Origin of the sequence: Anaerobiospirillum succiniciproducens DSM 6400, assembly GCF_000482845.1 — a bacterium.
Classification (GTDB): Bacteria; Pseudomonadota; Gammaproteobacteria; order Enterobacterales; family Succinivibrionaceae; genus Anaerobiospirillum; species Anaerobiospirillum succiniciproducens.
In genome coordinates this window covers 1-43,727 of record NZ_AXWV01000033.1, presented here as the reverse complement: position 1 = coordinate 43,727, position 43,727 = coordinate 1, and the positions used below count along the sequence as shown (strand labels likewise).

The window sequence follows — 43,727 nt, the reverse complement described above, 5'->3', positions numbered from 1 at the left end:
GTGCACACATTGAACTGTAGGCCTTATATGTTGCGCCTGTAGTACATTTGGGACTGAAGTTGTTAACTTTTCATTTCGTTCTTAGAGCGAAGTTATTGTTCACACATTGAGCTGCGGTCTTTAACTGCAGCTATTGGTCGTGACTTTGGAACTGTAGTGGTTCATTTTTCATTTCGTTCTTAGAGCGAAGTTAATGTGCGCACATTGAGGAGCGAGCTTTAACTGCAGCTATTGGTCGAGCTTTTGGGATTAGGTTGTTAACTTTTCACTTCGTTCTTAGAGCGAAGTTAATGTGCAAACAATGAGGAGCATGCTTTAACTGAAGCTATTGGTCGTACCTTTTGGGCATAGGTTGTTAACTTTTCATTTCGTTCTTAAGACGAAATTTGCATGGTTTGATTGTGGCTTTAGATGAGATGGATTGAGAGGGATGCGCTGAACAGCTGTTGATATGGGCAGGCTTGCTTTGCTGTGCTTTGTTTCGTAGTGATGCGCGGAGTGCTGAACCGATTGAAGATTGGCTTGTTGGCTGGTTGGTTGGTTGGTTGGTTGGTTTGCGGACATTAAAAAAGCCCAAGCCTATGGCCTGAGCTTTATGTAATTTATGAACAACAAATCTAATCGATTAGAGGGAGTCTACGCAACCTAATTCCTTCATGGCCTCGAGTACACGCTCAACCATGGTCTCCTGGCCCTTACGTAACCATACGCGTGGGTCGTAGTACTTCTTGTTAGGAGCATCTGGACCAGTTGGGTTGCCGAGCTGACCCTGTAAGTAGTCCTTGTTTGCCTCGTAGTATTCCTTGATACCCTTCCAGCATGCCCACTGGGTGTCGGTATCGATGTTCATCTTAATAACACCGTAGGATACGGACTCAGCGATTTCTTCCTTAGTAGAGCCAGAACCACCGTGGAATACGAGGTTTAATGGCTTAGCCTCGGATAAGCCGAACTTCTCAGCTACGTACTTCTGGGAGTCACGTAAGATGGTTGGCTTTAACTTAACGTTACCTGGCTTGTAAACACCGTGTACGTTGCCGAATGAAGCAGCGATGGTGAAGTTTGGAGAAATCTTGATTAAGCGCTCGTAAGCGTATGCTACATCCTCAGGCTGGGTGTATAAAGCAGACTCGTCCTTGTCGGAGTTATCAACGCCGTCTTCCTCACCACCAGTGCAGCCAAGCTCGAGCTCTAAGGTCATGCCGATCTTAGACATACGCTCTAAGTACTTGCAGCAGGTCTCTACGTTCTCTTCTAAAGACTCCTCAGAGAGGTCTAACATGTGTGAAGAGAATAAAGGCTTGCCTTCCTTCTTGTAGAACTCTTCGCCAGCGTCTAAGAGGCCGTCGATCCAAGGTAATAACTTCTTAGCGCAGTGGTCAGTGTGTAATACAACTGGAACACCGTACTCTTTAGCTACGTTGTGAACGTGTAAAGCGCCGGAGATAGAACCTAAGATTGCGTTGCCCTGTGGACGCTCAATCTTTAAGCCCTTACCAGCTACGAACTGGCCGCCGCCATTTGAGAACTGGATGATAACAGCGGAGCGAGCCTTAGCAGCAGCCTCTAAAACAGCGTTTACAGAGTCAGTACCAACGCAGTTAACAGCAGGGAATGCATAGCCATTCTCTTTGGCAACAGCGAATAACTTCTGTACGTCCTCGCCTACTAATACACCAGGCTTTACAACATCTAAAATCTTAGTCATCAGTCTATCCTAATTATGAGACGTGCCATTCCACGCCCCTTTATTATACCCAATTCCTAGCACTCTTTATGAGTAATAGATTTCAATGCATCAGTCAAAGCAAGTCCTTTGATACCCACACATCAGTGCGCATCTAAGATAAGCACATTAACACTGGTGCCTTGCAAAATCGGGCATAGCTTTTAAAAAAGCAGTAGCACTAAGCAAAATGCTTTGTGCTTGTTACTTTCACAAGCAAGCTTGTAAAAGTGGAATTTGAGTTTTAAGGCAAGATGGTGGCTATTTAACCTTGCTAATACCATCTTGCCTAAGGCTCTATAAGTCAGTCAAAAGAACCTAACTTAAGGCCTAAAGTAATCTTATTGATTACTCAGCTGCACGCTTCTCGAGGATCTCAACAGCAGGTAACTTCTTACCCTCTAAGAACTCTAAGAATGAGCCGCCGCCAGTGGAGATGTAGGAGATCTTGTCCTTGATACCGAACTTCTCGATAGAAGCAATGGTGTCACCGCCGCCAGCAACTGAGAAAGCGTCAGACTCAGCAATAGCTAAAGCCATGGTCTTGGTGCCGTTTGAGAATTGGTCGAACTCGAATACGCCAACTGGGCCGTTCCAAATGATGGTCTTAGCGCTCTTGATAGCGTCAACAATGTTCTGAGCAGACTTAGGACCTAAGTCCATGATCATGTCGTCAGCCTGAACGTCAGCTAAGTTCTTAACGGTAGCTGGGGTGTTAGGATCGAACTCCTTACCAACAACAACGTCAACGAACTCTGGGATATGGGTCTTAGCAGAGAGCTCCTTAGCAGTCTCGATGAGGTCTTCCTCAAACAGAGACTTACCAACGTTAGCACCGCCGGCTGCCATGAAGGTGTTAGCAATACCACCACCAACAACGATGTGGTCAGCGACCTTTAATAAGGAGTTGAGAACTGGTAACTTGGTGGAAACCTTAGAACCGCCAACGATAGCCAGCATAGGACGCTCTGGGTTCTCGAAAGCCTTACCTAAAGCGGTAAGCTCAGCGTCTAATAATAAGCCTGCGCAAGCAACTGGAGCGAACTGAGCAACACCGTAGGTTGAGCCCTGAGCACGGTGAGCAGTACCGAATGCGTCCATTACGAATACGTCGCACAGAGCAGCGTACTTCTTAGCTAAAGCTTCGTCGTTCTTCTTCTCGCCAGCGTTGAAACGTACGTTCTCTAATACAACAACTTCGCCTTCGTTTACTTCAACACCATCTAAGTAATCCTTAGCAAGGCGAACTGGGCAGTCTAACAAGGTAGCCATGTGGTCAACTACAGGCTGGAGTGAGAACTCTGGAGCATACTCACCCTCCTTAGGCTTGCCTAAGTGTGAGGTAACCATGACCTTAGCACCCTTCTCAAGAGCTAACTTGATGGTTGGCAATGAGCTGACAATACGTACATCAGAGGTTACCTTGCCGTCCTTTACAGGTACGTTTAAGTCGGCACGGATGAATACACGCTTGCCTTTCAGGTCGAGGTCGGCCATCTTCTTGACTGCTGCCATAACGAAAATCCTCAAAATAGATGTCTTGTTAAGACTGAATACCCGTATTGAACCTAATTAACAAACTAAGGGAGCAATGCTCAATCTAGCTTGTTGCTGCAATCTTGCAGAGTCTGTTAAAACACTTTAGACCCTTGCAATGTCAATAATGTTCAATTACGAGAGGTGTAATGCTGTAAATTGCTGCAAAACTAAACTTAGCCATATCAGCATCAGTAGTTCATTGCTATTTGCTGCAAAACCTTGCTGAGGCTTTGGTTGGATAGTTGATAAAAGCTTGCAACAACATCAACTTAGTAAGTATAAACACCACGTGTTAAAAATCAACTAACAAAGCACTATATGCAAATTAACTAGAACTTTCTTTATTACACTGCAAAGCTTGCAACAGCCCTCATTGCGCGTAAAAGCGCTTGTATACAAGCTCTGATACTGCCCCAAAAGATGACGTAAGTACTTCACAAAGTCTTGATATACATCGCATTTTCATAAGGCAGAGCATACAATCTTAAGTACCGTGACTGCAATTTGCTGCAAAAATGTCTGACACGTAATTTTCGCTCTATCCTCAATAGACTTTCCATTACTTGCTTTTACATAGGCTCACTTAACATCAGCCTGTATGACAAGATTATAGTTTTACCACCTTTAGAAGCTACTTACTTTGAATATGAGTACTACTTGATGTAGTTCTTTTAAGCGCTTAAGGCTTTGTACTTCTGTACTTAACTGATGGCACGCACGCTTAGTGAAAATATCCAATTTGTAGTGATTTCAGCCTTGCTGCTGGTTTACTGTTTCTTTTAGTCTTGTCGTTCTCCATCTTGATGTTGGTTTGTAGATTTTTTTTGATGGGTATGTAAGTAAGCCGTCGATTGTAGCTCGCTGGTTTTAAGCTTGGGGATCTTGATCTAGTCGATTTTGTGGGGCTGATTGTAGGCTCGTCGGTCTTTGGATGATTTTTTTGGAGATGTCTATTAAGACTAAAGGCCTAGATAGAGCTAGGCCTTTGTTGGGTGTTAACAGCTATCTTTGCTGCCAATAAGAATGTGCTTTGCTAATTCTTTGTTGCTAGTGCACTGGGCTTAAGTTTACCGACTCCCAGGACTGTTTGGTGTGGTATTGAGTAGCAAAGGCCAGGCTCTTAAACTCATCTTCATTGCTGTATTCGCAAGTTAAGATCATGTTCTTACGCTTGAGCATGTAGTTAACGCGCTCAATATATTCAGCAGACTTGATGGAGTAGCTGTTGTTTACAGCAGAGGCGTTGAGCTCCTTAAACTTATGTACATTAAAGTCAGGATCTGAATCTAAAGATCGGCTCAGCTGCAGATAGAAAGGCTCAAACCACATCTTCACATTGAACTCAATAAATATGGATGAGCACTCACTTACTGCAAGCATACTCAGATCACTTAAGTCTAAATCTTGGGCCATGCGGCGATGCACAATACGCAGCTCATCAGTTAAGTTGAAGAGCTTATGGTCGGTTGCAAAGGTAATGGAGCAAGCCAAGACCTTACGCACATCATCAAAGTGCTTAGCAGTACCAAAAAGATTGGCAAGACCTACTGCAAGTGAGTAAGTTTCGGTCATGTAAGTAACCATGTTGCCAAATTGAGCTAAGGTAGGAGATGGGATAGCTCCATACTCAACTACTGCCTTTCTAAAGGCATCAGCATCAACACGAGTACCACGCTCTACGCTAATGCATGCATCATCACCTGATCCAATCTTATAGCCAGGATTGTCGGCTTTGAAAATACTTAGCAGTACTGCACGACGTAATTTGGATAAAGGTTCTGCGTAGATAAGACCACCTTTCTTGAAAGGCAGAGATGGAATCTTTTGCACCACATCTGAGGTAAAGAAATTGGCGCATACAATATGGTCATCGAAACCGGCACTATCTAAATCAGGAGCTTCACCTGACTTAGAGTGAGCATAAATGTCGGTTGGACCTTCGTACTTCATACCAGTACGATCAATGAAGATAGTGCTAGAACCAGCAACTAGCAGCAGTACCTCATCGATAAAGGAACTAAACTGCAAACGAACATCATCTAGGTCGTAAACAGTTACACCCCAATTCTCATCAAGCCACTGCTTATCAATGTTCTTGAGCTCAAACTCGACTTCACAAATCTGAGTGCTGATATCGCCACTGATGATACTGCCACGATCTAAAGCTAGCTCAAAGCAAGCAAAGCGAGGCACAGACAGAACTAAAGAGCAGCGCTCAAAGTCAGTTAAGTACTTACAAATTAAGCTCTTAGCTTGAACTTTGGAGGCAAAACCATTTGGTAATAAATTGCTGTCAAATAAAGACACATCAGGAGAGGTTACTGAGGCATCTACATTAACTGTAGTCTCAATATGAGTATGGGAGGCACCTGCAGCCATATCCTGAGTTTTGAACTTTAAGGTCTGTTCAACAGATGAACACAGACTACTGCGACGGAGACGCAGACCGGCATTAAACTCTTTAAATAAAAGGTCATCTTCAGTATCAAAGTACTCATTCTTAAGCACTTCGCACTTTACCTTGCTCTTATCAGCAAAGAACTCCTTTAAATCATGTTCACTACGGAACTCTTGGGACAGTCCTTCGTAGTTAAATGCAATGAGCTCATTGAACTTGGCGATAAAATCATCCAAGAAACAATCAGCGTACTGCGCGTTCAGACCGTACTTGTACTCGCATTCAACGTTGTTGAGAAGGTTTTCCTTAGTAAACATAAGCAGCCTCTACCGCCACATGGCAGTTGACAATCCCGACACCAGAGATACAAAACTACCAAACCATATTGCTAAGTTTCTATTTAAGACACTGCAAAAACAGCAGCTTCTGCTTAGCAACTACCGCAAACATAGCTAACTATAAAGTTAGCCACTACATACAAGCTAAGATGTTATTAGCAAAGCCCATTCGTAACTTAAGCAAACAGGTGTAAGCTCAAAGCTATGTACTAAAAGCTAGTAATGAAGAAAAGACTTGCCATGTACCACTAACAAATCTGCCTTAAGATCTGTCATTAAACTCAGCTAATTGGTATAGATGTCAGACAAATATCTATAGATGTTTTGTTGGACGATAACAAAGAACGAAATGTCATGCAATGGCGTTCTACATCACATTTGCTCGTCTTATTGAACTAGTTTTGCATATTATAGTTCACAACATAGATACAGCAACTTATTAAACATATCAAAAAAGTATCGCATACTTCACTTGCACTAGAAAAACTCACCACAAAGTAGCTACAGTAAAGATATGCAAGCCAATATTTTGCTGTTTTTTTGAAGCTCATCATGAAAATCACAGCATCCTTTGCACTAATTTGAGTCTTTGCTGCACTCATTAATCTAAACACCATTTCAAACACTCATGCTGCCTAAATTCCAGTCCAAGCTCAAAAGGCAAGTGGCAGCAACAGCGCCCGCTCAAGCGCCTATGTCTACGCCCGTATCTATGTCCACGCCAATGCATATGTATCCACCCAAGCCTGTGTCCACGCCAGTGCCTATTTATCCACCCGAGCCTTTTTCCACGTCAGTGCCTATGTATCAAACCGAGCCTGTTTCTATGCCATCCATCTGCTTTGGTTTGAATCTGCCACGTTTTACATGCTCAGCCCTGTCCTTGCGTAGTTTTAGGTTCTGCACATGCATAGTATTTACGATGGCCTTTTATCAATATATTCCCTGTTAAGGCCACTTAGATTGCTATAAATTTGATGAATTAATCGTCGCTGGATATGCCGCGCCATGCCTCATATGGACATGGCTTGCCTAATGGGATGCAAGAGCTTTAGCCACTGCATATTTTGATGGTCAATGGCATGGTGCTTGGCTGTAGCTGCAATTGATAATGCTATTGCTTGTGCTTCGGTAGTACTACTTTTTGGCTGGGGATGCGGCCTTGATGGTGGTATTGGCAGCTCGATATTCACTTGGCTTGAAGCCGGTATACTTCTTAAAAACACGTGCAAAATAGCCAGGATCTTTAAAGCCGAGCTCATCAACTATGGAGCTGATGCGCTTGTCAGTTTGTGACAACAACTTGCAGGCCTCTTCAATGCGCATAGCATTGATGTACTCAACAGGAGTCTTATCTGTGTATTCCTTAAAGGAACGACACAGATAGGTTGGCTGCAGCTTGACCTCCTCAGCTATGTGGTTGAGCGAGATGTTCTCTTTATAGTGAGCTGCAATAAACTTAATGGCATCGTTAACGAGTTTTACCTGACGACGCTCCGAGGCTGTTTGTTCCTCGTGATTTTTATAGTGCTGCTCATACTGTAAGATGCCCATTAAAGTTAAGAACTGACCTTGAGCTTTGAGCTCTAAAGCAGCTCTTTTGGAGAATTTGTCATCTTGCGCAGAGTTGTCCTCTAAAGAAAATACACTCTGTACGGTATGACAAAGATCGTCAAAAGCAGTAATTACGGCTCTATCGTCTGGATTAGTCCGATAGAACACACTCTGCAGCTTAATCTGGCCGTTTTGAATAGCTTCAATAAAGTAACGACCATTACCAGCGTGCTCTAAAATTAAGTTTGGATCAAAGTACAGGCACTTATAGACAAAGCTATCAGATTTATCTAAACGCTCTAAACGTTTATAGTCACGCTCTTTTTGATCATTCCAGCGCCACTCTTGGCCATCTAAAGGCTCAAAGTTTTGCACAGCATCGAGTCTATCTAACTCAAGCTCTGATGCTGTTACTTGCTCATCAGTATTAGAGCTTTGCTTAGAAGCGTCCTTTCTATTCTTGCTGCCACTCTTGCTTTGCTTAGACGCTAAGTCTTCCTTACATGACTTAAGCACAGCTGCATTCATCTTGGCATTAGCAAAAGTATCATCATCTTGACCATCAAGGGACACGCTCGATGCTACTTGCTTGCTTACTTTAGATGCTGACTCTCCTGTCTTAGCTTTGTTAGACTTTTTCTTGGCCTTGCTATTGTCTCTTTCGTGCTTTTGCTTAGCACTAGTAGACTCATCTTTGAAGCCTTCCACTAGTGACTGCAGAGGTGATTTAAACTCTTCTACTTCACGTAATTCTGCTTCAGAGTTTGCAAGCTCTTGGATGGCCTCACGCTTAGCGCTAAGGAAGGTGCCAACGAGTACGGGTGGATCTACTTGCTCATTACCTGACTTCTCTAAAGCACGCAGACATAAAGAGTCATGCTCAATAGCCTGCTCAGATGAAGTAGTTACACCTTCTTTATTGGTAAAGGTATGCTCAATGGTATTTAAGGAGCCATCTTCAGTAGTGATGGTACCGTCTTGATTATAGATAGGAAGCTTGATCTCAAGATGCTCAAAATGGTGGCTGACACCTGCCGGAATAATAACCAGATCGCCCTTGTGCACGGCGTATTTCATGTCATCAAGATGGACAGTGTATGACCCTTCCCCGATGAGGATCATCTCATGTTCCATATGGTAGTGATTAACATCTTCCTTGCACTTAGCTTCATCAACTACAACTCTGTAGCTGAAAGGAAAACTTAAACTACCTGACTCTACACTGTGTTGACGTGAGTTCTTCATCGAAACAACCGGTTTCCATCATCCACCACAGCATATCTAGTCTCAATACTCATTAAGCAGCCTGGACTATAAATTTAGTTAAAGCAGCTGCTTAAATGCTGTAAAACACCAGATGTTCTGATCCAGTATTATTAAATAACATACTCAGCAACCTAAGCTCTCTAACTTATCTACATGAGCAATTTACATCTAGCTACTGCTAGAAAAAACTAGTAGATAAGAACTCACAGCACTTAGCCTACTTGGCATAAAGCTAAGTGTCTTTAGCTATTTTGTTAGCCTCTCTTGAGCCAAAGCCCATATACCTTTAGCAAGGCTAACTTCGCTTTAGCCTGGCTAGCAGAGCCTTTACAAAGCTAACTGTGCTTTAGCAAGGCTAGCAAAACCTTTATAAAGCTAACTTTGCTTTATCAAGTCTAGCTAAGCCTTTACAAAGCTAACTGTGCTTGGCAAAACCAATCAAGCATTGGCATGACTAACGTTACTAAGAAAGCTAGCTACCTTAAGCAATACTAGCTATGCCTAGCAAGACAATAGAGCTTTAGCCAATCACAAGGCTTATTACTAAAGCTAATAAACTCAAACTTAAGTTGAGTATCAGTGCTAAAGCAATCAAGCTATGAGCATACATACACGAGGGCAAGATTATATTGCCACTGTATATGCATGAAGAGCAATCAAGCATGCAGTAGCCTTATACAAGCAACACCAATAGTTGGTCTTGTATATAAACAAACTACATTTGCTTAACTAAAACATTTTTTGAGCACTACCCAAGCTCGCATTTAGGCAGTGCTATCCAAACTACAAACAAGATTGTGCTTAGCAATTAAGCTAAGCTGCAGACTGTTTAAAACAGTGCTGCTAAGCCGTAAGAGCAATAAAGCTCAATACGCTGTGTACTTTTCGCTGCAAATTAAGTTCTATCTAAGCTCATGCCTAGAGACACTATCTAAAACATCCTCAGATGCTTATCAAAAACATCTTCAGATACTTAAGAGCTAGTGCCATCATAACGCCTCTCTCTAGTTGCGTATCTGACATAGAATTCCTTTGACAATTTTGAGGGCTTCAAATGAGCCCTTGTTAAACAACAATACTGTCAATCAAAGTAAACGTAAGCTTAGTAAATTATTAGAGAGTACTCGTGGTCATGACAGTCTAATAAACAATGGATGTAAGTCTATGTCTAAAATCCATGACTAGAGTAGTTCAAGCTTATTGAAGCAATTATATAGTGATTGCCTCTTGTCATTAATCCAAAATCCTTTTGCCTGTACGTGAAAAGTACACGGATATCGCTAGCCTTTCTAAATCAAGATAATCTACTAGATAAAGCGTAACCTGATGTTCTTACCTTAGGCTTAATTTCACTGCTATATCTCAATTTGAGCATATCAATCTCAAAGTAATGCACTAAAGTGCCTTAGTTAGTGATATGGTAGTAGACAAGTTAATTTTCAGTTTTCAAAAAATTTAGTTTGTGCAGCCTTTACACTGTCTTTATGTAGCAAGCATACAGTAGATCTGTCTCATAGCTTTGCTAAGTGTTACTTACGATATTTAAACTTTTGCAAGTGTTAAGGCGTTTTTAGGCCCCATGCTTGCACTACATAATCACAAAGAATTGTCACTGCGCTTGCTTGCACCATAGCTTATATACAACATATGGCCTTTGGGGCACTGCACATAAGTACCTCAGTCCCATTAAACAATTAGCCAAGAGTAATAGTCCCACTAGCTTAACTAGCCTAGATGCATTTGGCTTATTAGAGTGATTGGTTTATCCTGTATTTTACCAATTCGATTTGTCAGGTCTTATACGACTACTAGCTGCTTGAATTAATTGCTCAAAAAGAGTCATCTTGTATATGCAAGATGCTGGAAATGAATTAAAAGACTTATGCAAGATCGCAGTTATATATGCTGCATTGAGTCTTAGTTAACATGAGAATGAGTACGATACTTGTTCTGTCAATGCGAAGTTGCCTTTATGGCTACTTGTTGTTTAGCTTCGCTTTTAAGAAAAAGGTTTTTGTATGCGTGTTCATAGACTTTTTGCTACAGCCACAGCTTTTATGCTGAGCTATGCCATTGCTTTTTGTCCAATAGCATTTGCTGAACATGCCCACCAACACGTGAGCAGTGAAGCATACACTAATGCAAAATCTGCCGCCAACTTCCCTAACGGCGGGGATATACTCATCATTGTGCCTAAAAAGGCCGGTGGCGGTACGGACATAGCAGCACGTGGTCTAGCTAAGTTAATGTCCGAAGATTTAGGCGTCAAAATCCATGTAGAAAACGAGCCTTGCCATAGTGGCTTAGTTGCAACTAAAGCTATTGCAAATGCTACACCCAACGGCTACACCATGGGTATGATTACTGTAGATCTGGCTCTATATACCCATCAGGACAAGATCACAATCGCCGTCGATGCCTTTACCCCCATCATTACTCCAATCTCAGCTCCGGCTGCTTTATTAGTCCATAGTGCAGCCCCATATGATACTTTAGAAGAGTTTGTTGAATATGTACGCAACCATCCTGGAACCATCTTAATGGGTAACTCAGGTGTAGGAGCCATTTGGCATGTTGCTACTTTGGCATTTGAAAAAGAATTTGGTGTCCGTGTAAAGCATATTCCTTTCTCTAAAGGCAGCTCAGATATAGCTGCAGCTATTGCTGGCAAACAAATCAATGCCACACTTGCAGACCCTTCAGCCTTTAAAGAGCAAATTGATAATGGCTCACTTAAAATCTTAGCCATTATGTCTAACGAGCGTTCTAGACTCTTTCCTGATGTACCAACCTTTAAAGAGCTTGGCCACAATCTCGTCATTGGCGCTTGGGCAACTTTAGTTGTACCAAAGGGCACTCCAGAGAAGGTGGTAAATATTTTACGTACCTCAGCAAGACGTATCTCCTCGACCTCCACATACGATGAGTACTTCTTAAGCCGCTATATTCAACCTAAATACATCATTGGCGATGAGGCGGAGAATTTAATGAGAGATGATAACTATCGCTTTGCTATCATCCTCAAAAACCTCCTCAAGCGCTAACAGTCCAAACGACTATCATACTTAGCTATCCCCCGTGCCATTTAGACACGCTTACAGCTGCATCTTTAGCTGCACATACAGATGCAGTTGCATATGCAAATACAGATGCAGCCGCATATGCAAATGCGGATGCTGCTGAGGCTTATGCTGAGTCTGAGGCAGGGTCTATTGATGATTATGCCATGCGCCTTTAAGCACCATAATTAGGCTTGGTACTCATGCATAAGGTACTGTAAGCGAGCATGATAAAAGCTCATGTACGTCTAATATGCCTTTGTATAGCCATTTGAGACTACAAACTAGATACAAATCAGAATTGTGTAATGCTTTGCATTAAAATGCAGCAAGTGCTATCCATTTTTCGTAATACTGTTTGCATATCCATCATGGTCTTGTAAGATTATGCAGGTTGACTAAAAGACAAAAGTCTATGACGGCCAACTAACATTATTTGATTACTAAGTTTCTAGAACAGCTAATTTAGCAATGATAAGTTTTTAGAACAGCTAATTTGGCAAGGCTATATGAAATCCTAAGTGGCATAATATAGCGCAAAAGAATTTATGTTCATGTTGATATAGCTAAGAGCTAGCCTAATGGCTCCACAACATGACTCTTACAAGAATGCATCACACATGCACCTTGTTTACCGATTCAATCCTGAAACTAAGCCTGCGTGCACAGGCTTAGACTTGGAGCTCGCAGAGTCTAACTGCGAGCTCTTTTTACTTTGGCCTAGGCTAAATCCACAAAGCTAGGCTTACTCTATTAATTGCCCTTGTGCCCGCCCAATCTTTAGCCACATTTTTCTGGAACCCCCGCCCTTTTGTGAGGCAATCAGACAACCACATCCTTTTGCTAGACGATCAGCCATCCACGCCTTATTTGATTTTGCATGTAGCTTGATTGACCAGTCATTTGTGTGCTCGTTTGCCTTTTTGCTTGCTGCTTGCATGATGGGTCGCTTGTATGCTCGTTTGTCTTTTTGCTTACTGCTTGCCTGATGGGTCGCTTGTGTGCTCGTTTGCCTTTTTGCTTGGGCCTTGATTGGCTTTTTGGCTTGGCCGATGGATTGGCTCTTTTGGCGTTGGCTAATTGGATGGAGAGCTACCTTGGCGTTATAGCTGAGTTTACGAGTCGAGAAGATGATATCGTGAGAATGGAGCTTTCTTTTGGCTGAACTATTTGGCTTGAGCCAAAGTAAAAGAGCCTCCATAACCTTTGTGGGGCTATGGAGGCTCTTATGTGCCTTGATGATAGCTTGGCTTAGCTTTGCTTCGCTTGGCTTTGTTTCGCTTGGCTTGGCTTGGCTTGGCTGCGGCGACAAGCTATCTTATTAGGATTACCTTGTTGGGGTAATTTGCTCGGGCTTGTTATTACTTGAGTAAGGACTTGCCTACAGCAACGGTGTTCTCAACGGTGAAGCCGTACTTCTCGAAGAGAACGTCAGCAGGAGCAGAAGCACCGTAGTGGTCGATACCTAAGACCTTGCCATCAAGACCAACGTACTTGTACCAAGTAGTAGTTGAGCCAGCCTCAACAGCAACACGGTTACGTACTGCGGCTGGGAGAACCTGCTCTTTGTACTCAGCGCTCTGACGATCGAATACTTCGCAGCAAGGCATGGAAACAACACGTACCTTCTTGCCCTCAGAAGCTAACTGCTCAGCAGCCTTAACAGCTAAGGCAACCTCAGAACCAGTTGCGATGTAGATTAAATCAGGGGTGCCGTCGCAATCTCTTAGGATATAGCCGCCCTTAGCGATAAGAGGAATCTGCTCTAAAGCACGATCCATCTGCTCTAAGTTCTGACGGGAGAGAATAACCTCAGATGGGCCACACTTTCTCTCAACCATGGAGCACCAAGCTACAGCAGTCTCAACCTGGTCACATGGACGCCATGTGTCTAAGTTAGGAATTAAGCGTAAAGAACCGATCTGCTCGATAGGCTCGTGGGTAGGACCGTCCTCACCAACACCGATAGAGTCGTGGGTGAATACGTATAAGGTTGGGATCTTCATCAGAGCAGACATACGAATTGCGTTACGTGCGTACTCAGAGAAGATTAAGAAGGTACCACCGTATGGACGGAAGCCGCCGTGGAGCATCATGCCATTCATGGCAGCAGCCATTAAGAACTCACGCACACCCCAGTGTACATAGTTACCCTGGATTGCACCTGGCTTAATAGAAACAGAAGCCTTGTTCACGGTTAAGTTGGATGGAGCTAAGTCAGCAGAACCACCAGCAAGCTCAGGTAATAAAGCACCGAAGAAGTCTAAAGCATTCTGGCCAGCCTTACGGGTAGCAATCTTAGCTGGGTTCTTCTGTAACTCTTCAGCCCATGCTAAAGCCTTTTGCTGAATGTCGCATGGCAGATCACCCTTCATACGACGCTCAAACTCGCTAGCAAGCTCAGGGTACTTAGCCTTGTACTGATTGAATAAGTCATTCCACTCAGCTTCAGCCTTAGCACCGGACTCAACAGCAGACCACTGAGCATAGATGTCCTCAGGGATCTCAAATGGGCCGTAGTTCCAGCCAATAGCCTCACGAGTCTTAGCAATCTCATCGTCGCCTAAAGGTGCGCCGTGGGATGCTGCAGTACCAGCCTTGTTAGGTGAACCCTTACCAATGGTGGTGTTACAGATAATTAAGGATGGACGTGACTTTTCATCCTGTGCAGCCTTAATAGCCTTACGTACAGCCTCACCATCGTGGCCGTCAACCTCTTGAACGTGCCAGTTGTAAGACTCAAAACGCTTAGCAGTATCATCACCGAACCAGTCCTTTACCTGACCGTCGATAGAAATACCGTTAGAGTCGTATAAAGCGATGAGCTTGCCTAAGCCTAAGGTACCTGCAAAGGAGCATGCCTCGTGAGAGATGCCTTCCATTAAGCAGCCGTCGCCCATAAATACGTAAGTGTAGTGGTCAACGATGTTTAAGCCATCCTTGTTGAACTCGGAGGCTAACATCTGCTCGGCCATAGCAAAGCCAACAGCATTGGCAAGACCCTGACCTAATGGGCCAGTGGTGGTCTCAACGCCAGGAACCTCACCGTACTCTGGGTGACCTGGAGTCTTAGAGCCGAACTGACGGAAGTTCTTGATGTCTTCAATGCTGAGATCATAACCAGTTAAGTGGAGTAAAGAGTAGATCAGCATGGAAGCGTGGCCGTTAGATAAGATAAAACGGTCACGGTTAGCCCAGTTAGGGTTCTTTGGGTTGTGACGCATAAAGCCGCGCCATAAGGCCTCAGCCATATCGGCCATACCTAAAGGAGCACCTGGGTGACCTGAGTTGGCCTTCTGAATGCTGTCCATGCTTAAGGCACGAATTGCATTAGCTAATTGCTGATACTGTGACATGATTTCTCCAGTGAAGTGACTGCATCAGGCCGTAGGCCGTGGCCTAACCTTTGTAAGAGATCACTACTGCCATCCTTGTGTAAGCACTAAGCGTACAAATCCAATTTGTATGCTCTGTACCCAAGACAAAACACTAGCTAAACACAAGTGTTGTCCCAAAGCTGCAGTATTGATGTCTTGCAAATGCTAAAAGCACTAAGCTTTATGCCTTTGCCGTCGGAAACTGTCTAAGATTACTAAGATAAAAGAGCGAACTTCAACACAAACAGTTCGGCATCTAATTTAGTTGTTAGGATAGGGAAAAAATCTTAAAAGTCCATAGCTAATGACAATCTTTTTAACCTACCGCTAATTTCACCACAAAAAGCCTACCTTAGCGCTGCTCATCAAGCTAAAAATAAGGCTAATAAGCCACAAAAAAGCGCGTGGCTGCATCCGAGATTCTAAAAAGCCTCTGCCAATTCTAAATTAGACCAAAGTAAGATCTGTGCTTTCCTAACAACACAACTTTGTGCACCATCCTAAATAGAGTGAGCTTGCCAAGCACCAGTTGTCGTAACCACCTCATCACGCTTTGCGTACGGTACGCTTTGCACTTGCCAAACAAAATCTCTTGCTGCGACCACGGTACGCTTTGCGACGGTACGCTTTGCGTTTGCCTAGCACATGTTCTTGCCGCTACCACAGTACGCTTTGCGTATGGTAGGCTTTGCATTTGATAGGCGCAAGGCTCTTTGAAGATCGAAAGGAGCTTAGGATCCTCATTGTGGTTCGGTGACGCAAAATACGGTTATGGTTGGCTTAGATGCTTTTTTGGTGTGCCTAAAAGCAAAAAGCGCAGGAGTTTTTAGGCCCCTACGCTTTTTTGTAAAACTTTAAAAAGTTTTAGCTTTTATTCTACGAACTCTTTGCCGTTAATAGTAAGGCCATTCTCGTCGAGAATTACCTTAGCAGATGAAACGCCAGTCTTTGGATGGACGCTAAATGCAGCGAGGTTTTCCTTGTTAATGGAGCTACCCTCAATGGTGTTCACATCTAAATCTGCAGTTACGTTAGCATCTACAAATGGAACAGTGAAGATACCCATTGGGCTATCCTTTGGCAGAGTTACATTGCCATCGATGCCTAAGGTAACCTCACGCATCTCAGGATCCTTGTATGGGTCGAAACGTACTAAAGCAGGAACCTTAACAGTTGAGCCCTTGCTTACGCGCAGGTCTAAACCGTTCTGGCCAATAGTAGCTAAGATGTCACCAACGCTCATGTTGTTGAACATGTTGATGGTAAGACCAGAAAGCTTACCGTTTAAGTTCAGATCGCTAAAGTCAGAAGCCTTTGCAATCTTAAGCTCGTAGGCAAGATCAAAAGCACCAGTAGTAGCAACGTGACCGCTTTGTAACTTAACAACGGTGTTGTCTAAGAGCTCAAGCTGATTGCCAACTGGGTAGAAGATCTTGTCGCACTGAACTTCGTTACGGCCGAAGTTTAAGAGGTTAGCAAGACCACGGTTAGATGAGTAGTACTTAACACCAGATAAGCCAAGACCAAGATCATCGCTTACAAAGCTATCTACTACTAAAGAGGTAGAGATATTCTCGTTAGCATCCATCTTGATGGATAACTTAGCAGTACCAACAGGTAAGAAACGTGTGTCAGCCTTAACCTGCTCTAAAGACTCTTCGCCCATAATGGAAACAGTCTTTTCAGCTACGTTGTTAGCATCCTTAATAGCCTGCTTCTTGAACTCTTCAAAAGCTACTAAGTTCTCTTCCTTGCTCTTGTGAGCATCATAAACGTATGCTGCCTCAGCTGGAGCATTAGACTTAACCTTCTTGGAGGTGTCCTTTACGAACTTGCCACCCTTAAGTAAGGTCTGGTAGTCGTCAAAGGCCTTAGCATATGCATAGTTTGACAGACCGTAAGTGTCGTTTAAGTATGAAACAGAACCATCAAAGCTCAGCTTGCCAGTAAATAAGCTTAAGTGAGCACGTGCCTTGATATCGGTAAGAGTATCAAGCTCTAAAGACTTGATGGCATTAACGCGGCTAATAGTAGCGTGGATTGGGTCGAAGACGATGTCATATGAACCGTAGTTTAATGACACATCTAAAGGCAGATTGAATGAGTCCTCGTTGAGAGTAACCACTAAGTTGAGCTTACGCTCAAAGAGGCTACCATCACGCTCGTACAGAGCAACAGATAAGCCTTGATCCTTAAGCTCAGGATTGCCGTTTAAAAGATAAAGCTCGATACCCTGACGTGCCTTTTCTACAGTGTCGCTATAGCTGCATAAGCTCATTAACCAACCGCTGGATAGAACCAGAACACCTGCTGCGGCTGCACCAACTGCTGCCGCTTTCTTAACGTCAAATGCCATTATGTTCCCCTGACATTAAACAACAGTACCTAATGTACTTTCCTATTAGCCTAATAGATCTAAAACTGAAAGCAGCTACCCTCATCACCCCATCTTAGTTAGCAAGGTGTAACCGCAGATGCTCTTACTTGTATATCTACAAGTGCTTGCGCTTATGTACGGGCTTTAAAGACATCTGCTTTCAGTTTTTGATCCGATAGTTTTGTAAGTTATAGCTGTATACACTTTTCTAAAGACAAACTTTAGCTTGTTAAAAATGTATGCACCTCTATATAGGACAAAACTCGAATAATTTTAGCCTAAAAGATGAAAAAAGCCGATCTTGAGATCGGCCTTTTTTGAGCTGTGCATAGTTTTCTAATCACTTAGTGCTAATTAAGGCCACTAAGTGCTAGTTAGAATGTCCAAGCTGATGCCCTTACCATGCTTAAAACTAAACTTTTTTAGACTGCCTACCATTTTGTGTAAAAGCAGTGTACAGCAAGGTAGTTTTGTAAAGGTATGAGGCTTAACACTCATATAGGCTGTGCTTATGAGAACAACCTACTTGTGTGCTTTTGTCTTGGGAATATATTCTATTAACCGAAAACCTTGCGATAGTCTTCTTGGAACTTCTCAATACCCTGATCGGTAAGAGGGTGGTGAGTCATCTGCTCAATTACCTTGTATGGAACAGTAGCAATGTCAGCACCGGCTAAAGCACAGTCCATAACGTGGATTGGGTTACGAACAGAAGCTGCGATGATCTGAGAGTTGATGGAGGCAATCTCAAAGATTTCAGAAATCTGACGAATGAGATCGATACCAGGAACTGAGATATCGTCAAGACGACCTAAGAAAGGAGATACGTAAGTAGCACCGGCACGAGCTGCTAAAAGAGCTTGGTTAGCGGTGAAAATTAAGGTAACGTTAGTCTTGATACCCTCGGCAGTACACATCTTAGTTGCCTTTAAGCCCTCAACAGTCATTGGGAGCTTAACTACCATGTTTGGATGGATAGCAGCAATCTGACGAGCCTCTTGCATCATGGTAGGAGCATCAAGAGTAGTTGGCTTGACCTCACCACTGATAGGACCATTTACGATTGAGGCGATCTCAGCAATTACTTCCTCAAACTTACGGCCTTCCTTGGCAATCAGGGTTGGATTAGTGGTAACACCGCAGATAACGCCCATGTCATTAGCTTTACGGATATCTTCAACATTTGCGGTATCAATGAAAAAACGCATGATAGCTGCTCCAAAAAAATCCTTCCAAGCTACCTAAGCTTTGAGCATCATCAAGTCTTAAAGCCTGCACCGCCTTAGCAAGTGCCACGCTAAGTAAAACCTTACCCTGTACAAGAGTAATTAAGATTAGTGCTTAAAGATGCAAAAGCCTCCTAAACATTAGGCAGCTTTTAAATTCTATTCGACCGATGGCATAAGAGCTTACAAAGCCCATAATCTTAAAGCACAAGCCACTAAACTTAGCTTAAAAGCATTAAAACCCAAGCCATAAGAGCATTCAAACCCTATCCTTAAGAGCATTCAGACTAAGCCATTAAAGGGCCATTTGAACTTTATAAACTAGCTTTGCTTGTGCATTTCAGTCTTTGCGAGCGATTGTACACCTTATGCTATTAGAGTCATGATAAAGGCAAACTAAGCTTTGGTTAAAGTTTAGTGATAGTGATCAACTTTTAGCACCCAAAAATGTGCACGCACACACCATCATGGAGCAACACTACCCAACCTCATAAACTCGATTAAATAACGCTTAGATAGCAAAAGATACCCTCAGACCACCCTACTTTTAATGTGTACGTACACACTAAGCTTTCTTAAGAAAAATAATCACTCAACGTTGCACCAAAAGGCTTTAAAGCCAAAACAGCCATCACCGCGTCCGAGCTCAAACCAAATCAACAGCACAAGCAAAAGCAATGGCAATGGCAATGGCAAAAGCAATGGCTACGCCCCGCCGTCAAAATTATTCCATGACAAACCGAGCAATAACAATAACTAATGAAAGCAAGCGCCTACCTGCTCGATATTAGATAACGCTATGGTTTATTTAACATAAGATGTTGATTGTATCGTTACAATCACTTTATAGGAAAATCAAGTATTTAAGCTTTTGTGGGCAATAAATAGCTATGTGCCTTTAACTATTAGAGGCTAAGTAGCTACAGAGACGGTCGTTAGCTCATCAAAAGTCAAAAACAGTGATTGCCTTTGGATTTGCAATGGCTTAGTTAGAAAGGGGGCAGTTAGAACTGCAAGCTTGGAGGGGCTAATGCAGGAGGACCGGGTCCCCCTGCTAGAAAATGCGCCTGTAATCTTACGCAACGTTATATATGCATGTGAATAAGGCGCAAATTGATAAGAGGTTTGATTATTTGTTCTTATCAGTAGCGTCGAGATCTGGCATTAAGCTAGAGCAGTAGAACAAGTACAGAGCCTGGGTACCCTTTTCGCCGTGGCCGATGTTATTAAGTACGGTGTAAGCCTTCTTAGCTAGCTCTAAACATGGCAGGTTAATACCGTGAGAGTCGCAAACCTTAAGAGCAATCTCGATGTCCTTTAAGAAGTGAGCAATCTTAAAGCCTGGGTTGTAGTCACCGCTTAAGATACGAGGGCCGTAGCTGCGCAGTGAGAATGAGCCAGCTGCACCAGCGCTTAAAGTGTCGATAACTTTTTCAACATCCAGTCCCATCTGAGAGGCAAAAGCGATAGCCTCACTTGCAGAGAACATGGTCGCAGCAACTGCAATCTGGTTACAGGCCTTAGCTAATTGGCCCTTACCTGCATTACCGAAATACTCAACACGCTCACCAAAGACCTTTAAGAAGTCTTTTAACGCCTCATAGGATTCTTGCTCGCCACCAAAGAGCATAGCTAAAGTAGCATTGCGAGCACCAATATCACCGCCAGTTACTGGGCAATCCACCATATTAAAGCCCAGAGCCTTACCTCTTTGGAATAACTCAGAGGCAAGCTCTGGTGATGAGGTAGTCATATCGATGCCATAGGCACCTTTCTTCATACCCTTGAAAGCACCAGTGCTACGATTAGTCCAGACATCACGTACGTCATCTGGATATCCAACGATGGAGATAACTACATCACAGCCCTCGGCACACTCACGAGGAGTGTCACACCACTTAGCGCCTTGCTCAATCACACCATTTGCACGCTCTTTGGTACGAGTGAAAACATTCACCTCATAACCAGCTTTGAGCAGGTGACCAACCATTGGAGCGCCCATTACGCCGGTACCGATAAAACCAACCTTCTTAATATCCATAAGAATCTACGAGACCTACAACTACGACACAACAAAAACGAGCCTTTGAGCACCAAGAACTCAATACTCTATACAAAGCAAGCACGTGCAGCACTAAAAGGAAAACTAACAGCTCCCCAACTATTGTAGTGTGGCAGTTATAAAAGCTACCTTAAGCCATGCACATAAAACAGCATAAAGGATACTTTAAAGCGAATGTTTGCCTTGTTACAGGCGCTAATTTTAATGCAATAATCCCTACTGTCTAGCATCAACGTAACATTATGCGTGATACTGCCCAAATATAGGCCAGTAAAGGTTGTGTATCTAGTCTTATGTGTAAAGCAAAGGGTTGTAATACTATCTAAATTTCACCTAACAAGAGCTACTCGTGCATAGCCTTTTAAGCAATCCTTAGGATAAAAGAGTGTAGTTTTTTGAGCTTTGTCAGGCCTAGCGACAATATATTTCCCAAAAGCCAGCCACGATACTTCATACACTCTGTCTAACAGAAGCAATTAACTGCAAAGAAACATCAAGCCCCATGCGCCTGAGTCTTTTATTAACTTATTAAGTTTTACCTGTTGAGTTTTGACAGCAGTTGCCAATTTGTATCACATAGTTAAGTTATTAACATTTTCTTGTGTTTGTTCAGTTATACGGGTGTATAATCCGCTCCATTGTGCGTTATACAAAGCAATACAGGAACTAGATAAATGGCTTAAACAAGCCATTTTAATTAATAGTTACGGTAATTTTGGCCACCTGTGGCTTGTCTATTGCATATATAAAGCTAATTCAGGACATTAAGTTGCACATTTTAGGTAGCAACCTACGCTCTACCTTGCTTGCTGATGAAAGTCAAAGTAGTGCAACAGCCTAACCTGAATTTAGTATTCACATCTTTCCGTCGAGCTTACAAAAGCCGTCTGAAGTTTTGTTTTACATTGAATAGTAGTTGCAATCGATTTACGAATCCTTGCCACTAGCTTATTCACCCTCTAGATCTTATCTGTTGATACAGATGACGTTCTTTGAGAAGACTGTGTTCCATTAGTCTTATCCGCTTGGTCTTATCCACCACATTGCTTAGCTCCTTGTAGTATGTTCAATGCTCAGGGCTATAGCTTAGGGTCTTAAACCAATTACTAATGGGCTTAAAAGGTTAAGTATTCAACCTTAAGTATGTGCTTGCACCTTGTTCTTGGCCTGCCTCGAGAACAAGACACAGCAATCCTTAAACAATGGCTGCCAAGAAGCTACAGCATCTAGATGGATTTCGTAAAACAAAGCCATTTTTAACTACATGACATTGTGTGGAGGGTCTACATGTCACGCCTATTTACTTCCGAGTCCGTATCTGAAGGACATCCTGATAAAGTTGCCGATCAGGTATCCGACGCTATTCTTGATGCTATCTTAGCCCAAGACAGCAAGGCTCGTGTTGCTTGCGAAACCTTAGTTAAGACCGGTATGGTCGTTATCGCAGGTGAAGTTACTACTAAAGCCAACGTTGATTTAGAAGCAGTTGTTCGTAAGACTGTTTGCGATATCGGTTATAACTCTACCGAAGTCGGCTTTGACGGAAACTATTGCGCATTCTTAAATGCTTTAGGCAAGCAGTCTCCTGATATCAATCAGGGTGTAGACCGCCAGAATCCAGAAGATCAAGGTGCTGGTGACCAGGGCTTAATGTTCGGCTATGCTTGCGACGAGACTGCCGTTTGCATGCCTGCAGCTATTACCTATGCTCACCTGCTCGTTAAGCGTCAGTCTGAAGTTCGTCGTATGGGCGTGCTGCCTTGGTTACGTCCTGATGCAAAGAGCCAGGTTACCTTTGCTTACAATTCAGATGGCACCATCTCTCACGTTGACACCGTAGTGCTCTCAACTCAGCACTCTCCAGATGTTTCTTTAACTTCTGTTGTTGAAGGTGTTCAAGAAGAGATCATCAAGAAGGTTATCCCAGTTAAGTACTTAACCAATGATACTAAGTACTTCATCAACCCAACTGGCCGTTTCGTAATCGGTGGTCCAGTAGGCGACTGCGGTTTAACTGGCCGTAAGATCATCGTAGATACCTACGGTGGTGCTGCTCGTCACGGTGGTGGTGCTTTCTCTGGTAAGGATCCATCTAAGGTTGACCGTTCAGCTGCATACGCTGCTCGTTATGTTGCTAAGAACATCGTTGCTGCTAAGCTTGCTAAGCAGTGTGAGATCCAGGTTTCCTACGCCATTGGTGTTGCTAAGCCTGTTTCTATCTCTGTTAACACCTTCGGTACCGGCAAGTACGACGATGACCGCATCGCAGACGTAATCAATGAGGTATTTGACTTACGTCCATACGGTCTCATCAAGATGTTAGACCTCGAGCGTCCTATCTACAGTGCGACTGCTGCTTATGGTCACTTTGGCCGTGATGCTTTCCCATGGGAGCAGACCAACAAGGTTGAAGACCTCATCGCTGCTTTAAGCTAATTCATAGCTACAAGCTATCAAATGCTCACAGCTAAAAACCAAATGCTAAAAGCATAAAGCTTTAAGTTTAAGCAGCCACCATAGGCTGCTCACAAAAGGCAGAGTCCCCAAAGGCTCTGCCTTTTGTATATGCGCACCACACCAGCGCCCGCCCACAAGGCGGCCGCCCACCATTTTTGCCATCGTACATGGCCATGCCTATGTTCATGCCCATCCCCATGCCAATGCGCATACCAATGTACCCATCCCCATAGCCATAGCCATGGCTATGGCCACATGCCCTCATGCCTAAGACCTTTGGGCCACATAATCGTCATAAGCGTAAGAGTACAGCTGCATTATTAAGCGTCGTTGTGCCCATTTTGGGGCTTAACTCATGTCGCATGCACAAGCTATGGCAGAATATAGCCTGCCCAAAGAGCGTATTTTTGAGCAAAAACAGCTACATACACATACGTAGAGCTGCCGCACGATCTTGTTGCTGCAGTGAAGCCTATACAGCATCTGCCATACGATTTTGCTTTTGAGAACAAACATGAGTCAGAACACTAAACTGCTGGTCATTATTGCCTTGTTCTGGTTTGCCCAGTACATCTATGTGCCTAACACCGCACCTTACCTCCTTGCACAAAAGGTCACAGCAGACTTTGTAGGCATCATCGTAGGCGTGTATGGCGGCGTACAAATGAGTTTGCGCTTCCCAATGGGTATCCTTGCTGATTGGCTAGGCAAGCATAAGCTCATTATTATCGTAGGCTGTGCTTTTTCTGGCGGCGCATCGGTAGTTCGTATTCTTGAAAGCACTGGCAACGGCTTCTTAATTGCCAATATCATGTCAGGTGTGGCCTCATCCTTGTGGGTGAGCTTCATGCTGCTTAGCACTAAATACATTACTCCCGATAGGATGCAAACTCAGATTGGCTACCTCTTTGCGGCTAATAACTTTGGCATTATGCTAGCCTTCATTACCTCAGCAGTATGCTTTGAGGGCTTTGGTATGGACTTTCTGTGTTTATGCTCCGCACTCTCTGGTGCTTTAGCTATGCTCTTGGCTATGAGCTTAAAAGAAGACGATCCGGCATATGCTCACCTGCATGAACCACCTGAGAGTAAACATCGCCCGCTCATTGCTGATCTTGTAAAAGTAGCGAAGCGCAAACGTATTTGGTTCTTCGCCTTCTTAGCCTCTATTCAGCAAGGCGTAACCATGACTACCATCATGTCATTTTCTAATGAAGCAGCATTGCGTATTGGCGGTAGCTCATATGAAATGGGCTTGATGACCATTGTCTTTATCTTGTTCAATGTTATTTCTAGCTACTACTCTGGCAAGCCGCCATTTACTCGCATCTCACAAGGATTTTTAGTTAGCTCTGCCCTGTTCTTGCTTGCTGCTTACTGTTTCTTATCAGTAATGGTTACTCACATCTACCTGCTCATCATTATTCAGGTATTCCTAGGCTGGAGCTTTGGCTTTGTCTTTACCATTGCCACTAGTGAGGCCATCGTTGGTGTTGAACACTATCGTCGTTCTTCTGCTATTGGCCTCTTCCAGGCTCTCTTTGCCATCGGTATGACTACAGTTCCAATCATAGCTGGCCGTATCATTGAGCTTGATGATGGCGATCTTAAAGCTGCTTTCTTCTTCCAAGGCTGGCTCTGTATTATTGCCTTTGTTGCAACTGTTTATTTCTACTATATGAAACGTCGCAATCACCTCAAAGAAGGCACAGCCTAAAGATAAGACGCCTCCCTCAAGGCAATTTCCAAACTTTCAAAGCTTTCACAGCTTTCACAGCAAAATCTAATAAGCGGCCGCTGCCTCACCAAATGCAGCGCAGCTCAGATGCAGCCTGGCATTCATACATATTTGAAAGCTATATCGATGAAACTTTGATTTAAGGTATAGTACTTGCAAGGTCATTGTATTAAGACAATTATTTATACAAACAGTCGCTTATTTATCGGAAATTTGACAAATTTGGTGGCGCTCTTATGCATCGTTACCATCAAGTTTCTATAACTAGCGACCTAAATTTTGTCTACAGAATTTTAAAGGTCTGCCAAGCTACTAACTTGAAAAAGCTTAAGAGAATCTAAAGCACATATCTAAGCAAACTTTTAGCATTTGAAAGTAAGCTAAGACCTATTTACACCGTAAAAGAAGCAACGATGCAGCAAGCATAGAACCTACACATTTAGCTATGCCTTTCATGCATTGTTCTAAACAAGCTTGCGCCATAAACATCAAGCCCAAGCTCATAACCACTTGCCAAAGATTATTCAAATGAAGCAAAACAACTTAGCACTGACTTTTCAGCTCGAGCAATACCGAGCCATCTTCAAGAGTCCTTACATAAGAGGTTTAGCATCTGCCATTGCTCTTACGGCAGGTGGTGTCTCCTCATACGCCCATGCAGCCGATGGAGATCTCGACAGCACTCAGAAGTGGCTTGATTCTCTCAAAGCAGGTAACGGCACAATTACCATTACAGGCAATGACACTGATAAAGGTACTGACGGCAAATACTCCAAAGTCACAATCAGTGGTGATTCAGGAGATGGCGTAACTCTCGAGCTTAAAGCCGAGCAGAAAATACTGATCGAGAATACCAAGCACCCATATAAAGAAAACTACTTTGAAGCAGCTGCTAGTCAAAAGCTTAATATCAGAGGCGAAGGCACAATTGATGTTGCTGCAGAGGGCGGCGATAAGAACCCTGGCCTGTTTATGGTCGCAAAGGGTGGTGGCAAGCTTGATGTTAATGTAGGCAACATCAATGTGCAGTCCAATATGCACATTGCTACAAACGATGCTGCCTCCACTGCTACAGTAGCCGCCCAAAACATCGTTATCGGCAATAACAAATTCTCTGGATCAACTGATAAGCCAGAAGAGTCAGGACGAGCCACAATCCATGTTGGCGGTACCGTTGATGCTCCTCAAAACTTTAGTGGTGATGGCACTTCAATTCTTGGTAATGAGTCTACTAACATCACAGTTAATCGTGATGGCAAGATCCGTCTAAACACAGGCAAAAACAATACTGTTAAGGCCGCTAACGTAACTGTAGACGGTGGCGTGCTAAGCTTTGCTGAGGGCGTTGCGGGCGGTAAAGGTACTGCAACATATCAGGTAGCAAATACCGATGTTAACAACGGAAATGTCTCTGTAAAGGCAGGCTCAAACGTTACTATCAAGGGCGGCTCATTTAACCTCAACGGTAAGTCTTATGTGGATCTTAGCGACACGCTTACCGTCCAAAGCGCAAATTTCAAAGTTGGCGATGAGGCTGTACTTGCAGGCAATGAGTCTGCATCAGGTGGCAAAGCCAAGGTAGTTTTAAGCGGCTCAGCTGCTGGTGAAGCTACTTTAGAGCTTACTAAGGCTAAGTTAAAGTCTTTCTTAAAAGCACAGAATGCCGATGGTTCCCAGCTGCAGTATGTAGATGAGAATGCACAATTTAAGGATCCAAATAAGAAGCTCAAGAACGCAACTGCTGGCTCTGTAGTTTTAAACTCTGGTGGTGGCATTAACTTTACCGACAGCCACGTTGAGCTTGCTGATTCTGACTTAAAGTTCAGCGAAAAGGGTGATGTCGGAGCTATTACCCTTAAGGAGAATGGCTTTGTACGTGGTCAGCACGTTAGCATCTCTAAGAAGATTGAAAACGCCGCTAAACTCAATGTACAAGCAAAGAATCTGACCTTAGGCTCCAAGAACTTTGACTCATCTTCTACTGCTTTAGGCGTTAAGAGCCTGTTTGCTCAGAATGTAGAGTTTGTTGCTGCAGATGATGGTAACTACACCCTGCAAGATGATCTGGTTTTACAGTCAGATAAGAGCGAGACCATTAAGGGCGGCTTAAAGATTTCATCTGGTAGTCTCACCATCAAAGGTGGTGATTACCACATGGAGCAAGGCAAAGACCTTATCATTGCCAATGTTAAGCCATCAACAGACAATGGCCCAGGTTCTGGTTCTGGCTCAGGTTCAACTGGCTCAGGCAGCGGCACTCCAAGCGGAACAGCCTCAACTGCTGTTGCATATGCTAAGGCCTTATCTGGCGAAGCAGGCACTGGTGCAGTATCTGGTGAAGAAAGACTGTATGCCTTAATGAGCATCAATGGCAAGGCCGCAGGAGAAGCTGCAGGTATTGCTGACTCTGGCACCACATCAACCCCAGCAAAGGTTGCTCTTACTATCCAAGATGCCTCCCTTACCGTTAATGGCGGTAAGCTAGAGACCACTGGTGAAAACGGCATTAAGCTGGTTGACGGTACCTTAGATGCTCGTGGTGCAAGCTCTTATAAGATCGCCTCTGCATCTATCGAGCTTGAGAACACCTCTTCATTGCACTTAGACGGCTCTAAGATCCTTGATCTTAAAGAGGGTAAGACTGTTGAGTTTAAGAAAGATGTATTTGCTGAGGACGCCATTAAGACTGGTGCTAACGGCAATACCTCAACCGTAAACTTAGCCAATGTTGGCTCCATGACAATGGACCAATTTAAGGATCTCAAGCAAAAGACTACCTTTGAAGGCTTCTTTGACGGCTTTGCTATTACTAATAGCGATGCAAAGCCAGAGATGAACTTAGGCGACCTTGAGCAAGGCACTCCAGATGGCGTTTACCAAAACACCCAAGTTAAGGTAGAGACCAACATCGACAAGAGTGTTTCTGTTGGTAATGTTGTTGTAACAGCCTCACCTTTAGACATTGCTGCAGGCGGCTCTTCAAGCCCTGATACTAGCGGCAACAGCTCCACCTTAGTTAAGCTCACTAATGCAGGTGCTAACGGCAATGGCAAGAACAACTTCGTGCAAACTGCTGATGGCACTATCACTGGCGTAAACTTTAAGGGCGCTGGTACTGCACTGCAGTTACAAGGTACCGGTAACATTGGCGCGATTAAAGCTGAGAAAGAAAACGAAGGTCAGCTCCTGATTGGCAACAATGAGGGTAGCGCTCCTGGCAAGGTTACCGTCAAGGGAGATATCGGTGCTAAAGATGCTGGCATTGGTACAGTTAAGGTTCAGGCAAACTCTGACTTAGTTGTTGAGGGTAGCTCTGTAACCACTCAAAACTTACAGCTTGCTCAAGGTTCTAGCTTAACTGCCAAGGAAAGCTTAATTACTATTACTGCCGGTAAGACTGGCTCAGCTTCTTCTGCAATTAATGGCGACATTGACGCTAAAGAGCTGAAGTTTGATGGCTCAGGCAGCCACGTCATTGCAGGTAATGCAAGCGTTCAGGTTGAGAACTTTACTGGTAGCTCTGGTGCCACTATTCAGGTGGGCGAGGACAAGGTTGGCGGCTTAGGTGCTGATGTTCTGGCTAAGAACATGAACCTCAACGGCGCAACTTTATTTGTTGATCCTGATTTTAACGTTCAGGCCTCCTACCACGTAGTAGAAAATCTTGCAGGCGCTAACGATGCCCATTCAGCTGGTACCTTAAGCGGTACTGCAGTTGTAGGCAAGAACGCTGTCTTAGCAGTTGGCTTTGAGAGCAAAGATGATGTTCTTTCCATCATTAAGGATCGTTTAGGCGCTCATGGCGGCTTTAATAGCGGCTCTGAGATCCAAAACGCTTTAGTGGTTAACAAGGGCATCAAGCTTAATGGTCAAGACAAGATTGTCGTTGATCCTAAGGCTACTGGCCCAGATGCAGCTACTCAGGCAACTGCAGCCGTAACCTTTGGCGAAAACACCGCCATGGTGATTACCGACAATGTCTACACTGTAGGCCCTGATGGTAAGAAGACTGGCGCTGCCATTGATGTTTCTGGTGCAGACAATAAGACCGTTGTTGCTGATGCGAAGACTACTGTTCTGCTCTCAGGTAAGTTCAACGGCAACGATACCAACGTAAAGATCTTTGCAGGCGCTACTAATGCCCCTGCAATAACGGCAACTTCTACTAACGGTCTGTTAAGCGGCACTATTAGCCCTGATGGTACTATCGCTAAGCTTAATGTAAATACCAAGCTGTTAGACGAGAAGTTTGCCAAGGTATCCAAGCCAGTTCGTGAGATGCTCTCTGAGACTATTAGTGGTGGCAACAATGTCTTTGACGGCACTAATGGCGCAGGTGGCGAATACATAGCTAAGATCACCACAGACTCTAATACCGGTCTTGAGGCAGATAAGGCTGCTCATGCTGCTATCTATGCAGGATCTGCTCAGGCTTCCATGGCTGCAGTTGATGCTTTAAACGATGCAATGCAAGAGCGTGCTCAAAGCTTTGCACACGTTAAGAAGTCCAGCTCTCAGATTTTCAATCAGAATGACAATCTGTTAAATAGCACTGTCTCTAAGCCAACAGAGGCTGTAACAGGCTTCTGGGCAAGCCCTAATCTCCGTCGTACCAAGGCCGATGGCTTTAACTCAAGCGGCGCTACTTATGGTGCTGATGTAGACTTATATGGCATGAGTGCTGGTGCTGATTTAGCACTGGGCAACTTAACTGTTGGTGCAGCAGCAAGCATTGGTCGTGGTGATGCTGAGGGTACTGGCAATGGCGGCGGTCTGAAGGATGATTTTGATTACTATGGCATTGGTGCTTATGCATCCATGGCAGTAGGCAACTTCTCCTTAATCGGTGATGCCTCATTTAACTATATCAAGCACGATATCAGCGGCTACTCAGGCTTTGCAGAATACGGTAACTTAGGTACTAAGGCTGATTCTAAGGCCTTTAGTGCTGGTGCTAATGCAATGTATACCTTTAACACTCCATTCTTTGCATTAACCCCACACTTTGGCACTAGATTCACTCGTCTTGAGACTGACTCTTACAACTTAGGCTCTGCTAAGGGTGAGATCGCCAATACCTCCATCGATACTGTAAACATTATCTCTGTACCAATGGGTCTTACTTTCAGCCAAGACTTCTACAACAATGGCTGGATCGTATCTCCTAGCTTAGATCTGAGCGTAACTCTCAACGAGGGTGATACTGAACTTGCTTCACGCACTCACTTTAACGGCATGAAGAAAGATCTGAACCTCAACTCTGAGATTATGGATGACGTAACCTACGGTGTGAAGTTTGGCCTGAACTCCTCAAATGGCAACTTCAACAGCAAGGTCAGCGTCAACTACAACGGCTCTGACAATACCGACAGCTTCAGCATTAACGCTGGTGCAAGCTACAACTTCTAAGGCCTAATCCCTTAGTAAAGCTTGTCCTTGTACAGAAAGCTTTAAATGCCCAAAAGCGCTGCTCTAAACTACTTAGAGTGGCGCTTTTTCGCTTTTTAGCAGTGCCGCTGCAGTTTCAAAGGTCGAGGCAAATGGGGAAATGGGGTGGCTCTGGCCATGGCCGTCTATGGATAGCATTAGCGCCCGCACAAGGAGGACGACGTTTTGCTTTTAATGACCGTTAGACCGTCTTACCCTTAGATAAAAGCAATAGCAGTGATACTTAGGCTTAGTGATGAGCACTGACAGATGAATGAATGAATGAATGAATGAGTATGGCAGCTTGGCTGGCGCTATTTAATTTTGGAAGCGTGAAGCTTAAGTAAGCTTGCAAGCTCGGCATCATCTTTTGGTAGTGGGCCTACATCATTGAGATCTTTGTTGTTCTTAATGTCGTTGCATAAAACGGCATATGGATAGACCTCGTGCAAGGCCTCATTGGTTAAAGGCAGACCATCCGTGAGTACCATCATGATGTCCTCAACACCACGGCCTTTAAGCGCCTCAAGAATAGACTGAGAGCTGGAGTTTGGACTTGGAGGTGAGAAGAAGATCTCTAAAACTTCGCGATTACCCTTGAGATCTACACCCTGTACTAGCATGAGTGAGTGCTTAGACCATTCACCTTGAGCAATTTGATTTTCAGGCTCAAAGCTAATACGTGAAATCAGCACAAAAGAATACAGTGGTAGTAAACGACGGGCCTGAGCAAAGCGCACGTCGGCAATCACACGATCTTTAATGATGTCGATACACTCAGCATTAAGCTCACGAAAGTACATCTTATGAAGCAAGATCGCGATTTGATCTTCATCTAAAGCATGGGCATAGATCGCCATGAGCTTGGCATCATTGCTTGTTACGGCACGCGAGTGTTTTCTTATAGCAATGGGACTAAAGCTACCCTCTCGATCTCGTGGTACTAAGATATCGAGCTGTCCAAAGGACGATCTTACATTTTTGCGAACATAGCCATTGCGGCGGTTTTCAGAATAGACCTTAGCATTACCAGATTTTTCATAGCCAAGGTGAACTAAGAACTCGGCATTGAGTAATAAGCCGTAGAACGTAGCTAGCGCCTGAGCAATACCCTGTCTTAAGTACTCATTGGGATTAGACTTGTAGTCAACTAGGCTTACTAGTGCCAAATCTCTCGCCTCTAATGAGCGAATATAATCTTCCTCATGTAGCTCGATGATGTCGCCGCTAGTCGTTTTGATATAGCCTAATTGCCGCCCTGACATGAGTATGACCCTACTTTTATAAGCCACTAAAACTAACAGCCGTTACCTTGAGCCTTATCTAGAGCTATGAGACTAGCTGAACAACTCAACTTAACGGCTGTTGTCTGACACTAAAGAGTGTAACACCTTAATGTTAAGCTCTTTAGTGACTAGCAATAATTGCCACGGATTAGCCTATTTATCGCATTTACATGAGCATCTACTTAAGATGCGTAGATACCCATGCCTATCGTTTGTACGATTTGATACTTAGCTTTGCTTTGCGCTGCGTTGCGTTGCTTTGCGCTGCGTTGCTTTGCTTTGCTTTGCTAAAGCATCCATGGCAAGGCTGTAGTCTTATTTACCACGAATGATGATTTCTTGGCGCAGTACAGAGATGTCATCCTCTTCGAGGTTATCACGCTCAGCGCGGTGAATGATCTCTTCTGGGGTGTACTGATCTTCTGGGTAAACTACAACTAATGCGTGATCACCTACCTGCAGGAAGTTGGTCTGACCGTACTCAGTGTAACGAGTTGCACCAACAGAAACTAAAATACGAGTTGGACGGCCAGCCTCGTTTAAGTACATGTTGATGTTCTCAGCAGGACCTTCATCCTTTTGGTTGTTTAAGCGGTCAATAAGCCATGCAACTAACTTCTCGTAGAAGTATGAGTAGTCACGTACAGGGCTGTCCTCACCATATGGATAGATCTTGCCATCACGCTCTAAGAAAGAAGCAATACGGTAGCGATCTAAGATGCCGCCCTTGGTTAAAGAGTCTACCTTGATGTAGTTAGAGGCAAAGCCCTTAGATGCATGACCCCAGTTCTTTTTCTCGGAGATCTTCTTTGCACCCTGCTTACGAATAGAGCAGTCATTGGCAGCGCCGAAAACTAATGGATGGAGTGCACTAACCTTATCTGCAGTCCACTCTACATCGAACACAATGGCGCACTCAGGCTCAATCTGCAGCTTTTGCTCACCTTCTGGGAAAATGATGGAGTAATCATCAAATGGGAAAGTGCCTAAAAACTCAGGGGTGTTTGGGCCAATCTTTGGTAAATAGGTTGGGAAAACAGCCTTTGGCGCATCAGCCTCTGCGGTCTTTACCTGGGTAAAGTCCTTATCCTCACCTGCCTGCTCAAGGTGACCAGTAAAGTTACCGGCGACACCAAATGATGCAAGTTCCTTAAGCTCAATAAACATGGTAAAACTCCATAAGCTGTTTAGTAATCCTCACGACCATCGCCACACACTAGCTCACCAATTGTGAGCCTGCGAAAAGTCGATTCAATCTATAAATGTTAGCACAACACAGCAAGTGAGTTATTACCTCTAAGTAATGCAGCGATCATGTTTTTGCAATCTCGCGCCCAAAACTTTCCACCAAAGACGCAAATCCCACGTCATGCACCATGACCACCTCAAATCCACGCGCCATCATTTTTGGCAATCTATAAAGCACTGTCCTGCATCTTGTGACCATCTATAAATGCCAATTGCCTATTTTGGACAATCTATAAAGCACTACCTTGCATCTTGTGACTATCTATAAATGCCAATTGCCTATTTGGGGACAATCTATAAAGCACTACCCTGCATCTTGTGACCATCTATAAGCACGGTGCTGTGCATTTTGACGATCTTTGGTGATCTTTGATGGTGCTCGAGTGGTAGATGTATTGGGCAGTCGTATAGATTTTTTGCACTAGATGAACTTTACTTGCCTTTTGCCCATACAATACAAGGCTGTCTTGGGACTACTTTCTATGCTTTAATCTAAGTATGAGTTTTCCTTAGACTTATAGCGGAAATGTTTGTCGTTTTTCATGATTGGGAGTGAGTTTATGTCATTTACCGTTCGCTTAGCTAAAGGCTGTGCTGTTGTCGGCGCTGCTTTGGGCATCATGAGCATGTCACAGCAAGCTCAGGCTATGGAGAGCTTTACTGCAGCTAAAAAAGTACTGCCTGGTATCTATCAGACTTTAGATAAGGAGTTTGGTAACACCTCTACTATCTACTGTGGCTGTGACCTCAACTACACTGGTGGCGGTAAGCGAGTTAAGTGGCAGCTTGATTTAGACTCCTGCGGCTATGAGGTACGTAAGAATGCCAATCGCGCCTCCCGCATCGAAGTTGAGCACGTGATGCCAGCTTGGAACTTTGGTCATCAGATGCAATGCTGGCAAGATGGTGGTCGTAAGAACTGCGGCAAGGATGCTAAGTTTAGACAGATGGAAGGTGATCTGCACAACCTCTACCCAAGCGTAGGCGAGGTTAATGGTGATCGTGGCAACTTCCAATTTACTGATTGGAATGGCAAGCCAACTCAGTACGGCAAGTGCGAGATGGTAGTGGACTTTAAGGGTCGCAAAGCTCAGCCACCAAAGCAGTCTCGTGGTCAAATCGCCCGTGCCTATATGTACATGGCAGATCAATACAATATCCGTTTAGCTCCACAGCAGCGTAAGCTCTATGAAGCATGGGATCGTATGTACCCAGTCACTGATTTTGATTGCCGTCGTAATGAGCTGATTAAAAAGGTTCAGGGTAACGACAATAAGTTCATCACTGCTGCCTGCAAGCTAAGATAATTAGCCTCACAAAATGCAGTGATCATGTACTTGAGAGAGCGCCTAAACAGCCTAAAACTGCCCCTGACGCGGCCTAGTAATGCACTTATGCAGGTTATTCTAAAACATGCATAAGCCCATCACCCGTCTATGAATATGCCCATGCCAATAACCATGGGCATGTTCATAGTCATGGTTATGGTTATGGTCATGGTCATGGCATGGGTGCTCAATACAATGCTTCGATGCCAGTATAAGACTATGCTTGGATGCCGCTATAGGCCTATTGCTAGGCACTTGTGAACATCGCTTGCTTTTATCGTTGCTGCAAGGACACTAAAGATCTGTACTGTGGTGTACAATCTTACGACGCTATCACATTACCACCCCATCTTTTAGCCAGGATCAAGCCATGCGTATTCCTCGTATTTATGACGCTAACATGCCACAAGAAGTCGGCGCTGAATTTACGCTCGATGCCTTTGGTGCTAACCATATTTCTAAGGTATTACGCCTTAAAGCTGGCGATAAGATCTTTGTATTTGATGGCCGAGGTCATGAGTTTGAAGCCGAGCTTACCGAGTCTGGCAAAAAGACTATAGCTAAACTTACTAATGAGTGTGAGCGCAGTGTTGAAAGCCCAGTACAAGTAGAGTTGCTGCAGGTCATCAGCCGTGGTGATCGCATGGACTTTACTATTCAAAAAGCTGTAGAGCTTGGTATTAGCAAGATCATTCCACTGACATCTTCACGCTGTGGGGTTAAGCTCGATGGCGATCGTGCCCAAAAGAAGATTGAGAGCTATCAGCGCATTGCGATCTCTGCTTGCGAACAATGCGGTCGTAATGTTGTACCTGAGGTTACCTCAATTACAACCTTGGCAAACTTCATTAAAGAGCACAGTGCAACTAGTGATACTCAAAGCCTCTGCGATGAGCATGGCTTTATCAATCTCACCTTAGATCCACGTGCTCAACGCAAGATTACTGATCTACCAAGCACTGGCAAGTACCGTATCTTAATTGGTCCAGAAGGTGGCTTTTCAGATGATGAAGTCGAGCTTGCTAATCAAGCAGGCTTTACTGGCGTTACCTTAGGACCACGTATCTTACGTACCGAGACTGCAGCCTTAGTGACCTTATCCATCTTAGGCTCCCACTTTGGCGATCTCTAAAGCAAGAGATCCATTGCCCAAATACAGCCAACCACTCTTACTACACCCCATTCAAGGTATGTAGATTTTTTTAATGGTTTTGGATGTACACGAAACTTAGTCAGTATAATTAGAGGGCGCTTTTCGAGCGCCCATGTTTTTTAGTTTAGGGATAGAGAAATCATGCATCAAAAGGATATTCCATTAGGAAAGACTAGTAGCTACGTTGAAGAGTACACCCCATCCTTACTATTTCCTATCCCTCGTGCCCAAGGTCGCGGCAAGATGGCCATGCCTCCATTTAGAGGCTTTGATCTTTGGCGTGCTTATGAGCTTACCTTCTTAGCTCCCAATGGTCTGCCACAATGCTACATGGCCAGCATTAAGGTACCTTGCACTTCACCTTACATCGTTGAGTCCAAGAGCTTAAAACTCTATCTTGGTTCATTTAGCCAAACCATGTTCAACGGCCCAGATGAGGTTAGCTCTGTTATTGCCCAGGACTTAAATCAGCTTTTAAACACTGAGGTAAAAGTAAAGCTGTATGAGCTTAACTCAAGCTCCATGCCTTTAGTGGATACTAGCGATCTCATCTTAGAGAACGATCCTAGCCTTGCTGATGTGAAGTTTAAGACTTTTGAGGTTGACTCAAGCCTGCTTAGACTTTCTAACAAGAAAGAGAATATCTCAGAGACTGTTACCACTAATCTCTTTAGATCTCGCTGCCCAGTAACCGCACAACCTGATTACGCTACAGTTACTATTAGCTACAGCGGTGAAAAGATTGACCATGCTTCACTGCTTGCCTACTTAGTTTCATACCGTCGTCATCAGGGCTTCCACGAGCAATGCTGTGAGATGATCTTTACCGATCTTATTAACATCTGTAAGTGCGACGAGCTCACCGTCTCATGCTCCTTTACTCGTCGTGGCGGTATCGATATCAACCCAGTGCGCTCAAATGCCCACAGCTTTGACGAGCCAAAGCGCACTCCAAGACAGTAAAGCAATTAAAAGCAAGGCCCCATTTCCGGGCAAAAAAACTCCCAACATTTCTGGCAGCAAAGCTCTTTGCTGCCTATAGCCGCATACCTGCTATTAATTGCTCCTGCACAATCCATCCTACCTCAAAAGCAAGGCGTCTCTTTACATATAAAGCTTCAAGATTCCTGCAATCAAACCAAGCTTACCCCCAACTTAACCTCGTGTCGCACGTAGTGGTTATAGAGAGTTACTGTTAATAGCTGTAGACTGACCTTAAGCAATCTATACTGTTAATTGCTCTTAACTAGCTTGATACATGGTTAGGGCTTGATGTGGTTCCGGGAGTGTACACTCCAGTGGGCCCATTTGTCATAAGTACAGCCATACTTTGCTTAATGATTTTGGGCCTAGCTCACAACTTGTACATGTGAGTTTATGTTTCAATACGAATCACACACGAAAAGCATCATTTGTTAATGCTAATGCGCTAAGATGAGGTCAAAGCCTTAACTCAATTGATTTGATGTTAAACAAGGTCATGAGTTGAGGGTAAGTTTAGTCCTGATCATAACGGTCAGTAAGTGAGGTTAAATGGGCATTCAGGTTGTATGGCCCTCTGGAGCCATGTCTTTATTAACTCAGTTTGAGGCAGACAAGATTTCTTTAAAGTCACAAGGTGAGCTTTACGATCTGTATCGCAACTGCTCCCTTGCTGTGCTCAATAGTGGTAACCTCACAGACAACTCCAAAGAGCTTTTAGACAACTACAGAAGCTTTGAGATTGATGTGGTGCGTAACGAGCGTGGCTTAAAGCTCGAGCTTATCAATCCTCCAAAATCTGCCATTGTCGATGGTAAGGTAATTAAGACTCTGCAAAAGCACCTTTACTCAGTACTTAGAGATATCGTGCAAGTAAGAGCCTTAACTGACACATTCAAAGAGCAGATCGATAATGTGTCAAATGAAGAAAAAGGCGCTCTGATTACCAATGAGATCTTCCATATCCTACGTTCAGCTGAGGCTATCAAGGCAGATACCGCTCCAAACATCGCTGTATGCTGGGGTGGTCACTCCATCTCTCAAGAAGAGTATAGCTATGCCTACAGCGTAGGTCGTTGTTTAGGTCTTAGAGGCATAGACATCTGCACTGGCTGTGGTCCTGGCATTATGGAAGCCCCAATGCGTGGTTCTTTAGAAGGCCATGCCCTGCAAGATCAAGCTCAAAACTGTGAGCGTATCGGTCTTACCGAGCCATCTATTATTGCAGCTGAGCCGCCAAATCCATTTGTCTCTAACCTCGTTATCATGCCTGATATCGAGAAGCGCCTCGAGGCCTTTGTACGATTAGGTCACGTGCTCATAGTGTTTCCTGGCGGCCCAGGTACTGCCGAAGAGCTCCTCTACATCTTAGGCATCAAGCTGTGCAATGAGAATCGCCATAATCCAATGCCGGTAATTCTCACTGGTAGCGAGGCTAATCGCGCTTACTTTGATGCAATTGATGAGTTCTTAGTACACTGCTTTGGTGATGAGATTCGTCGTCATTACCAAATCATCATTGGCGATGAAGAGGCTGTAGCTAAGACTGTTACTGAAGGCATGAAGACTATTCATGAGCACCGCACTTTAATTCATGAGTCTTATTGCTACAACTGGTCACTGCACATTCCTCATGAGCTGCAGGATCCGTTTGATGTAACTCATGAGTCCATGGCTAAGCTCAACCTCTCAATGGATCAAGAGCCTTTCATGTTAGCAGCTAACTTACGCCGTGCCTTCTCAGGTATCGTAACTGGTAACGTAAAGGAATACGGTATCAAGCAGATTAAGGAACATGGTCCATTTAAGCTCCATGGCGACAAGGAGATCATCGACTACATCGGCAAGCTGATGTCTGACTTCATTGATCAAGGCCGTATCTTGCTCTCACAGCGTGACTACAAGCCATGCTATGAGCTTGCTGCCACGGACGAGTAAATAATCAATGCAAGCATAAGCACATAAACAGGAACAGGAGCTGGAGCTGGAGCAGGAACAATCCGGCGCACTAAGGATAGCAACTCCATCCTAGCCACCAAGTACTTATGCCTACGCAAAAGCCACTCACTCATGAAACAAAGATCATGATTGCAGTGGCTTTTTTCATGCGCATCATCAGCCAACCATACTCCAAAGTGTCAAAACTTAAAGCATACACAAACAGATTGAATCGATAAGCACTTGTCTTAACAGCAAGCGCTTACATAAACAGCCACGCACCTTATCAACCGTATGCCCAGTACGCTACAAGCTCATATATCTAAAGGCTTAATACTTGATAGCTTTATGGCGCTCAGTGCCGCAAAACTAATACAAAAGATCACACGCATATACAAAAGATCAAACGCATCTACATAGCCCCATCGCCAAAGAAACAAGTGCTAAGCGCCTTAATCTCGCGATGCAACAAGGAACTTGGGGTTCTGTAGAAATCGTGCTTGATGGCAATTTCGGAAAGGACTTTGAGCTAATAAGGCAAAAATACAATTGCACCAAGATACATCATGCAAGACAAGACCTCCCTCATATTGCACAACAATGACGCATAATTATGTGACCGTGATCAAAATGAATACCAAAGAAAGGCTTATATAAGGCATTTGTGGAGTAAAATGACGCTCATTACTCCATTTCAGGCTGTAATTGATACAAATGCGCAAATGGAGTGCACTATAAATAGAGGCTTGATTGGTAACAAATGCCCGCCTAATATGACTTCAACAGAATTCATTAACCAAATGGAAGAATAGAGTGGGTATGTCTCAATCGTTTGACGCTCTTCTATGCTACTAAATTAAGATAGTAAGACAGTTATGCAAAACCTTGATATCGCAAAGTTCGGTGGAACATCAGTCGCAAACTATGACGCAATGAGCAAGTGTGTAGAGGTTGTTACCTCTAACAAAAACACTAAACTCGTTGTTGTTTCAGCTTGCGCCGGTGTTACCAATTTATTAGTAGAGCTTGCCTCTGGTGCTTGTGATAGCGCTGGTCGCGAGGAGATCATTGCTAAGGTTTTTGCTATCCACAAAGAGATCATCTCCAAACTGGATAACCAAGAAGAGCACGAGGCTGTAATCAAGAACTACCTCAAGGTTGTTCATGATTTAGCAATTCAGGCTTCCATGACTCGTACTGACATGATCACAGATCGCCTAGTTTCCCACGGCGAGCTCATGTCCTCCTACCTCATTACTCAGATTTTCAAGCAAAAGGGCTTTGATGCCGAGTGGTTTGATGTACGTCGTGTAATGCGTACCGACTCATCCTACGGCAAGGCTGTGGCTTTAGTTGAAGTTATCTCTTCTTTAAGCGAAGAGCACTTAGTTCCACTGCTTGATAGCGGCAAGATTGTTGTAACTCAGGGCTTCATCGGTGCTGATTCAAGCGGCCAGACCACTACCTTAGGCCGTGGCGGTTCTGACTACTCAGCTGCCTTATTAGGTGAATCATGCCACGCTCAGACCATCTCTATTTGGACTGACGTTCCAGGTGTATACACCACTGATCCACGCTTAGTTCCTGAGGCAATGCCTATTTCTGAGCTGACCTATCTTGAGGCAGCTGAGATGGCAACCTTTGGTGCCAAGATTCTGCACCCTTCTACCTTAGTTCCAGCTGTACGCTGCGGTATCCCTGTATATGTTGGCTCTTCTAAGGCTCCTGAGCAGGGTGGTACTTGGGTACGTCCAACCACAGATTACTCTCCAGCTTTCCGCGCAGTAGCACTGCGTAAGAGCCAGACCTTAATCGTGCTCTCATCCCCTAAGATGGTAGGCGCTACCGGCTTCTTAGCTCAGGTATTTAGCATCTTTGCAAAATACAACCTCTCTGTAGACTTAGTATCTACCTCTGAGGTTTCTATCGCGATTACTATTGACGCTGGCAGCCAGACTTCAGGTTTATCCTCAATCCCTGAGGCTCTTTACCATGAGCTTCGTGAGTTCTGCCACGTACGTACTGAGTCAGGCCTGTCCTTAGTTGCTGTTATCGGTAACAACATGGCCCGTACTTCACACATTACTGCAGAGGTCTTCTCTGCTATCGACAACTACGCTGTACGCATGATCTGCTACGGCGCATCATCCCACAACCTGTGCTTCTTAGTAGGCGAGGAAGATGCTGTCGATGTGCTCAAGCTCCTCCACAAGAGCCTGCTTGAGAGCGAAAAGGCCTAATACCCAAAGGCATATTGCCCAAAGGCCTAACGCCCAAACGGCGCATCACTTGCGCCATCGTTACTAGTTTCCTCTTTTTTTCCTTAAGCCCCGCCTAGCGGGGCTTTTTAATGCCCGCAACAAACAAAAATCAAAACAACGCTGCAGCCACCTCAAGACACAACGGCGGCATCTACATGTGGCGTCATTCAGACAATTGTCAATTCCTAGCGCCTGCATTCACAAGCGCTATGAATAAAAACATGGGTAAGAGGAGATTAAAGAGAAAGAAAGGCCAATTCTCAGATCTTAAATAGCAATGCCTCTTTCACGAGCACGACGGAGAATCTCTTCAAATGCACGGTAGCTATCTACAGTGCACTGATCTTTAAGGCGAGTTAACTCTTCAGGAGAAAGATACATAATGCCGCTCACCTCAGAGGCCTGACGTACGGTAATAAAGTCACCTTGCAGTAAGTACAGATAGGCCATGGTAAAGCCATCAAAGTCATGGTGCTCAAAGGCAATCTTGCCTAAAGAGTGGAAGTTTGGATCGGAAAGCTTAATGTTAACGCCTACCTCTTCAGCGACCTCACGCTCAGCGGTAATGTCACCATCTTCACCATGCTGAACTACACCACCCACGCATGGGTCAAACATACCTGGAGCATAGTCTTTAGTAAGGGTTCTAACCTCAACTAAAATACGACCAGCGCTATCAACCATCAGAATATAGGATGCACGGTGCGGCAGCTGTTCTTGACGCATCTGCTTGCGAGTTACAGTTCTAACCACGTTATCATCAAGGTCGATGATGTCCACCATCTCAACAGCCATATCTGTATCCTATAAAACCAAAACTATTTACTTAATTGGCAGCATCAGGGCACTAACATATGTGCCAAAAAATAGGACCTAAACTAGCAAGTCCCAAGTCCTGCCTTAGCTTCAAGTGTACACGCAAATCTACTCACAAATACCACAAGTGCAAAGATAGAGCATTTAACGAACAAAATTCACTTGTAATCACCACCACACTTTGCTTAAATTACGGCTGTTTTGAGCACAATAAGCGTAACTAAAAGCAGCTATGGAAATACCATTAGCTCACGCACTAGCACTTGCTCAAAGGCAAAACTTTTGTTCATTAGACACATCTACACGTAATGGGATATTACATGGCAGGCGAAAAGAATTGTGAAGTTGAGGCACTAGAACAACGCTGCGCTCAGCTTGAAAACGATATGCAAAAGATGCAAGAGCGCCTTGCTTGGATGGACATGACTCTCAATGACACCGGCAAATACATCGATAATCTCTTAGACAGAGTCGATAAGCTTGAACGCCAAATCAAGTTCTTAGCCTCGATGCAAGATGCCCCGGCAGCCGTGCGTCCTCTTAGCGAAGAGACCCCACCTCCGCACTACTAGTTGGCATGAAAGCCACGTCAACTCAGACAACAGCTAAACTTAGCATAGAGCCTCAAAGATGGAGTGATAAGCGTATTGTTGATAGGCACAAAATGTGCAGCCATATTACACAGATGATATTAGCCATGGCTCTACATTGATCTCATGGCTCATGATGTGAGAAACAAACTATGGCTTTATACGTCAACACTAACGTTAGCTCGATTAACGCACAGCGTAAATTAGCTAACTCCACCTTAGCTCTGAACACCTCATACCAAAGACTCTCAAGCGGCCTTCGTATCAACAGCTCCAAGGACGACGCAGCAGGTCTGCAGATCTCTGACCGCTTAACATCCCAAATAAATGGCTTAAATCAGGGAAATCGTAACGCTAACGACGGTATTGCCTTAGCTCAGACCATCGAAGGTGCTCTCGACGAGACCACCAACATGCTGCAGCGTATCCGTACCTTAGCCGTACAGGCAGCCAACGGTACCAACACCGCCAAAGACCGTCAGGCTCTCCAAGAGGAAGTAACTTCTCTTTGTGAAGAAATCACCCGCATTGGTAAGAAGACTACATTTGCAGGTGCACACGTTCTAATGAGTAAGGGCGCAAAAGACGCTCAAAACAACCCAATTGATACCTTGAAGAATGCTGACGGCGAGTACTACTTTCAAGTTGGAGCCAACGCTCAAGATCTAATCAAGCTTCAAGTACTAGAAGGTTTTCATCTTTCAGGTATTGCTGATATGGCAGGATTGAAGAATGCTACCTGGAAAGGCAAGACAAATGGCCTAAGTAAAGTAGGCGCTAATAACAGTGTTGTAACCTTTATGGTAAAAGACGCTTCAACTGCACAGGCAACGCTTGGAAATATTGATAAGCTCATTGAGGTAGTTGATTCTAAGCGTGCCGCACTTGGCGCTTTACAAAATCGTATGGAAAGTACTATCCGCAATCAGAGCTCTATTGCAGAAAATGAGTCTGATGCACGCTCACGTATTCGTGATACCGACTTTGCATCTGAGACCGCAGCTTTAACTCAGAATCAGATTATTCAGCAGGCATCTCAGACCATCCTTTCTCAGGCTAACCAGCGTCCTACAGTGGCTCTAAACCTCTTAGGCGGTCGATAGGAGATAACAAATGGCTTTATACGTCAACACTAACGTTAGCTCCATCAACGCTCAGCGTAAGCTTGCTAACTCCACCTTAGCTCTGAACACCTCATACCAAAGACTCTCCTCAGGTCTTCGTATCAACAGTTCAAAGGACGACGCAGCAGGTCTGCAGATCTCTGACCGCTTAACAGCACAGATAAATGGCTTAAATCAGGGAAATCGTAACGCTAACGACGGTATTGCCTTAGCTCAGACCATCGAAGGTGCATTAGACGAAACCACCAACATGCTGCAGCGTATCCGTACCTTAGCCGTCCAAGCAGCTAACGGTACCAACACTGCAAAAGATCGTCAGGCTCTCCAAGAGGAAGTAAAGGCCCTCTCCCACGAGATCAGCCGTATTGCCAAGAAGACTACCTTCGCAGGTGCTCAGGTTCTAGACGGCGGCGGTGCCAACACCCTCATGCGTGAAATTGCTCAAGCTGGTGGTGCCG

The 43,727-nt window shown here is 44.2% G+C and carries 24 protein-coding genes; 12 read left to right on the top strand and 12 right to left on the bottom strand.

Going from position 1 to position 43,727, the window contains the following annotated elements; all coding sequences use genetic code 11:
- Window positions 1-625: 625 nt before the first annotated feature.
- The 4 genes from fbaA to H524_RS16445 all read right to left on the bottom strand — a co-directional run bounded on the left by fbaA (window position 626) and on the right by H524_RS16445 (window position 8,800).
- Entirely contained in the window at window positions 626-1,711 is a 1,086-nt protein-coding gene (fbaA, locus tag H524_RS0105885; RefSeq protein WP_211232158.1) for a class II fructose-bisphosphate aldolase, read from the bottom strand.
- A gap of 363 nt (window positions 1,712-2,074) precedes the next feature.
- Complete coding sequence (locus tag H524_RS0105880; protein ID WP_044121591.1) at window positions 2,075-3,241, bottom strand: phosphoglycerate kinase; 1,167 nt, start codon at window positions 3,239-3,241, stop codon at window positions 2,075-2,077.
- A 1,071-nt stretch (window positions 3,242-4,312) separates the two neighbouring features.
- Window positions 4,313-5,980: a CYTH domain-containing protein gene (locus tag H524_RS0105875; RefSeq protein WP_027939554.1), complete on the bottom strand. Its 1,668-nt coding sequence runs from the start codon at window positions 5,978-5,980 to the stop codon at window positions 4,313-4,315.
- A 1,158-nt stretch (window positions 5,981-7,138) separates the two neighbouring features.
- Complete coding sequence (locus H524_RS16445) at window positions 7,139-8,800, bottom strand: AraC family transcriptional regulator (RefSeq protein WP_052338935.1); 1,662 nt, start codon at window positions 8,798-8,800, stop codon at window positions 7,139-7,141.
- Between the two features lie 2,138 nt (window positions 8,801-10,938).
- Here H524_RS16445 and H524_RS14485 point away from each other — a divergent pair.
- Complete coding sequence (locus H524_RS14485; protein ID WP_245580444.1) at window positions 10,939-11,865, top strand: tripartite tricarboxylate transporter substrate binding protein; 927 nt, start codon at window positions 10,939-10,941, stop codon at window positions 11,863-11,865.
- 760 nt (window positions 11,866-12,625) lie between these two features.
- On the opposite strand, the gene H524_RS0105845 is transcribed toward H524_RS14485, so the two are convergent.
- From H524_RS0105845 to H524_RS14480, 5 genes are all read right to left on the bottom strand, one after another.
- Window positions 12,626-13,081: a hypothetical protein gene (locus H524_RS0105845; protein WP_156907551.1), complete on the bottom strand. Its 456-nt coding sequence runs from the start codon at window positions 13,079-13,081 to the stop codon at window positions 12,626-12,628.
- Between the two features lie 160 nt (window positions 13,082-13,241).
- Window positions 13,242-15,236 carry a transketolase gene (gene tkt, locus H524_RS0105840; protein WP_027939552.1) on the bottom strand — a complete coding sequence of 665 codons (1,995 nt, stop codon included), beginning with the start codon at window positions 15,234-15,236 and terminating at the stop codon, window positions 13,242-13,244.
- A gap of 892 nt (window positions 15,237-16,128) precedes the next feature.
- Entirely contained in the window at window positions 16,129-17,613 is a 1,485-nt protein-coding gene (locus H524_RS0105835) for a hypothetical protein (RefSeq protein WP_027939551.1), read from the bottom strand.
- A gap of 578 nt (window positions 17,614-18,191) precedes the next feature.
- Window positions 18,192-18,842, bottom strand: coding sequence for a fructose-6-phosphate aldolase (gene fsa, locus H524_RS0105830; RefSeq protein WP_027939550.1), 651 nt, complete (start codon window positions 18,840-18,842; stop codon window positions 18,192-18,194).
- Between the two features lie 1,147 nt (window positions 18,843-19,989).
- Entirely contained in the window at window positions 19,990-20,901 is a 912-nt protein-coding gene (locus H524_RS14480; RefSeq protein WP_044121589.1) for an NAD(P)-dependent oxidoreductase, read from the bottom strand.
- A 1,308-nt stretch (window positions 20,902-22,209) separates the two neighbouring features.
- On the opposite strand from H524_RS14480, the gene metK reads away from it, so the two are divergent.
- From metK to H524_RS0105805, 3 genes are all read left to right on the top strand, one after another.
- Window positions 22,210-23,358 (top strand): methionine adenosyltransferase, encoded by a 1,149-nt coding sequence (gene metK / locus H524_RS0105820; protein ID WP_027939549.1) that lies wholly within the window; start codon window positions 22,210-22,212, stop codon window positions 23,356-23,358.
- 535 nt (window positions 23,359-23,893) lie between these two features.
- Window positions 23,894-25,096, top strand: a complete 1,203-nt coding sequence (locus H524_RS14475) for an MFS transporter (RefSeq protein WP_044121588.1) — start codon at window positions 23,894-23,896, stop codon at window positions 25,094-25,096.
- Between the two features lie 549 nt (window positions 25,097-25,645).
- Window positions 25,646-30,526, top strand: coding sequence for an autotransporter family protein (locus H524_RS0105805; RefSeq protein ID WP_027939547.1), 4,881 nt, complete (start codon window positions 25,646-25,648; stop codon window positions 30,524-30,526).
- 332 nt (window positions 30,527-30,858) lie between these two features.
- Here the strand turns inward: H524_RS0105805 and H524_RS0105800 are convergent, their stop codons facing one another.
- Both H524_RS0105800 and H524_RS0105795 read right to left on the bottom strand, forming a co-directional pair.
- Window positions 30,859-31,809 carry a transposase gene (locus H524_RS0105800; protein WP_084281674.1) on the bottom strand — a complete coding sequence of 317 codons (951 nt, stop codon included), beginning with the start codon at window positions 31,807-31,809 and terminating at the stop codon, window positions 30,859-30,861.
- Window positions 31,810-32,145: 336 nt separating this feature from the next.
- On the bottom strand, window positions 32,146-32,997 hold the full coding sequence (locus H524_RS0105795) for a DUF5718 family protein (RefSeq protein ID WP_044121586.1): 852 nt from the start codon (window positions 32,995-32,997) through the stop codon (window positions 32,146-32,148).
- A gap of 641 nt (window positions 32,998-33,638) precedes the next feature.
- Here H524_RS0105795 and H524_RS0105790 point away from each other — a divergent pair.
- The 5 genes from H524_RS0105790 to lysC all read left to right on the top strand — a co-directional run bounded on the left by H524_RS0105790 (window position 33,639) and on the right by lysC (window position 40,718).
- Window positions 33,639-34,385, top strand: coding sequence for an endonuclease (locus H524_RS0105790; RefSeq protein ID WP_044121585.1), 747 nt, complete (start codon window positions 33,639-33,641; stop codon window positions 34,383-34,385).
- Window positions 34,386-34,776: 391 nt separating this feature from the next.
- Window positions 34,777-35,538 (top strand): 16S rRNA (uracil(1498)-N(3))-methyltransferase, encoded by a 762-nt coding sequence (locus H524_RS0105785; protein ID WP_027939543.1) that lies wholly within the window; start codon window positions 34,777-34,779, stop codon window positions 35,536-35,538.
- A 162-nt stretch (window positions 35,539-35,700) separates the two neighbouring features.
- Window positions 35,701-36,522 (top strand): NADPH-dependent 7-cyano-7-deazaguanine reductase QueF, encoded by an 822-nt coding sequence (queF, locus tag H524_RS0105780; protein ID WP_027939542.1) that lies wholly within the window; start codon window positions 35,701-35,703, stop codon window positions 36,520-36,522.
- Window positions 36,523-37,092: 570 nt separating this feature from the next.
- Window positions 37,093-38,478, top strand: a complete 1,386-nt coding sequence (gene ppnN / locus H524_RS0105775) for a nucleotide 5'-monophosphate nucleosidase PpnN (protein ID WP_027939541.1) — start codon at window positions 37,093-37,095, stop codon at window positions 38,476-38,478.
- An 875-nt stretch (window positions 38,479-39,353) separates the two neighbouring features.
- Entirely contained in the window at window positions 39,354-40,718 is a 1,365-nt protein-coding gene (gene lysC, locus H524_RS0105765; RefSeq protein WP_027939540.1) for a lysine-sensitive aspartokinase 3, read from the top strand.
- 288 nt (window positions 40,719-41,006) lie between these two features.
- Here lysC and H524_RS0105755 read toward each other — a convergent pair whose 3' ends face one another.
- Window positions 41,007-41,534 (bottom strand): NUDIX domain-containing protein, encoded by a 528-nt coding sequence (locus H524_RS0105755; RefSeq protein ID WP_027939538.1) that lies wholly within the window; start codon window positions 41,532-41,534, stop codon window positions 41,007-41,009.
- A 341-nt stretch (window positions 41,535-41,875) separates the two neighbouring features.
- Here H524_RS0105755 and H524_RS14470 point away from each other — a divergent pair, with 341 nt between their 5' ends.
- The 3 genes from H524_RS14470 to H524_RS14465 form a co-directional block, all read left to right on the top strand.
- On the top strand, window positions 41,876-42,127 hold the full coding sequence (locus H524_RS14470; RefSeq protein WP_044121583.1) for a SlyX family protein: 252 nt from the start codon (window positions 41,876-41,878) through the stop codon (window positions 42,125-42,127).
- 170 nt (window positions 42,128-42,297) lie between these two features.
- Window positions 42,298-43,248: a flagellin N-terminal helical domain-containing protein gene (locus tag H524_RS0105745; protein WP_027939537.1), complete on the top strand. Its 951-nt coding sequence runs from the start codon at window positions 42,298-42,300 to the stop codon at window positions 43,246-43,248.
- 10 nt (window positions 43,249-43,258) lie between these two features.
- Window positions 43,259-43,727, top strand: a 469-nt coding sequence (locus H524_RS14465) for a flagellin N-terminal helical domain-containing protein (RefSeq protein WP_044121581.1), incomplete at its 3' end; no start/stop codon positions are given.

Coding starts and splice junctions, on each gene's coding strand:
- H524_RS0105880 (WP_044121591.1), bottom strand. CDS start 3,241: ATGGCAGCAGTCAAGAAGATGGCCGACCTCGACCTGAAAGGCAAGCGT.
- H524_RS0105875 (WP_027939554.1), bottom strand. CDS start 5,980: ATGTTTACTAAGGAAAACCTTCTCAACAACGTTGAATGCGAGTACAAG.
- H524_RS16445 (WP_052338935.1), bottom strand. CDS start 8,800: ATGAAGAACTCACGTCAACACAGTGTAGAGTCAGGTAGTTTAAGTTTT.
- H524_RS0105845 (WP_156907551.1), bottom strand. CDS start 13,081: ATGGAGGCTCTTTTACTTTGGCTCAAGCCAAATAGTTCAGCCAAAAGA.
- tkt (WP_027939552.1), bottom strand. CDS start 15,236: ATGTCACAGTATCAGCAATTAGCTAATGCAATTCGTGCCTTAAGCATG.
- H524_RS0105835 (WP_027939551.1), bottom strand. CDS start 17,613: ATGGCATTTGACGTTAAGAAAGCGGCAGCAGTTGGTGCAGCCGCAGCA.
- fsa (WP_027939550.1), bottom strand. CDS start 18,842: ATGCGTTTTTTCATTGATACCGCAAATGTTGAAGATATCCGTAAAGCT.
- H524_RS14480 (WP_044121589.1), bottom strand. CDS start 20,901: ATGGATATTAAGAAGGTTGGTTTTATCGGTACCGGCGTAATGGGCGCT.
- metK (WP_027939549.1), top strand. CDS start 22,210: ATGTCACGCCTATTTACTTCCGAGTCCGTATCTGAAGGACATCCTGAT.
- H524_RS14475 (WP_044121588.1), top strand. CDS start 23,894: ATGAGTCAGAACACTAAACTGCTGGTCATTATTGCCTTGTTCTGGTTT.
- H524_RS0105805 (WP_027939547.1), top strand. CDS start 25,646: ATGAAGCAAAACAACTTAGCACTGACTTTTCAGCTCGAGCAATACCGA.
- H524_RS0105800 (WP_084281674.1), bottom strand. CDS start 31,809: ATGTCAGGGCGGCAATTAGGCTATATCAAAACGACTAGCGGCGACATC.
- H524_RS0105795 (WP_044121586.1), bottom strand. CDS start 32,997: ATGTTTATTGAGCTTAAGGAACTTGCATCATTTGGTGTCGCCGGTAAC.
- H524_RS0105790 (WP_044121585.1), top strand. CDS start 33,639: ATGTCATTTACCGTTCGCTTAGCTAAAGGCTGTGCTGTTGTCGGCGCT.
- H524_RS0105785 (WP_027939543.1), top strand. CDS start 34,777: ATGCGTATTCCTCGTATTTATGACGCTAACATGCCACAAGAAGTCGGC.
- queF (WP_027939542.1), top strand. CDS start 35,701: ATGCATCAAAAGGATATTCCATTAGGAAAGACTAGTAGCTACGTTGAA.
- ppnN (WP_027939541.1), top strand. CDS start 37,093: ATGGGCATTCAGGTTGTATGGCCCTCTGGAGCCATGTCTTTATTAACT.
- lysC (WP_027939540.1), top strand. CDS start 39,354: ATGCAAAACCTTGATATCGCAAAGTTCGGTGGAACATCAGTCGCAAAC.
- H524_RS0105755 (WP_027939538.1), bottom strand. CDS start 41,534: ATGGCTGTTGAGATGGTGGACATCATCGACCTTGATGATAACGTGGTT.
- H524_RS14470 (WP_044121583.1), top strand. CDS start 41,876: ATGGCAGGCGAAAAGAATTGTGAAGTTGAGGCACTAGAACAACGCTGC.
- H524_RS0105745 (WP_027939537.1), top strand. CDS start 42,298: ATGGCTTTATACGTCAACACTAACGTTAGCTCGATTAACGCACAGCGT.